The following is a 56803-nucleotide window of genomic DNA, read 5'->3' on the forward strand; positions in this document are numbered from 1 at the left end:
CCCGGGGGCGCGCTTCGAGTTCGCGATCGAGGCGATGCGAACTCGCCGGACGGCTCCAGGTCTGAGGCGTCGATCGGCGCGGGCGGCGTCGATCGGTACGCCCTGGTCCTCAACGGCTTGGCATGCGTGTATTGAGGAAGCTGCGTAAGCCGTGCAATTGCCCGTCGAATATTCGACGCACTGAAGTCCCACTGGATTGCAGAGTCCCCTCCGCACTGAGGGTAGGGACTCGACGGACTCGTTCGCTGCGGCGCGTTCACTACACCGAATGGCACCGCCGACTCAGAGTTCGATCGATATGGCGATGCGTCTAGTAGAACTCTCGGTTAAGAAGCGGCATATGCACCGTTATTATCATGTTTCCTAATGGGATGAATCGGTGATATGGGACTATCTTGATCGCCGGAAATTCTCTGTTATGCGCATCACAATCACGTTTAAAATGAACGTTCGGATCCGTCTGGTGACAATCAAATAGCAATGTATTACTCTGTTCGCTACGCCGGGGCCGGTATACGGCACGGGACATCGGAGCGATGCGACGGTGCTCGGATACAGCGGCCGCCGGCGATGCGGCAAGGTTCTCGCCTTGTAGTGGAAGACAGCGGAAGAACGACAACCGAATCCCAGAGGAGAAGCAATCGGTATGAGTTGAAGTCCCCCCGACCCCCCGGACACCCCCCGATGGCCGCTAGCGCGGCCCGCCCAGGAGTACGACCCGGCGCCAGAGCCGGCAGCACACCGACACGACGGGCAGGATGGTAATCCCATGACACAGCAGCAGTCCCAGAAAGGACGCTCCAGCGCGCACGAGTACAGCCACCTCACGCCGCTCTTCAGCGAGCTGAAGCAACTCGAGGAGGACGACCCCAGGCGGGCTGAGATCCGCGATCGCATCGTCACCGGCTACCTGCCGCTGGCGGAGCACATCGCCCAGCGGTTCTCCGGCAAGGGCATCGCCAAGGAAGACCTCGTTCAAGTGGCCTCGGTCGGCCTCATCCACGCCGTCGACCGCTTCGACCCCGGGCAAGGCGCCGACTTCCTCGCCTACGCCGTACCCACCGTCATGGGCGAGGTCCGCCGCCACTTCCGCGACACCAGCTGGCCGATGCGGGTCCCGCGCCGGCTCCAAGAGCTGCGCCTGTCGATCAACCACGGCAACGCCGAACTGGCGCAACGCCTCGGCCGTCCGGCCACTCCCGCCGAGCTCGCCGAGCACCTCGGCATCACCGAGGACGAGGTGCATGAGGGCTACGAAGCCAGCCAGGCCTACCGGGCGGTCTCGCTGAACGAGGCGCCGTTCGAAGACGACGAGCGCACCACTCTCGCCGAATCGGTCGGCGAGGAGGACGCCGCCCTGGAGTTCGTCGAGGACCACGAGTCCCTCGTGCCGCTCATCCAAGAGCTGCCGGAACGGGAACGGAAGATCCTGGCCCTGCGCTACTTCGGCGACATGACCCAGACCCAGATCGCCGCAGAGGTCGGCATCTCGCAGATGCACGTCTCGCGACTGCTCAATCGCACCCTCCACGAGCTGCGCGAGGGCCTCACCAGCTCATCGACATGACCGCACCAGGTGCATGCATTCGCGGAGCGCGGCAGGCCCGCACGCCTGCCGCGCCCCGGCCCGCCGGTCCGCGCGAACCCGGGGCTTTTGACACAAAGCCCGGCGCAATGCTTATGGTGGGTGGGTCCCATTGCTTCGTCGCCGCATCAGCGAGGGAACCGGCGGAGCACGGGCTCGAAGGAACGTCGCCGGAATAGCTGGGCCGGACAGAGGCGGAGTGATGGCAGAGCACGCAGACGACAGGTGGACCACGCCCGACACGTCATCGTGGCTGGGGCAGGCCGCGTCACCTGATGAGGACGATCGGACGGACGCGCCGTTGCGGTTCCGCGAGTACGGGAGTCCTCTGGCCGGTCTGCGGGCCAGCGGATCGGTCGACATGCGCACCCACCTGGATTGGGAGTGGGCCCTGCGGGACTTCACCAGTCGGCGCCCCGAAGTATACTTGGATCTTGCCGACCTGGAGTTCATCGACGTCCGAGGGGTCAGCGTCCTCGTGGACGTCGCGAGCGGGGCCACCGGTGGCCAACAGGTCCTGGTCGGCCATCCGCCCCGGTGCCTGCAGCGGATCATGGAGGTCCTCTGGCCCAACGGCGCGGCCGCGATCACGTTCAAAGGAGAACAATGACCCCTGCGCCCGAACACGAGGCCGGTGAACGGTTCGAGCACCCCGCGATGTTCTACTCCGACCGTGACGAGTACCTGGCCGGCACGATTCCCTTCATCGACGAGGGGCTGACCGCCGGAGACCCGGTGGCCGTCGCAGTACCCGAGCACAACCTCGAATCGGTGCGGCGAGCCTTGGGAATCTCCGCCGAACGCGTCCTCCTGGTCAACATGAGCGAGGCCGGCGCCAACCCGGGCCGGATCATCCCCGAAGTCGTGCGCACCTTCGCCGACGCCCACCCCGATCGGCACGTGCGCATCATCGGTGAGCCCATCTGGCCCGGCCGCAGCGAGCTGGAGTACCCCGCCTGCGTGCAGCACGAGGCGCTCCTCAACCTCGCGCTCAACGGGCGCACCGTCACCAAGCTGTGCCCGTACGACACCAAGAGCCTCGATAAGCGCGTCATCACCGACGCCAGGGCCACCCATCCGGTCCTCATCGACCGCACCGGGCGCCACCCGAGCGAGCACTTCGACCCCGATCGGGTCCTCTCCGACTACAATCAGCCGCTCACGCGGCCACCGCTGTGGGCGATCGAACGCATGGCCGACCACACCACGCTGGACAACGCGCGCTGGTTCGTCACCGCTTACGGGCTCAAAGTGGGCTTGTCCCCCACGCAGCTGGTCGACCTCGAGATCGCCGTGACCGAGTTGCTCACCAACAGCATCAGGCACGGGGGCGGCTTCGGCGTCTTCCGCGTCTGGAGCGACGAGGAGTACCTGGTCTGCGAGGTCAGCGACTCCGGACACATCACCGATCCGCTCGCCGGACGCCGTCCGATGGACGAGTCCCAGCGCCACGGCCGCGGGCTGCTCCTGGTGAATCAGATCGTCGACCTCGTCCGCATGCACACCAGCCCGGACGGCACCACCGTGCGCATCCACATGCGGCTGCCCGCCGACGGCGCCGAGTAGCACGGGAGCGGTGAGCCGTTCCGGGCACATGGTGGCCGCCCGCGGGCCCGGTCGTCGTCATTTCCCGCTCGGCCGCCGTGCGCGGGCCATGGGAGACCCCGGCCGAGGGCCGGGGTCTGTTCGACCGGTGTTCCCACGCCACGGCGAAAGCCCGGGCGGCCCATAGCGTCCGGACCAGGGCGAGCCGTGCGGCGGCGGAAGCGGGTATTCGCAGGCGGCCCCTCAGCCGATCCGGCCGGCCCCGAGGCCTCGTCCGGGCGCGCCCTCCGCGTCGAGCAACTGGCCCGCCTGGGTCGCGTGTCCCGCTTCGACGAGCAGGTCGTAGCTGTCCGCCTGGATTCCCGATATCGAGGAGAAGTCTCGCCGACCGCCGGTCATGGCATGAGCGATCAACCCGATGACGGCGCCCACGATCGCGCCGAAGATCGCCCCGTACAGCGCCAGCAGCAGGCCCGCGATCAGGGGGTTGACCCAGTCGAAGAGGCCGAAAATCCATCCGAACAGCGCTCCGAGCACCGCACCCGCGAGGGCCGTCTTGCCCGCGGACCGCCAGAGTGTCATTCGTCCGGTGACCCGCTCGACGCTCCGCAGTCCCCGGCCCACGATCACTGTCCGCTCAACCGGGAACCGGTGATCGGACAGGTAGTCCACCGCTCGCTCGGCCTCTTCGTAGCTGCCGTAGGAACCCACCGCCACCTGTCCGGCAGCCGCCGGGGCCCCTCCGGTGTCGTGCTCCTGGCCGGGTTGCGTCATCGTGCACCATCCCATCGTCAGTGGTCGTTCTCCCAGGACTTCCCATTCATCGAATATGGAAACCCGGGCGCCGAGCGAGCGCGGTGGACGGCCGATCCGACCGCTGCGCCCCATGTGCGTGTCGCGGGGCCGCGCCGGGGTACGCACGAGTATGTTCTTCGACTCCTGGGGCGGGTTGCTCCGCGTGGTGGTTCTCGGTCTGTGCGCCTACGTGGCACTGGTGGCGGTCCTGCGGCTGTCGGGCAAGCGGACGCTGGCCAAGATGAACGCCTTCGACCTCGTGGTGACGGTGGCGCTGGGCTCCACCCTGGCCACGGTCCTCCTCAGTTCGGAGGTGGCGTTGGCCGAAGGCGTGCTCGGCCTGATGGTGCTGGTCGGCGCCCAGTTCGCCGTCGCCTGGACGTCGGTGCGCTCGCAGCCGTTCCGCAAGGCGGTCAAGGCGACCCCCACGCTGCTGGTGTGGCGGGGACGCCTTCGCGAGCGAGCGCTCCGGGAGCAGCGCGTCAGCCGGTCCGAAGTGCTGCAGGCGCTGCGCTCACAGGGAGTGGGCGGATTGGACCAGGTGGCGGCGGTCGTGCTCGAGACCGACGGCTCGTTCAGCGTCATAGCCGCTCAGTCGGCCGGGGACCTCGGCGCGCTCGACGACGTGAGCGAGGTGCCGCGGGAATGAGCCGGGCGACGGCGCCGGTCGTCGCGTTCATGGTCGCGTTCACGGCATCCGGCCGTCGAGCACGCGTCGTGCCCGCGGCCCGCGTGGACGGGGCTGCGGGCACGGACGCGTCGCGGTCAGCTGCTGAGACGTCGGGCGAGCATCGCCTTGCCCTCTTCGGCGCCCTTGCGGCTCGTGCCCTGGGCACGTCGGAAGAAGTCCGCCAGCTCGCTGTCGCCGGCGCGCTCGGCATCGGCGATGTAGTTCTCCAGGCGCAGCGCATTGCTCAGGCACGCCTCGACGAACCAGATGATGTTGTAGTCCTTGTCCGGCGTGCCCGTCACCTGGCCGGTCTCATTGTTGGACATCCGTTCCTCCTCCGTGACTGCGGTTGCGTGGCGGCGGAGTACCCATCGGAGGCGAACCGACACTTCGGTGCGCGAAGGGGTCGGCATGCAGGCGAGCGGGCGTCTTTGCCCCACCGCTGTTCTGCATCTCCCGAGCGTCGACGACGCCGACGAGAGAGCGCCGCGACCATCATGACGACCGGAACGAAGGCCCCCGAGCCCTTCGCGGTCGTTGCGGAGGCGCGCGTTCCCTTCGACCTGGCGGTCTTCCCAACCGGCCGGCTCCTGAGCGTGTCGGCGGTGCGGCGAGCCGGTGACGAGTGTCATGGTGCCCCGACTCGCGCGAGCCGGTAGTTTCGGGAATTAGCGAAATGCCGAAAGGCGGTGGACGTGCTCGACGAATGCAAGGCCCTGTCCAATGAGACACGGCTGCGGATCCTCGCCTGGCTCAAGGACCCGGCGGCGAACTTCCCATGCGGGGGCACGGCCGAGCTGGGCGTGTGCGCCGGTTTGATCCAACACAGGGCCGGCACGTCGGCCTCGACCATGTCGGCACACCTCGCGATCCTCCAGCGTGCGGGTTTCCTCCAGGCCACCCGCCGTGGCCAGTGGATCTACTACCGACGCGACGAGGCTCGCATCCGCGCGTTCACCGAAGAGCTCCATCGCAGTCTCTAGGAAAGGCACCCGATCATGCCCGTTGCCCTATCGATCCTCGACCTGGCGCCGATCGCGCCGGGCCGCTCCGCGCGCGAGAGCTTCTCCGCGAGCGTCGAGCTCGCCCGCGCCGCCGAACGCAGCGGCTACCGGCGGGTCTGGTACGCCGAGCACCACAACATGCCGACCATCGCCTCGAGCGCGACGAGTCTGCTGATCGGCCATGTCGCCGAGCACACCGAGACGATCAGGCTCGGCGCGGGCGGGATCATGCTGCCCAACCACTCGCCGCTGGTGATCGCCGAACAGTTCGGCACGCTGGAGACGCTGTTTCCCGGTCGGATCGACCTCGGGCTGGGACGCGCGCCCGGCACGGACCGCCCCACCATGCGCGCCATCCGGCGCGACGCCACGTCGGCGGACTCCTTCCCGCAGGATGTCCTGGAGCTGCAGGGATACCTGCGCGGCGAGCCGGTGGTCGCGGGGGTGCAGGCCGTGCCGCGCGCCGAGGGCGAGGTGCCGCTGTACCTCCTCGGCTCCTCGCTGTTCGGTGCTCGGCTCGCCGCGAAGCTCGGACTGCCGTACGCGTTCGCGTCCCACTTCGCGCCCGATGCCCTGTACGAGGCCGTGGCCGTCTACCGGGAGCAATTCGAACCGTCCGAGCGGTTGGCCGAGCCGTACCTGATCGCGGGCGTCAACGTGTTCGCGGCAGAGGACCGCGACGAGGCCGAGGCGCAGCGGCAGCTCGCCTACCGCAACCGGGCGCGCGCGTTCGTCTCGCGCGGCCGCGGAGGCGGCTTCACCGACGCCGAGATCGACGCGTTCCTCGCTTCGCCGAACGGCGAGCAGCTGTCGGCCATGACGAGGTACACCGCCGTCGGCACCGCGGGCGAGGTCCGCGAGTTCCTGGAGGATTTCGCCGCCTCCACCGGCGCCGACGAGCTGATCACCGCGCACCACGCCGAGCGGGTGGCCGACCGCGTCCGCTCCGTCGAACTGACCGCCGAAGCGTTCGCGGAGGCCACCGCGCCGCGCGGTTGAACCGGCGCGAGGCCGGCGCCGCTCAGGCGGGCCCTCCCGCCTCGCACGCGCGGCCGTTGGGGATCTGCGCGTAGACGTCGATGTAGCGGGGCCGGTAGTTGTCGACCTCTTCGTACAGGTCGCCGGTGTCGAAACTGTTCACGTTGTACGTCACCAGCAGGCGGTTGCCGTCACTGAGGTTCGGGTGCGCCTTGGCGTTGTACGTGAAGATGTCGCCGCCGGTCTCCGGCGTCTCGTACAGGACGGTCTTGTCCGTGTACGGCCCCTCGATGTCGCCGCTGCGGTACATCACGATCTCGGCGCTGAGCGCCTCGGTGGCGTCGCCGGTGACGATCGTGAACCTGCCCTGGTGACGGGAGACGCTGAATTCGTTCGAGACGCCCTCCAGGACGCGGGTGGACGCGGTCGGATCGCCGTGCCACTCCCCCGCCGCGAAGTACTCCCAGTCCGCGGTGGTCAGGGAGCCGGTGGGCACGCGGGCGAGGTGGGCGTACTTCTGAGCCTGGAGGTCCTCGACGCCGAACACGTAGGTGTAGCCGTCCTCGGGGTCCTCGTAGATCGCCGAGCCCCAGTTCACCTCCGACTCCGGCAGTTCCGTGATCGCCCTCAGGCTCATGTCGGCGGCGTCGAAGGTGGCGACGGCGTTGCCGGCGAACGCGAAGTCGAACACTCCGTCGCCGGTCTTCTCGAACTCGAGCAGCATCACCTGCAGGGAGTCGCCTTCGACGGTGCCGTCGCCGAACCAGTACCACCGCCTGGTCTCGTCGGCGCCCGCGACGGTCGCGAGCGACTCGGGTGCGGAGTGCGTGCCTCCTGTGTGGGTGGTCAGCGTGCCGGCGTCGTCCACGATGATCGAGTTGTGGATGAACGGCGAGTCCAGCGGCCTGCCGTGGTTCTCGTCGACCTCCCCGAGGAAGGTGTCCGAGTAGAGCCACGCCGTGGCTCCGTCGGGCAGTTCGACGCTGTACGCGGAGTCGGCGCCCGTCCACCGCCCGGCGGTGTCGCCATAGGTGCCGAAGCGCTCGGTGAGCGCTTCGTTGACGGACGCCGAGACGCTCGGGGAGCATCTCGGCGCATCGGGGCCGGCCTGTGCGGCGACGGGGACGGCGGCGGCCGTGAGTCCCGTGAACAGCGCTGCGGTGAGCGATAGCGTTCGCTTGGTCATGTCTGCTCCTTTGCAGGTTCGGGGTCGCACCGGAGGGTCCGGCCCTTGGGGGTCTATGCGGGCGCCTCGGGGAGTTCGGCGAGGACTCGGCCGGCGAAGCGGTCACCGATGAGGCGCTGGGTGTCCGGCCCGGCGTGCAGGGGCCGCAGGCGGTGCGTCGTCATGAAGCCTCGGTCACGGTGCCGTCCGCGTACACGTCGAGGAGCCGGTCCCCGATGCGCAGCCCGCGCAGGACCGCGCCCGGATCGAGTTCGGCGATGCAACCGCGCACCGTGTTCAGTTCGTCGGAGCCGACCGTGGGATCGACGCCGAAGAACGACTCGATCACCAGGGCGACATAGGCTCCGGCGGAGGAGCAGGCCCAGTCGATGATGTACGGCAGCTGCGGGGGCGCCTTGCGCGCGCCGCCGCTCACCGTGGGCATGGCCTCCTCGGTGAAGTGCGCCTGGCCGGGCGGGCCCTGGTTGGCGGAGCGGGCGAGCCCCGGGAGCCAGTCGATGGCGACGGACGGCGCGCCGAGGGCGACGAGGGAACGCGCCGCGTCCGCGGGCCACGCGGGGTAGGCGCCGTTCCACTGGTGGTCGGGGCGCACGCTGTAGCTCGCGTCGGGGTCCCAAGGGGACAGCGAGCGCAGCCATACCTCGGATTGCAGCTCGCGCCGGTAGAAGTCCACCATCTCGCGGCGGACCCCTTCGTCGAGATCCTCGGCGATCGTGGTGCCGACGACGCTGAAGTCGTAGACGTGGCGCACCGGCACGCGGGTGCCGTCCGGCTGACCGGCGGCGAAGTGGCCTTTTCCGGGCAGGTAGCGACCGACCACGGCTTCGACGAGCGCATCGGCCTCGGCCGTGAGCACCGCGGCTCCGTCGGCGTCGCCGCGGGCGGCGAGGATCGCCGCCACCGTGCGCATGTTCCACACGTTGGCCGCGTTGAGGCCGACGACCTCGTGCGTGTACGAGCTCACGCACTCCAGGAGGTTGTCGATCTCGCCGTAGTCGGCGAGCGGGGCCGAGCCGCGGAGCGAACGCCATGCCAGCGCCCATTCGCGCAGGTGCTCGCTCACCGCCCGCCCGCCCGGTGTCTCGTCCAGCAGCTCGGTGTCGCCGGTGAACCGGAGGTAGTCGTTGACGAGTCGCGTCATCGCGTAGTCGTTGACCGAGTACCAGCGGCCGACGGGCGCTCCCGTCAGCGACGACGTGCCGAAATGGGTGTGGATGTCGGAGGCGATCCAGTGCCGCAGCTGGCGTTTCATGACCTCGGGGTCGAGCAGCGCATGCGTGATGGAGCTGAGGCTGTAGTCCCATATGAACGTCGTGGTGCCCCAGTAGTTGGGCATCAGGGTGTCGTAGCTGCGTCCGAGCACGTTGCCCGCGAAGTCGCGTCGGAACCAGATGACGCCGAGCACGCCCCACCAGTACAGGCGCCGCAGCGGCTCGGAGGAGGTCTCCAATGTGGGCAGATGTCCGGAGAACTCGCCGTTCCCCGGCCGGAACGCCGCGTCCAGCTGCGCGTCCCAGAGCGACTCGGCCGCGCGGACCGTTGCCGGCACATCCGACGCGATGCGGTCGAACGTCGCGCCGGCCGCGTCCTGGGACGCGCCGATCGCGTGCACGTATCCGAATCGCGCGGTGGCACCGGGCGCGACCTCCAGTCGGACGGTCACGTCGCCGCCGCGTTCGATGCCGCCGATGCCGGGCTCGTGCTCCCCCGCGGCCGGCGCGATGCCGGAGAGCCGCACCTCGCCTTCCGTGTCGACGCCCTGCACGCTCCAGGCGGTGCCCGACTCGTTGGCGAAGACGAGTCGCGACGGTGCCGGGGTGGCGAGGTTGCGCTCCTCGGGCGCCTGCGCGTCGAGCCAGGCCGTGGCGGACCGGGCCACTCCGGCGGTGAGCGAGAGCGTGATCGGCACCGTTCGGGGCGTCTCGCCCGTGTTGGTGACGCTGACGTCGACGGCCACCCCGGTCTCCTCGGGAGCGCACACCGTGACGGTGGTCAGTTCAAGGCCCGGGAGCGTCGCACTTCGGCGCACGCGGTCGGGACGCCATTCGTGGGTGACCGGTGCGCCGTACGACTCGAAAAGGCGTCCTTCCACGAAGCACACGGCGGTGCGGGTGAGGCCCTGCGACACCGGGGGGAACGTCACGGCGCTGACGGCCGTGAGGTCGTGGTCGACCCTGGTGGTGCCGAGGAAGTTCGTCAGACCGCTCGGCGCGATCATGTCGTCGTAGTGGTGCGTGACCGGGTCGGCGGCGAGGTCGTCGACGGTCGGGACGAGGCTCATGGGGACTCCTAGTACTGCCCGAGGGCGAGGCCGCGGGCGAAGAACTTCTGCGTGCAGAGGAAGAGCACGACGGTCGGCAGCGAGACGAGCACGGCGCCGGCGAGCACGGTCGACATCTGCGCGCCGCCGTAGGTGCTCTGCATGCCGGCGAGGGCGGTCACGATCGGCCGCACGGCGTCGGACTGGCTGAGGACCAGGCCGAGCAGCAGGTCGTTCCAGATGAACGTGGCCTGCAGGATGAAGATCGCGGCGAGCGCGCTCGAGGCCATCGGCAGGTACACCCGGACGAAGATGCGCCAGGTCGACGCGCCGTCGAGTACGGAAGCCTCGAAGACGTTGTGCGCGATGCCGGTGAAGAAGTTGCGCATCACGAACGCCGAGAAGGGGGTCGAGATGGCCGTGTACACGATGACCATGCCGAGCCGCGTGTCGAACACGCCCACGCGCGAGTAGGCGTCGAACAGCGGCAGCAGGATCATCTGCAGCGGGAAGACGGTGCCGCCGAAGATCGCGACGAACCAGGCGAAGCCGTGCCGCAGCCGCAGCGCGACGATCGCGAACCCGGCGGCCGCGCCGACGAGGACCGCGATCGCCGGCGAGACGATCGCGTACACCAGGGTGCTCGCGACGCTGTCGCCGAGCCCGGACAGCCGCATGGCCTCGGCGATGTTCGCGAACAGCGAGAAGTCGGTGGGCCGCCACGATTCGGTGGTGGTGAAACGTTCCGGCGCCTTCGCCGCGTTGATGAGCAGCAGGTACACCGGAACCAGCCAGAGCAGGCCGAGGAGGATCAGGACGGTGGTGCGGACGATTCGTGACATGGTCAGGCCTCGTGCTTGCTGGACAGCTGCTCGCGCAGGTAGAGGACCGCGGCGGCGAGCGTCACGATCGTGAGGAACACGGCGATCGCCGAACCGAGTCCGTATTCGCTGTTCACAAAGGTCTCCTTGTACATCGTCAGCGCGAGCGTCTCGGAGGCGCGCCCCGGCCCGCCCTTGGTCATGCCCTGGACGATGTCGAAGGTCTTCAGGCTCGCGACGATCGAGAGGCCGACGACGACCGCGGTGAGTGGGCGCAGCATGGGCCACAGGATGCTGCGGAACAGGCGCAGCCCGCTGGCGCCGTCCATCCGCGCCGCCTCGAGCGGCTCCTTCGGGATCGACTGGAGGCCGATGGTGAAGAGCAGGGCGTTGACGCCGACGCCCTGCCAGGAGGCCGCGATGATCATCACGACCGTGTTGAGCGGGGCGTCGACGAGCCAACGCGGCGTGTCGGCGACCCCGACGGCGGCGAGCGCCTGGTCGAGGGCGCCGTCGCTTCCGAGGATGAACGACCAGATCACGCCCACTCCGATCCCGGAGAGGGCATACGGGATGAGGAACGGCAGCCGCAGCCAGATGCCGCCGGGGAGGTTCCAGGTGAGCAGGGCGACGCCGAGTCCGATGCCGACCGGGACGAGGAGGGTGCCGACGACCCACAGGAGCGTGTTGAGCACGGAGCCGAGGAATCCGGGATCGTCGAGCATCTCCGCGTAGTTCTCGATGCCCGTCCACGCGGGATCGCCCAGGCCGTTGTACTCGGTGAAGCTGATGAAGGTCGTCCACAGCAGCGGCAGGTAGAGCAGTACCGCCACGAGGAGCACGCCTGGCGCGATGAACCCCATGGCCGACCAGCGGTACGGATCCCGCTGCTTGGAGGGCTTCGCCGTCGAGGTCTTGTCGGACGTCATCGGGTGCTACTCCCGGTCGGCCCAGTAATCGTCCGCCTCGGCCTGGATGGTCTCCAGGTACGGCATCGGATCGGAGGGGTTGGCGATGAAGGCGCCGAACTGCTCGAGCGCGACGGTCAGGATCGGTGTCGGGGTCGCCTCGTAGTACCGGTCGTAGACCTCGTAATCGTCGCCGGCGACGGTGGTGCCGAGATCTTCGAGCATCGGGTCGGCGACGGTGGCCTGCGGGTTGAAGGCCACGTCGCCGCGCGCCTCGCTCCAGGCCGTCTGCGCCTCGGGGGACATCCACCACTCCGAGTAGCTCAGGCCGAGCGTCTTCTGCGAGGAGTTCTCGGCGACGCAGAGCGGTCCCGATTCGACGGCGACCGGGGTCTTGGCGAGGTCGGGGTTCACGGCGGGGATCACGAACATGTCGTAGTCCTCGCCGGAGACCATGCCGGCGCCGTCGAGTGAGCCGTTGAAGAACGAGCCGAAGTTGATCATGGCGTAGTCGCCCTGCTTGAGTCCGACCGCCGGGTCGACGGTGCTGCCGGCGTCGCTGAACCAGCCGGCCTCCTGCTGCTCGCGCCAGGTCTCCATGATCGCGACGATCTTCGGGTCGGTGTACGCGACCTCGCCGGTCGCGAGTCCGTTGTAGAGCTCGGGGTCGGTGCCGGCGACGAGCTGCTGGAACCAGGGGAAGGTGAACAGCGTGCTGGTCTGGTAGTACGGGGTGATGCCGGCGTCGGTCAGCCGCTCGGCGATCGCGTCGAGCTCGGTCCAGGTGGCGGGCTCCTCGATGCCCTGCTCCTCGAAGATGCGCTTGTTGTAGTACATCACCCAGTACGCGATGTTCATCGGGACGCAGTACTGCTTGCCGTCGAACGTGTAGGTGTCGCGCATGTCTTCGGCGACCCAGCCTTCGTCCACGGCCTTCGTCCAGATGTCGGTCGTCTCCGCGATGAGTCCCTCGTCGACGAGCTCGGTGAGCGAGGGCCCGGTCTGCCACGTGAACAACCCGGGGCTCTTGTCGGTGCGGAAGGACTGCCTGATGAAGGCGTCGTACTGATCGGCGTCGGAGTATCCGGTCGTGTCCAGGGTGATGTCGACGCCGGATTCGCTGCTCGCGTTGAGCTCGTCGAAGTCGGGTTCCCAGGCGGCCTTGTTGGTGTAGAAGTCGAGCGTGCCCGTCGTCGCGCCGTCGTCGCCGCCGCCGCCTCCGCACGAGGCGAGCAGCAGGCAGGAGGTGACGGCGACGGAGACGCCGACGGGGATCTTCCGTGTACTCATTTCGAACTCCTGTGTTCGTTGTCTTCTCAGGGGACTCGGGGTTTGCCGGTGGTCGGCGTCAAGCTTCGCCGACGCGCGTGCCGCGGACTGAGGCCTTGACCGTCGCGAACCGCTCGCTGCGCGAACGCTCCGTGCGCCTGATGACGTACGGGCCGACGGATGCCGGAACGATGAACGTCTCGGCGTAGTGGACGGGATACGGGTCGAAGGCCCCGGTCGGGCTCCAGATCTCGACCTCGTCCCCCTCCACGAGGTTCAGCACGTTCACCGTGCCTTCGGTGTCGTGGGCGGCCCGCTCGGAGAACCAGTGGCGGCGCACCTCGATGTATTCGAGCTCGTGCAGGCCGGTGCGTTCTTCGACCACGTCGCCGTCGCGGGCGAGCTGTTCGACCTGGCCGACGAGGTTCGCCTCCGTCCAGGCTCGGTCCCGGTGCCACACGAGGTTTCGCTCGCCGTGGTCGAGGTGCACGGGGCGGGGGACGCCGTCGAGTCCGAGGCGGCCCCAGTCCCAGAGCTTGAACGTGAAGAGGTACGGGGTCGCGGAGATCTCGAGGACCATGGAGTTCGCGCCCGAACTGTGGACGGTGCCGGCCGGGATCAGGAAGTGGTCGTGCTTCTTCGCGGGGAAGGTGTTCACGTACTTCTCGGCGTCGAAGGGGCGCTCGCCGGTCTCGGCGACCCGGAGGTCCTCCATCATCGCGTCTTTGTCGATGCCGTCCTTGAATCCGAGGTAGACGCGGGCGTCGTCTCCGGCGTCGAGCAGGTAGTACGACTCGTCCTGCGTGTAGTGCATGCCGAACGTCTGCTGGATGTAGTCCGTGAGCGGGTGCACCTGCAGTGAGAGGTTGCCGCCCTCCATGGTGTCGAGGAAGTCGAACCGGATCGGGAACTCGGCGCCGAACCGCGCGTACGTCCGCTCCCCCAGCAGCGCCTCGGGCTGCGAGAGCACCAGGTCCAGGGAGGGGATCTCGACGATCGCGCCGCCCGAGTCCTCCAGGAGCAGCGAGTTCTCCTCCGGGACGCAGTCGAAGCACCACGCGTAGTTCGGCTGTCCCGGGTCGAGGTCGAGCTTGCGCTTCATCCACTGTCCGCCCCAGACGCCGGGGTCGAAGAAGGGCACGACGCGGAGCGGGGCGTGCGCGGCGTGCTCCAGGCCGGCGCGGAAGGCGTCGCCGGTGATCATCCCGGGGGCCCGCGAGCTCGGCTCCGCGGGCCCGATCGCGTTGGCGTCGAGCACGAAGTCGAGCCGGTCGAACAGCGTCCGCTTGTGGCGGTCGGCCACGCGCCATTCCACGAAGAAGCCGCGCTTGTACTTGCGCAGTCGGTCCTCGTCCGGATTCTGGGCCCGCCAGTTCGTCGCCCCGGCGCGCTGCCGGAGCTGCAGCTCCCAGCGCGCCATGTCCGCCAACACGAGCGCGTACGGCGCGGCGAGCCGTCGGGCGACGAGGTCGGCGCCCCAGCCGAGCAGCACGGTGGGCCGCTCGTCGGACGCGACGTCCGCGGCGACCGCGGTGAGGCGGTCGGCGTCGTAGAAGGCGTCGACGGTGGCGTGCGACAGCACGCCGAAGACCCGGTCGTCCGTGAGGTTGTCGGCGATGGAGGCATTGATCTCCTCGATCGGCCGCGCGGCGGCGTCCTCGATGTCGACGACCCGCCATCGCGGCAGCGCATCGGCGATCGCCTTGGCGATGAGCGCGAGCTCCGCGCCCGGGTACGCATCGACGACGAGCAGCGGTGCGCGGCCGGCCGCCCTCTCGGACGCCGTTTCGGCGGCTTGGTGCCATGCCTTCGCGCCGGTGAGCACTCGGGCGTCGGCGGGAAGCGGCACGGTCGGCCGCTTCACGTAGCGTCCGGTCGAGTCGGTGGAGGACGGACTAGCGGTTGGCACGAGCGCTCCTTCTGGGATGGTTCTCGGCCGCGAGGACGGACAGTCCGCGCAGCACCGAGAGGTCGGGTCGTTCGGGAATGACGAAGGCCGGCCGGTGCGAGCTCGTCCACAGGTGTTCGGCGACGTAGGCCTCGATCGGGGCGGCGACGGTGTTCCCGGCGCGCATGATGCCGCCAGAGAGGATGACGACCTTCGGGTCGTAGGCGTGGCAGAGCGACACCGCCGTGGCGCCCCAGGCTCGGATCGCGCGATCGCGCAGGGCGAGGGCCGCGGCGTCGCCTGCCTCCGCGGCGGCGAGCATCTCCCTGACGTCGGTGACCGCGTCCCCGCGGGTCGCGAGCTCGCGCCGGATGGCCCATGCCCCGGCGATCGACTCGGCGCAGCCCACGTTGCCGCAGTTGCAGCGTGCGGCGTCGATGTCGACGGTCAGGTGGCCGCCGAGGATGCCCGCATGATCGTGGGCGCCGCGCAGGAGGGTGCCGGCCATGACGGCGGCGGTGCCGATGCCGGTGCCGAGGGTCATGAGCACCCCGTCTCTGACTCCGGCCGCGGAGCCGGTGGCGATCTCGCCCACGAGCGCGGCCCTGGCGTCGTTCTCGACGACGGCCGGGAGTCCGAACGACGCCTCGGCCCATGCGAGGAGATCGAGCTCGCCGAGGCGGGCGTGCTTGTCATGCGCCTGCACGAGCCGGCCGGCGGCACGGTCCACGACGCCCGGGAGCGCGATGCCGGCCGAGAGCGGCGCGGCCGGCGCGACGGCCGCGATCATCTCCGTCGCCTCGACCCTCACCGTTTCGAGGTCGCCGTCGCCTGCCGGGACGGTCGAGGTGCGGACCGGAGCGCCTTGGTCGAGGACGCCGAGCTTGATCTCGGACCCCCCGAAGTCGATGCAGAGCTCCATCGCTCGTCTCCCTCCTCGTCCCTGGCTTGAGGCCTCGCCATGCTCGATGACGGCGCCCTCGCGGTTGGTAACGTTACCAACCAGCGGCGAGCCTAGCAACCCCTGTGATCGCAGGGGCATGGGGGGCGTCAGGGGTGTTCGATGGAGACGGGCAGTTCGACGGTCCTGGCATCGGCGTCGGAGCCGTCGTCGAGTCTCGAGAACAGCAGGGTCGCCGCCTCACGTCCGAGCAGCCGCGCGTCGTGGTCGATGACGGTCACCGGCACCGGCATGAGCTCCGAGAGCTCGAAGTCGTCGAAACTCACGATGGCGGGGCGGGGCCCGGGCAGGCCGTCGCGGATGCGCCGTCCGATCTCGCGAAGGGCGCCGATCGAGTTGCGGTTGTTCGCGCTGAAGATCGCCGTCGGGGGCTCGGGCAGATCGAGCATCACCCTCGCGGCGCGGCGCGCCGCGGCCACGTCCTGCTGGTCTCGGGCGACGATCGTCGGGTCGATCGGCGCCCCGCGTTCGAGCATCGCCCGCTCGTATCCCCGGTACCGGCGCTCCCCGGTGAACACCGAGCTCCGGTTCCCGAGGAAGCCGATGCGGGTGTGGCCCGCGTCCAGCAGGGAGACCGTGCCGCGGTACGCGCCGCCGACGTCGTCGAGCAGCACCGTGTCGACGTCCAGGCCGGGCACTCGGCGCGAGGCGAGCACGAGCGGTACGTCTCCCAGGCGCTCGGGCCGCAGGTGCTCCCCGTCGCCGCTCGTCGGCACGAGGATGAGCCCTTCGACCTGTCGTCCGATGAAGTCGCTCACCAACTGGCGCTCGCGCGCGTCGTTCTCACCGGTGTTGCCGAGGATGATGCGCCGGCCGTGCTCGGCGGCGACCTCCTCGACGCCGAGCGCGAAGTTGCCGTAATAGGGGTTCGCGAGGTTGGTGATCGCGACGCCGATGAGGCCGCTGGGCTGGCCGGGGCGCAGACTGCGCGCGTTCTCGTTGCGGTAGTAGCCGAGCTCGCGGACGGCCGCCATCACGCGCTCCTGGACGTCGGGCCGCACGTTCCTGCCACCGGCGAGCGTACGGGAGACGGTCATCGGGCTCACGCCCGCGCGACTCGCGACCTCCTTGATGGTCGGCTGGCGTGTCCCTCGGGTTGTCGACATGCCCGCCTCCTCCGCGTCGTGCGCCAATCCTATGCGAACGTCAAGGTAGTCGAACGGGACCGCCTGCGGCGCACGGCGGCCTCGCCGCTCGCCTCGGAGTCTTGACAACCCTACGGCGACAAGTCCATCGGCGCCGGGCCTCACATGATCCTCGGCCCGCAGCGGCGGGGCGGGCGCGGCCTTGTGCGAAGTGACGCGGATTCCAGGGGAATCCGATCGGCCAACCCCACGTATACCGAAATGCCCGTGCTCATCACCTCGGTAACTATTTGCACACTTACCTCCCTCATCAATCTACGATGAACTTTTCAATACTCCTTGACTAAATCGTTACTTGTCTATATACCTATATTTACGGATTAAGCACTCTCGACAACTCGGCTCCGGTCTACCCTCGCGAGCCGATTGGGAGCGCTTCCTACTCTGTAAATCAGTGGTGCAGTCCTCTCAGATCTCTCACCCGCAGTGGAGCAGTCAGCATCGATTGCCCTTAGCCCAGAAAGTGATCCGAATGAAAGCCTTCCGAAAGATCCCACTGCTCGCCGGGGCCGCCGCCCTGGCCGCTGTCATGTTGGCCGGCCCGGTACAGGCCGATGCCGAGCTCGCCGAAGCTCCCAACGGCAAGATCACCATCGACGTCGCCACCGTCAACGGCTCCGGCTGCCCGCAGGGCACCGCGACCGTCGCCGTCAACAAGGACAACACGGCCTTCACCGTGACCTACAGCCGGTTCCTGGTACAGGCCGGTGGCCATTCCGACGCCACGGACATCCGCAAGAACTGCCAGATCAACCTGGCCGTGCACATTCCCTCGGGATTCACCTACGCTATCGCGAAGGCCGACTACCGCGGCCTGGGACACCTCCAACAGGGTGCCACCGGCATGCAGAAGGCGAGCTACTACTTCAGCGGGGACTCCGCGACCATCGGCTCGACCCACGAATTGAACGGTCCGTACAACGGCGACTGGCAGTTCACCGATAAAACCTCGGTGAGCGAACTCGTCTACCAGCCGTGCGGCGAGCAACGGAACCTCAACATCAACACCGAACTGCGGGTGAGGGCCGGCGACGACCCCTCCCTGAAGAGCTTCATGGCGATGGACTCGACGCAGGGAAGCGTCGCGACCGTCTTTCAATTCGCCTGGAAGCGCTGCTGAGGTAATCGGTAATCACACCGCACGCTGACAACGCGCGATCGCATCCGCGACTCGGAGTCGGGAGATCCCGAGTTGCGGATGCCTGCGAACGGGACACTCCGATGCCGCCCCCAAGGCGTGCCCTCCCATCTCTTCACCACCATATTGGCGTCCCCTCTGGACTGTGAATGCCCTCGGTTCATCGCCTCCACGCGCCTCGAAGGTCGCGTGAGGTAACCTAGATCTCTCAGTCTATTCCCAGGTCATTCGTCTACGGCGTCCGCGGATCGACAGAGAACGGAAACTGGACCCGTTGTCAGTGTCATGTCGTGGACACGAATCTCTCTGCCTCTACAGGATGCGTTCATCACATGTATTCACGGTGACATCTACAGCATCAATGCGACTCTCTCGACTTCTTGCGCACAGTGAATCGAGCGCTCTTACATCCGCAAGTTCAGGCACTCGCGACTGTCTTTGATGGGATGTTATCGCAGTCCTCTCATTGTCACTCAAGACTCATTCGTCCGCCTAAAAGGAATTATCGGGAAAACCTTGACCTTATGGACTTTTATAGATATATATAAATATATGGATTGAACGAGACGGGCAAAACCCACTCCGCCGATTCATCCGCAGGCGCTCCATCGGAATCCTGCTCGCCCGCCCATCCGCGGTGCATCCTCAGTCGATCCCCATGTCACTGCCCACCAGTCGACATCGACACCCGCCCACCTTTGAGAGGGATCAAGATGAAAGCCATCCGTAAGGCATCACTGCTCGTCGGGGCCCTGGCCCTGGCGACCGGTATGCTCGCGGCCCCCGCGGGGGCCGCGCACTTCACCGACGCGCCGGAAGACCAGATCGTCATCGACATCGCCACGGTCAACGGCTCAGGTTGTCCCCAGGACACCACCGCAGTCGCCGTCAATGAGGGCAACACCTCGTTCACCGTCACCTACAGCGACTACCTGGTGCAGGCCGGCGGCAACTCCGACCCCACCGATTTCCGCAAGAACTGCCAGCTCAACCTGATCGTGAACGTTCCGTCGGGCTTCACCTACGCGATCGCGAAGACCGACTACCGCGGCTTCGGGCACCTCGAGCCCGGCGCCAGCGGCATGCAGAAGGCGAGCTACTACTTCTCGGGCATGTCCGAGACCACCAGCTCCATCAACCGACTGGAGGCGCCGCTCAGCGACAACTGGCAGTTCACCGATGAAGTAGAGGTGGACCAGGTCGTCTACAAGCCGTGCGGCGAAGAGCGCAACTTCAACATCAACACCGAACTGCGCGTCAGCGCCGGCGACGACCGCAGCCTCAAGAGCTTCCTAGCGATGGACTCGACCGATGGAGACATCGAAACCGTGTTCCACTTCGCTTGGAAGCAGTGCGACGAGGATGCAACCGAGTAAGGACGGCTTCGCGGTCTGAACCGCGAACCGGTTCCACGGCCCGGCAACGGCATGCCGCCGGGCCGTGGACACCTGCCTTCTCCTCGTGTGCGTCCTGACGCCCTCCTGCTCTCGCTGCTCCGCTTCGCTCGCAAGAGGTGACGCCGGCCGAGCGATCGCCTATGGTGGTTGTTACTGGCCAGTATCCGCAAGGCCCCACGGCACGAGCGGAACCTCGCGAAGGATTGGACGACCAATGGCGATTGCGACCATCAACCCCACGACCGGTGCGACCGAGCAGGAATTCGAACCGCACGCCGCCGAGGAGGTGGAGCGGCGGACCGCGCGAGCTCAGGACGCGTTCAAGGCGCTGAAGGACTCGACGTTCGCCGAGCGGGCACAGTGGCTGCGCCGAGCGGCCGAGCTGCTCGAGGCCGAAGTGGACGAGACGGCACGGATGCTCGTGGTGGAGATGGGCAAGCCGGTCGGCCAAGCCGAGGCCGAAGTGCGCAAAAGCGCGAAAGGCCTGCGGTTCTACGCCGATCACGCCGAGGCGTTCCTCGCCGACGAGCCGCTGGACGACCCCTCCGCCGTCGGTGCGTCGAAAGCGTGGACGCGCTACGAACCGCTCGGGGTCGTGCTCGCGGTCATGCCCTGGAACTTCCCGATCTGGCAGGCACTGCGGTTCGCGGCCCCCGCGCTCGCGGCGGGGAACACCGGGCTGCTCAAGCACGCCTCGAACGTGCCTCGAACGGCGCTGTACCTCGACGGGCTGTTCGAGCGCGCAGGGTTCCCGCCAGGGGCGTTCCAGGCGCTCCTGATCGGTTCGAGCGAGGTCAAAGCGGTGGTCGAGGACCCGCGAGTCCAGGCCGTGACGCTCACCGGCTCGGAAGCGGCCGGCGGTTCGGTGGCGGCTGCGGCCGGCGGGGCGATCAAGAAGTCGGTGCTGGAGCTGGGCGGATCGGACCCGTTCATCGTGCTCCCCTCCGCGGACCTGGAGGCGGCCGTCGAGACGGCGGTGCGCGCCCGCACGATCAACAACGGGCAGTCGTGCATCGCGGGGAAGCGGTTCATCGTCCATGCCGCCATATACGAGGAGTTCACCCGTCGCTTCACCGAGGCGACCGCGGCGCTCACCGTCGGCGATCCGCTCGATCCGAAGACCCAGGTCGGGCCGCTCGCCACCGAAGCGGGCCGGGACGAACTCGCGGATCTGGTCGACGACGCGGTCGCCAAGGGCGCGAAGGTCCTCACCGGCGGCAGCACGCTCGAGCGGGCCGGCTGGTTCTACGCGCCCACGGTGCTGACCGACCTCAGCGACGACGCGAACATCGTGCATGAGGAGGCGTTCGGACCGGTCGCGGCCCTGTACCGCGCCGAGGACGCGGTCGACGCGGCGCGGATCGCGAACCGGACGAAGTTCGGACTGTCGAGCTCGGTGTGGACGAACGATGCCGAAGAGCAGGAGTGGTTCGTCCGCAACCTCGAAGCCGGCGCGGTGTTCGTCAACGGCATGACGGTGTCGTTTCCGGAACTGCCGTTCGGGGGCATCAAGGCGTCCGGATACGGCCGCGAGCTCGCCGCCGCCGGAATCCGCGAGTTCACCAACCTCAAGACCGTCTGGAAAGGCTGAGCCGGACGGTTCGGCCCGGCCCTTGCGCTCGACCATCGCCACCGATAGATTCATTGAAATATCGGAAAGTCGTCCGAAACTTTCAACGAGGAAATCGGAGACGCGATGCGAACTAGTTTGAAAGCGGTTGCTGCAGTGGCCGTGGCCGGCTTGGCGGCCACCATGGCCGCTGCGGTGCCGAGCCAGGCACAAACCCCTGAAGAGGTCTTCACCGGCGGCTTCGAGTCCGGCACCGCGGAAGGCTGGATCAGCCGCGGCGGCGCGACGCTCGAAGCCAGTGCGGCCCAAGCCCACTCGGGCGAATACAGCCTGCTCACCACCGGCCGGACCGCCGGCTGGCATGGACCGGCGTACAACCTTCTCGACGTCCTCGAACCGCAGGCCGTCTACCGATTCGAAGTCAGCGTCCGGCTCGCCGACGGCGAGCCGGAGGCTCCGATCGCGCTCACCATGCAGTCGGTTCCCGAGAGCACCGGTGAGACCGCCTGGACACCGATCGCCTCGGCCCCTTCGGTCACCGATACCGCATGGACCACCGTCACCGGCGAATACACCCCACCCGAGCCGGCCTTCGAGATGCAGTTCTACGTCGAGAGCGGCAGTGAGACGGCCGCTTACCACATCGACGACGTCACGGTCACGATGCTCCAACCCCCGCCGGACACCGAACTCCCGCGCCAGACCGCGGCCACGGTGGACTTCCGCACCGACCACCAGCGCATCGACGGATTCGGGTTCTCCCAGGCGTTCCAACGCGCCGCGGTCATGAACGGCCTCAACGGACTCACGCCCGAGAACCAGCAAGCGGTCCTCGACCTCCTGCTCGACCCCGAGACCGGCGCCGGGTTCAGCGTCCTCAGGCTCGGCATCGGCTCCTCGAGCGACGACGAATACGACCGGATGATGTCGATCCAGCCCGAAGACCCGGGGGGACCCGACGCCGAACCGCAGTACGTCTGGGACGGCTACGACGGCGGCCAGGTCTGGTTGGCCCGGCAGGCGCAGTCATACGGTGTCGACCGGTTCTACGCCGACGCCTGGAGCGCGCCCGGTTACATGAAGACCAACGGCGACGACGCCAATGGCGGCGAGCTCTGCGGCCTGCCCGGTACCGACTGCGAAGAAGACTGGCGTCAGGCCTACGCCGACTACCTGATCCAGTACGCCCAGTTCTACGAGCAGGAGGGCATCGAGATCACCGACATCGGCTTCACCAACGAACCCGACTACACCACCTCCTACGCGTCCATGCGGTTCGACTACGAGCAGATCAACGACTTCGTGGAGGTCATGGGCCCGACGATCGACGAGTCCGGGCTCGACATGAACCTGGTGTGCTGCGATTCGTTCGGCTGGAACGAGCAGACGGGCTACACCGAGGCGATCGAGGCCGACCCCGAAGCGTCGCAGTGGGTGGACATCCACGCCGGTCACAGTTATGCCTCGGCCTCGAATCATCCGCTTCCGACCGACGCGACCACCTGGATGTCGGAGTACGCGCTGTCGGCGAGCGAGACGTTCAACCCCGCCTGGGACGCCGGGGGCGCCAACTCCGGACTGGCGCTGGCCAACCACATTCACGACACCATGGCGATGGGAGAGGTCAACGCCTATATCACCTGGTTCGGCGCCTCGCTCAACAACACCGCCGCGCCCATACAACTGGACGGAGCCGACTACACCGTCTCCAAGCGACTGTGGGCCACGGCAGCCTACAGCCGTTTCGTCCGGCCCGACGCCTACCGCGTCGAGGCCGGCACGGACGGGACGCTGCTGAAGATCTCGGCCTACCGCAACGCCGACGGCAGCCGGATCGTCAATCTGATCAACAACCGCGGTTCCGAGGCGAGCGTCGACCTCGACCTCGAGGGCGTCAAGCCGGGCACGTGCATCACGACCTACGTGACCGACCAGGAGCACTCGCTCGAGGAGGTGGACGACTCGCGGTTCAACCGCTCAGGCACGACCGTCGAACTGCCGGAAAGGTCGCTGGTGACTTTGGAGATCGCCGCCTCACCACGCTGCGGCGGCGCGCACGACGACGGATGAGGGCGGCCTGCGCAGTGATCGGAATGCGCCGGGCACCATCTCGCGATGGTGCCCGGCCTCCGTCGCCCAGGACCGTCCACAGGCGGTGGCACTCGTTCACGTGGCCGGCCTCATACCCGCCCGCTTGAACGCGGTGTCGGATCGATCGCCTCCGCTCACATCGGGTCGAGGCGCAGGATCCGACCTCCGAGGCCCAGGACGTACAGCTCGCCGTCGGGCCCTTCCACGAACGAGGCGATCGATCCGACACCGACGCTGCCGCCGAATTCGATCGCACCTGCCGCGGCGCCGTCGTCGATCTGTTGTGCCAGCACCACTCCGAGGCAGAAGTCGCTGTACACATAGGCCCCCTGCAGCTCGGGGATCGCGCTGCCGCGGTATACGAACCCGCCGGTGACCGAGCACGCTCCCCCGCTGTGGTCGAATTCGAACCACGGCGGCCGGTGGTTCGCCGGCTCCTGACCCGAGACCGGAAGGGTGCCTTCCATGCGGGCCCAGCCGTAGTTCTCACCGCCCGTGCTGGAGGCGGGGGCGACGTTGATCTCCTCGCGTTCGTTCTGCCCCACATCGCCGATGTAGAGGTCGCCGGTCTCGGCGTCCCATGAGAACCGCCAGGGGTTGCGCAGTCCGTAGGCCCAGATCTCGTCTCGGGCGTCCGGATCGTCGACGAACGGATTGTCGGCCGGGATCGCGTACGGCTCGGCGCCCGAAGGGTCGATGCGAAGCAGCTTGCCCAGCAGCGTCCCCAAGTTCTGCGCGTTGTCGGACGGGTCGAAGGAACTGCCCCCGTCACCGAGCCCGATGTAGAGCATCCCGTCGGGCCCGAAGGCGATGTGGCCGCCGTTGTGATTGGAGAACGGCTGCTCCTGAGTGAGCACGGTTCGCCGCGTGTCGAGCTGGATCTGGCCCTCGGCCATGCCGAACTCTTCGACGGCGGTATCGCCGTTCAGGTCGGTGTACGAGATGTAGAAGTGGTCGAAGCTCGGATCGAACGCGATGCCGAGCAGGCCCCGCTCGCCCTCGATGGTGGTCTCGTCGCTGATGTCGAGTACCGGTTCGCTCAAGCCATCGCCGCCCAGCACTTGGACCGTGCCCGTGCGGTTGGCGATCCAGATCGCCCCGTCCGGTCCGACCGTCCCGGCCGTAGGCGCCGATCCGCTGGCCACCGGTGTCAGGGTCGCATCGACCTGGTCCGGGTCCGGATCCTCCGATGGGGTCTCGCTCGGATCCTCCCCCGCTTCGCCGCATTCGACGCCGTTGAGCGTGAAGGACTCGGGCTGGCCGGCGCCTCCGGAGACGATCATGCCGAACAATTCCCGGCTCTGCCCGGCCTCGACGGTGGCGTTCCATCCGACATCGGAGCCGGTGAAGGTCGGCCCCGTCTGGTCCCAGTGGACGTTCCAGGCGTTCTGTACCACCGCCCCGTCCAGCATGTCGAACGAAAGGCTCCAGCCGTCCACCCGCTCGGTTCCGGTAACGAGTGAGATCGCGGCCTGGTGGCCGCTGCCCCAGTCGTTGACGATGCGGTACTCGATCGATTCGCAAGCGGCGGCGTGTGCCGGGTTCGCCGCGACCACCGCCACCGCACCGGCGATGAGCACTCCTGACGCGGCGGCTACTGCTGCGAGCCGCCTTGATCGACCTCGCCTGAATTCCATGCGACGTCCCTCCTCCGGCTGGACGCGCATCGCCCAGCCCAGTGTCAGACAACATCCGTTATATCGAGAGTAGTCGATACAATTGCGGTCGGCGAGAGGCGTGCCCGGAGGCTTGGCGGCTGCGGCCGATTGCCCCGATCCCTTCAGGAGCGGACACCGCCGACCTCGGCCTTCGTCGCCTCCAGTGCGAGCGGGGGCGCAATGTGCGGGGATCCGCCTTGCCCAGTGGGTCTATGTCCTCGCCGGGAAGCCGGCGGACGCACCTGCGAGCCCGCACGACCTGAACGGCAATGACCGCGGGAGGTACGGCGGGCGCCGTCCTACCTCCCGCGGAGTAGGCCCATTGACGCCTTTGGGCCGATGCCGGAGCGCAGAAGGCGGCAGCAGACTCGGCCGCATGCAACGGCGAAGAGCGAACACCACCATCGAAGTCCCCGACCCCACGCTGACCGCTCGAGGACACCGTCCGCACCGCCCTTCGGTCGAGGCCAGATGCGAGGGGCGCCTGCGGTGACACTGTTCTTCCTTGGGTGGACGCGCTTCATCGTCGCGCTCCTCGCACTCCAAGTCGGACTCGCCGGGTGGGGTGCCGTCGGGCAGGGCGGGGAGCGCATCATGCGCTTCGTCGCCCACGTCGGCAACGGCGGCATGCTCATGTTCTGGCTCATGCTGTCGATCGTCTTCGTCCTCATCGCTCGGCCGGGGCGCAAGGCCGCCCTGCTGACGGTCCTGTCGGCCGTAATGATCCTGATGCAGGGCGCGCTCGCCTACGGCTTCGGCACCGACGGCGTCGGCGGGGGCATCGGCATCGCCCTCCACGCGCTCAACGGCCTCGGCGTCCTCACCGTGCAATTGGTCGTCGCCCGACTGGCCAAGCAGGCGGTCGAGACAGAACGCGCCCGGAGGGCGCGAGAAAGCGAGGTCCCGGCATGAATCGTGCCTTCACCAGAGTCCTGCGGATCTGGATGCTGCTGCTGCTGACACTGCTGGTCGTCCAGTTCGCCCTGGCCGGATTCGGAGTCGGCTACGGCGGCGCGCTGGAGGACGGATTTGCGATGCATGTCCGAAACGGTGATGCCCTCCTGTACCTCTATTCGGCCGCGATCCTCCTCGCGCTCGCGGCGCGGCCCGGCGCGAAGATCGTGTGGATGACCGTCCTGGGGGCCGTCCTCGTACTGCTCCAGCACGGCATGGCCCTGGTCAACGTCCCCGGCACGATCTGGGGGCAATCGCTGTTCCTGGTGCACGCCCTCAACGGTTTGGCACTCATCTTCCTGGCCTACCGAACCGGAGTCATGATCCGGAACAACATTCGCGAGGGGGTCGTGAGCGCACCATAGGACCCGACGCGAAACCTCACGCGCCTCAGGGGTGCGGCGAGCCGCTAAACTCGTAGCTGCCTTCCACCTACGCTCGAAGAAGACGCGGAATGCCCCTGAAGTTCAATGCAGTCGTCCGCCGAAAGTGGCTCGCGGGAGCCGCGATAGCCGTGATCGCGGTCGTGGTGGTCACGACCGGAGTCCTCGCCTCGACGCTCGACGAGCCGCGGGCGGTGTCCGATTCCAGGGCAGAGACGGCGGTGCCTCGATCGCAGAGCGGGCCGCGCTGGGAACTCGACGCCGAGCGGCTCCTTCGCGAGGCGGATCTGACCGGCGAGTTCAGTTTCGTGCTCTACGACTCGGTGGAGGACCGGTACCTGCTCAGCCACCGGGCCGACGCCACCCATTTCTCTCAGTCGATCGTCAAGCTCTTGATCGCCGTCGGCGCCCTCCAACACGAAGCGGACGAGTCCTCGGTGGCGGAGATGCTCTCCAGGAGCGACGATCTGATCGCGTCGGAACTCTGGGCCGAGCTCAACGGACCCGCCGTCATCGACGAGCAGGCGGGCGCGATGGGGCTCGTGCACACAGCGCCCTCGGCCAAGTGGGTGCGCTGGGGCGACACGCTGATCTCCGCCTCGGACGTGGTGCGCGTCTACATTCATCTCCTGGAAGCACTGCCGGGGCGCGACCGCGCGATCATCTTCGATGCGCTGGCGGCGATGACGGAGACCGGAGCCGACGGCTTCGACCAGACCTTCGGCATCCCCTCCGCCGCCGACGGCCGGGACTGGGCGGTCAAACAGGGATGGGGTTGCTGCAAACCCGACCGCTTCCTGGTCTCCACCGGCACCATCGGGCCGGACCACCGCTACATCGCGGCGGTCTTCGGCGCCTGGGACGAAAACCAGGTCGACGAAGCGCAAGCCGCCGAAGAGATGACCACCCTGTCCGCAGCCGCAATCGAGTTCCTCTCGGCCCCGGCACGAGCGCTGCCCGGCTCCGACTGAGCCGTTCGGCGCCGAACCTACGCCCGTTCGGAAATCGGTCGCCGCTCACCCGCTCCACCGTTCTCACCGGGCACACCGGTTCCGCCGTTCCGAGACGGCGCAGCGATCACCTCTTCCCGCACAGGACACAAGCGACCACGTGCATCTCATATGGCCGGTTCGGTGCTCTTCGAAACAGGACCTGTCTGTTCATTCGAAAGGCGCATTCGTCACCATTGGCACCATTATCTAAAATGGCTGATCGCATTGCCTCCGAATGAATGTGAGAATGGCACTCTTGTAGGCCTTGCTTCGTCCTGACAACGGTGATAACACATTGATAGGGCGGAATTCTCCTCACTCATCGAACGTCCTCATAAGACGAAATCTGCCCTCGTAATGCACTGCCAAGAGCAAGGAGAAACCAATATGAAGCGACTCCTATTGTGCGTCACCGCGATCGTCGGGCTCCTCGGCATCGGGGCGTCCGCACAAGCCGATCCCCAAGAACCGAACGCTCCCGAACCACCGGACTCCACCGGGTCGTCGCATCAGCAGATCGAAGCGAAGGACACCGTCGCGGACTCGGCGGCGTTCGCGCGCCAGCAGGAAGTGGCCGATGCGCCGTTCGACTTCGAACAGGCCGTCGTCAACGTCAAGAGCGACTACGCCAGTGTGGCCGTGAACTCGCTGGACCCCGAGCACTCGCGGGTCAGCCTCTACTTCGTCGACCTCGCCGCCGATCGAGTCCTGTGGGACCGCACCATGGTCTTCACTCCCGCGGCCGATCGCGGGGCCGACTCGAACGCCGTGGACATCGCGGTGCTCGACGAGGGCGAACCGGTCTACGAGGGCACCGTCGGCGCTGACGGCGAACTCAGCGCCGCTCCGGAATACCGGGAGCTGACCACGGCCGCCAACGGTGCGGCGACCGGCACCGCCGACGCCGAGTGCGCCGAGGCGGCGCAGGCCCTGGCCGCCGGCGACGACGTGTCGCAGCAAGGCGTGTGCGAATGGGCCGTCGGGGCACTCTGTGCGACAGGCGGCGGAGCGGGCTGCTACGGCGCATGCGTCGCCCTCGGGCTCGTCTCTGGACCGGGAGGTCTGGGCTGCGCCACCGTGTGCTCCCTGATCGCCTTCCTGGGATGCCAGGCCGCCACGGAGACCATCTGCGGGTGAGCCGTCGGCGGGCGCACCGGCCGGTGCGCCCCCCGCCCCTCCCCGCCCGCACCGACATCAGAGAAAGGCAGGTTCCCATGTCGAACACCTTCCGCATCGGCGGCGCCGTCATCTTGGCGCTCGTCTTCGGCATCGGCTTCTACATCGCGCTCGAACGCGTCACGGCGGCGGTCGTCATCGGGCTCGCCGCAGCCGCCGGATGGCTCCTCTTGGGCCTCTTCTTCGGACGCGAGTGAATGAGCACCGCTCATGCCGGTCGCCCAGCGGCGCGCCATCGTCGTACAACGGACTGCGCCCTTGACCGAAGCGGGACCTAGATCAGTTCGACGTGCGTGTCGGCGGAGCGCGGGGCCTGGTGGTGGCGGTGGCGGTCGATCGTTCGGCGGAGAATCTCGATGACGGGTCCGTCGTCGTCCTCGAAGTAGAAATGGCCGCCGGCCACTTCGTGGCGCTCCAACGGACGCGCGGTGACGTCCTGCCAGCGCGCGGTGCCCTCATCGTCCACGTGCGAGTCATCGGCGCCGACGACGCTGATCACCGGCACGTCGAGCGGGCGTCCGTTCTGGAACTCGTAGGCGGCCACCATGTCGAAGTCGCGGCGGAGCGGTTCGAGCAGCAGAGCCGCAGCGGCGGAGCCGCTTTCGATCTCGGGCGGAATGCCGCCGAAGAAGCGGACCTCCTCCGCGAACGCGCTCGCCCCGAGCGTGGCGAGTCGCTTCACTCGTTCGGACGGCAGGAGTGGCGGGCCCGCGCAGCCCGATACGGTCAGGGCCGTCGGACCGCCGCGCAGTCGGCGCGCGGTCTCGAAGGCCACCAGCGCTCCCAGGCTGTGCCCGAAGAGGAAGTACGGTCCGGTGGCGTGCGCGGTGATCGCTTCGGCGGCGGCCTCGGCGAGTGCGGCGACGTCGTCGAGTCGGGATTCGGTGAAGCGGTGGCCCGTGCCCGGCGCGCAGACCGCGACGATGCGGGCCCGGTCTTCGAGACCGGGCTGCCAGTCCAGGAATCGGTCGGCCCGACCGCCAGCGTGCACGAAGGTGTAGAGGTTGGGGGCGGAACGGGGCGCGTCGTCGGCCTCGATGAACCATCCTCGGCGTCTCGGCGTCGGCATCAGATGCTGCTCCCTGTCGTCGGCGGGGTGGGGAAGGTGCGGTGCAGACGGCATCTGAGCCGTCGGCCCTTGGGTTCGGCGACGAGTGACACCGTGTGGCGGCCAGTGGCGAATCGGATGAAGCGCCACGGGCCGAGCAGTCGGCCGCCGGGCCGCAGGGGGTCGAGGGTGGTCGCTCGGACTCGGGCGGTGAGGCCTTCGCCGGTGGCCTTGGCGTAGGCCTCCTTCAGGGTCCACAGCGATGCACGAAGCGATGCTCGTGAAGCGGCGGGCGCCAGCGCGATGCGCGCTCGTTCCTCGGCGGTGAACGCGAAGGCGTCGACGTCCTCCCCGACCGCGTCGGCGGCCTCGACGTCGATGCCGCAGTCGGCGCCGTCGGCGATCGCGCACGCGACCGCGCCGTCGGTGTGGGACAGGTTGAAACGCAGTGTCGAGGCGGGGGCCGCTATCGCGGGCTTGCCGCCTCGGACGGCCGTGAACCGCCACTGCGCGGCGCTGACGCCTGCGGTCATCGCGCTCAGCGCGCACCGAAGGAGCGCGTGGGCGGTGAGGTACTGACTTCTGTTGTGCGGGTAGGCGAAGCGCTCCAGGCGCTCGCGCTCATCGTCGGCGAGTGCGCCGCGCAGCCGGGCCGCCTCCGGTCGGTGCTCCTCGATCGGGGGCACCACCCACACGTGGACCGTCACCGCAGGGCCCACAGGTGCTCCTGAGCGGCGGCGGGGTCACCGGGCCACAGGCGCAGCTCACCGGTGTCGGGGCGGAGCACGACCGCCGCGACCGTGCGCTCGCGGCGGATGTCGCCGTTGTCCGGCACGTTGATCGGGCGGGCCGACAGGAGCCGGCGGTGGCCCTCGACGTCGTCCGCGTCGGGGATGCCCGCGGCGTGGACGGCTTCGAGCCGCCGCTTCGACGAGTTCTTCGCGAAGACGTTGATCTCGTCGTGGACGGCGAGGTCGGGGTGCAGGAAGTGGTTGGTGTGGACGAGCTCGGGGCCTTCGAGGAGTCGGCGCTCCTCCCCCAGTGCCTCGACGCAGACGGCGCGGTCGGTGCCGCACACGGTGAACGAGCGCGAACTGGCGAGGTGCAGGCCGCCGAGGATCTCCACCGCGTGTTCGACGCTGTCGGCGTTGTCGAGCACGTGCCGGATCGCCAGGTACGGCGGCACCCCGGGGGTCCATGTCCCGCCGATGACGAGGTTGAGGCCGACGGCCACCCCGGCGTCGTTGACGCCGAGGTAGCCGAGGAGCCCGGCGAAGCTGAGCACCAGCGAGCGGTGGCGCGGGCCGGAGACGGCGAGGACGGCGATCTGGTCGTCGAGGTTCCCGTTCAGGTCGACGGTCTGTGCCAGGACGGGTCGGCCGCGCACGGAGGCGTAGGTGGTGCAGTCGCCGGCCGTGACGCGGCTGTAGCCGAGGATTTCGCGTCGCAGTTGGAGGAGCCATGCCTCGTCGTGGTCGGTGTCGGCGCCGGCCGCCAAGCCGTCGACCTCTTCGGCGATGTCCGGGAGGGCCTCGCCGACGGCGTCGCTGTGGGCGGCGATCGCGCGGCGCACCGAGCGGCGGTCCAGCGGCCGGTCGCTCAGGTGGTCGAGGCGGGCGAGCGAGTCGTCGAGGAACTCGTGGAGGCGGCCGGCGATGGCGCGCCCGTGCGCGAGGCCCCGCTCGCGGGGGCCTCCGGCGAGTTCGATGAGCGCCATGTCGTTCACAGCGACGGGTTGACGGCCTTGCCGCGGTCGCGGAGCTGTTCTTTCACCGACGGCCATTCGTTCGAGAGCACCGAGTAGTAGACGGCGTCGCGTCTGCGGCCTCCCGGCATGTAGTTGAAGCTGCGCAGGACGCCTTCCTCGCGGGCGCCGATCTTGCGCAGGCCGGCGCGGGCGCGCGCGTTGAGCACGTCGGTCTTGAATTCGACGCGCACCGCGCCCATGTCCTCGAAGGCGTGCTGGAGCAGCAGGTACTTGGCCCAGCGGTTGACGCCCCGGCCTTGGAAGTCGATGCCGAGCCAGGACCAGCCGATTTCGAGCCGCCGGTCGGCTTCGGCCATGTTGCCGTAGCTGGAGCTGCCGGCGGCCCGCTCGGTGGCCTTGTCGACGATGAGGAAGACGGCGCGCCGTCCGGCGGCCTGGTCGGCGATCATGGCGTCGAAGAACGCGTCGAAGTCGGCGTCGGTGTCGACGCGGCTGACGAAGTAGTCCCAGATGCCCTCGCCGAACGCGATCTTGCGCAGTGGTTCGCGGTCGGGTTCGGTCACCGGTCGCAACTGGACGTGCTCGTTCTCGAGGACGGCGGGGGCGGTCTGGTGCCATGCGGTGTCGGTCATCGATGTCATCCCTTCTGGTGGGCGCGGGGTCGGAGGGCGTCGACGACGTCGCCGAGGGTGCGCATGCGGGCGAGGTCGTCCTCGGTGAAGCTCTCGAGGCCGACGTCGGCGGCCTTGCAGAGCGAGGTGAGGAACAGGACCTTGTTGAGCGAGGTGAGTCCGTAGGTTTCGACGAGGTCCTCGCCGAGGTCGAGGGAGGCCGGGTCGGGTCGGTCGCGCAGGACCTGCGCGAGCTGCTGGCGGGCGAGGGTGTCGAGATCAGCGGGCATGGAGGCCTTCTTTCGGGTCGTCGATGCGGGATCGGTACCGCTCGTGGATTCGCTTGCGGATCGGTTTGAACTGGGAGGTGAGGAGGCCGTTGTCGATGGTGAACGGCTCGTCTGCGGTGATGACTCGGGCGATGCGCTCGTCGGGTTCGGAGTCGGCGTTCACCGCTTCGAGCGCCGCCGCGATCGCCTCGGCGTCGATCGGGCCGGCGTGCGGGGAGACGACGGCGACCAGCTCGGTCTGGCCGGGGCAGTAGAGGACGCACTCGGCGACGGCGCCGGTGTCGCGAAATCGGGTCTCGACGGGGCGGACGATGACCTTCTTGCCGTTGTCGAGGACGATGACGTCGTCGGCGCGGCCGTGGATGTACAGGAAGCCGTCGTCGTCGAGGTGGCCGAGGTCGCCGGTGCGGACCACGCCGCCGGGTTTGAACATCCGTTCGCTCTCGCCTGGCGGGGCGTAGGTGTAGGCGGTGTTGACGGGATGGTCGCTGCGGACGCAGACCACGCCGTCGTCGTCGATGAGGATCTCCTTGCCGGGGAGGGCCTTGCCGACGCTGCCTTCGCGGTGGGCGCCGGGGTGGTTCTTGGTGGCGATGCAGGTCTCGTTGAGGCCGTAGCCTTCGAAGATGGGCAGGCCGGTCTCGGTGAAGAACCGCAGCATGGCCTGGTCGGCGGGGGCCGATCCCGTCCACAGGTAGCGGATGCGGGTGCCGAACAGCTCGGCGGCGGCCTTGGCCGCGTCGACGCCGTCGGCGAGCCGTCCTTCGATGTGCCGCTTGGCGGTGTCGAAGAACGCGGGCACGCCCATGACGACGGTCGGCTGCACGGCGGGCATCACGGCGAACACCGACTGGTAGGTGGTGACGGTGATGTCGTGGCCCCAGTGCAGCGCCGAGTAGAGCCAGTAGCGCTGCTGGAGCAGCGACAGTGGCAGGAACACGAGGATGTCGTCGCCGGGGCCGTGGTCGAACATGCCTTGGACGTCGCGTAGCGAGGAGTCGATGCTGGCGGCGGTGGCTTCGAGTCCCTTCGGGACGCCCGTGGATCCGGAGGTGAATTTGACGGTGGTGCACTCGTCCGGCTCCCATCGGGCCGCTCGGGACTCCGGTGGCGCTTCGTCGGCGTGATCGGCGACGTCGGCGATGGCCCGCACGGTGGGCGGCGCGTGGTCGGGGATCGGCGCGTCGGTGTACAGCAGGTCGAGGTCGTAGCGGTCGACCAGCTCGGCGTCCGGAGCGAACTTGCCGGGCTCGAAGCCGGCGGTCTGGGCCTTGATCATGAGCGCGGCGAGATCGAGCAGGACCCATTCGAGGCGGTTGGCGGCGAGGACGCCGATGCGGTCGCCTTCGCGGATCCCCTCCCTCCGCAGGGCCGCGGCGACGGCGCGGGCGCGGTCGTGCAGTTCGGCCAGGGGCATGCGACGGCGGTGGCCGAGCCCGGCGACGGTGAGGGCGCCGCCGTGGGCGGGCCGGTCGGCGACGATGCGGTTGACGATCGATGCGGTCATTGCTGCTCCCGTTCTTTCGCGGTGGCGATGTGACCGGCCATGGCGCGCACGGTGTTCAGAGCGAAGATCGCGTCGAGCGGCAGCCCGATCCCGTATTCGGCGCGGACGGCGGTGAGGATGCGCGCCGCGGTGAGCGAGTCCCCGCCGAGAGCGGCGAAGTCGGACTCGGGGTCGAGCTCGGCGACGCGCAGGGCGCTCGACCACAGTTCGGCGATCCGGGCCTCGATGGCCGGGTCGGCGGCGGGTTGCCGGAGCGTGTCGCCCTGGTCATCGATCTGGGCGGCGGCGAGCGCGGCCCGGTCGATCTTGCGGTTGCGGTTCAGCGGCAGCGCGGTGTGCCACACGATCGCGGCGGGGACCATGTAGTCCGGCAGTTCGGCGCGGAGTGCCTCGCGGATCTCGGCGAGCGGGGGCCGATCGCCGGAGGCGGGGACGAGGTGGGCGACGAGCACCGCGCCGGAGGCGGCCTTGTGGGCCGCGACGGCGGCCTGGGAGACGGCGTCGAGGGCGGCCAGTCGGGTCTCGACCTCGCCGGCCTCGATGCGGTGGCCGTTGACCTTGATCTGGAAGTCGGTGCGGCCGAGGATGTCGATCGTCCCGTCGGGCCGGTAGCGTCCGAGGTCGCCGGTGCGGTACAGCCGCTCCCCGCCTGCCGGGTCGTCGAAGTAGCGTTCGGCGGTCAGCTCGGGCGAGTCCCAGTAGCCGGGGGTGACTCCCGCGCCGGCGGCGAGGATCTCGCCGGGGACCCAGTCGGGGCAGTCGTGGCCGTCGGCGTCGCGGATGTGGGCGCGGTTGTTCGCGTTGGGGCGGCCGTACGGGATCGGCGTGTCGGCGGGATGGTCGGGCGGTATCGGATGCCAGATGTTCCAGATGGTCGTCTCGGTGGGGCCGCCGAGCGAGACGACACGCAGCTCGGGTCGCTCGCGGTAGAGCCGAGCGGGCAGGTCGGGCGGGATGCGGTCGCCGCTCATCATGACCAGCCGCAGCGACGGCGGCAGCGCCTCGTCGTGGTCGGCGAGCATCCGCACGATCGCGGGGACCGAGTTCCACACGGTCGCGCCCGCCGCCTCGGCGAGTCCGTGCCAGTGCGCGGCGTCCGCGGCCCGGTCGGGGTCGGGCATGACCAGCGCGGCCCCGGCGCTCAGGGCGCCGAAGACGTCCCACACCGACAGGTCGAAGTTGAAGGCGCTGATGGCGAAGAAGCGGTCGTCGGGGCCGATCGCGAACCGCTCGGCGCAGTCGTCGACGACGTTGGTGACGTTCCGGTGCGTCACCATGACGCCCTTTGGTTCGCCGGTGGTGCCGGAGGTGTAGAGGACGTAGGCGAGGTCCCTCGGGTCGGCTGCGGGGATCTGGGGCGGAGCGGCCGCTCGCGGCGCCTCGCGCAGGTCGAGCGCCGCCAGGCCGGTCTCGCCTGCCACGTTGGTGAGGACGTGCGCGACGCGACCGTCGCGCAGCAGCCGGTCGCGGCGTGCGGCGGGCAGGTCGGCGTCGACGGGGACGTAGGCGGCCCCCGCGAGCAGCGTGCCGAGGATGCCCGCGATCTGCTCCGGCCCGCGCCGCATCACCAGTCCGACGAGGTCGCCGCGCCCGGCGCCGCGTTCGCGGAGCCAGGCCGCGGCGCCGGATGACCGTGCCAGCAGCTCGCCGTAGGTGATCCGCTCACTGGCGGTGATGATCGCCGCCGCGTCGGGGCGCTGTGCGGCGTGCCGCAGGAAGGCGTCGGTGAGCATGGCCGGCTCGAAGGCGCGGGCGGTGTCGTTCGCGATCGCGCGGGCGTCGCGCTGCGAGGCGGGCAGGAGGTCGAACCGCTTCGCGTCCCAGGCGGTCTGGTCGCAGAGCCGGTGCAGGAGCGCATCGAAGCCGGAGACGAGGGCGTCGAGCAGGCCGGGTGGGTACAGCGCCTCGACCGCGTCGAGGCGGACGACGAGTTCGCCGTGCTGTTGGAGGACGAACACGTCGAGGTGCACCTGCGGGGTCTGCGAGACGGTGAAGACCTCGGGCCCGAACGCTTCCAGGGCAGAGCCGTCGACGCCGCCGATCGCATCCAGTGTGGAGTTGAAGGTGTAGGGCATGGCGGCGGACCGCGCGTCCGAACGGCAGCGAGCCAGCTCGCGCATGACGTCGATGCCGGAGTAGTGGCGGTGGTCGAGGTCGGCGCGCAGTCGCTCTTGGAGGGACCGGGCGCGTTCGGCGAACGTCTGTTTCCGGTCGATGTTGACGGCGAGGAGCAGCGGGTCGGAGAACTGGCCGATGGCGGTGAACGCGCCCGGGTGGATCGGCCGGCGCTGGGAGACGGTGGTGTTGAGCGTGAACTCGTTCCCGGCTCCCCACTGCGACAGGGTCTCTGCCCAGGCGGCGAGCAGCGCGGCCGACGGTGTCAGGCCCGCGGCCTTGATCTGGCGTTGCAGGCGTGTCCATTCGTCGGTGTCGAGGCGCACTCGCCGCTGGACGACGCGCGTGGCGCCGATGGCGGACGGGTCGGCGGCGAGCGGCAGCCGGGGTGCGGGCGGAAGCTCGTCGAGGCGCGAGTGCCAGTAGTCGCGGGAGCGTTCGTGGACGGGAGTGCCGGCGAGCGCGTCCAGGGCTTCCACGTGGGTGCGGAAGTCCATGCGGGGCACCTCGACGTCGTCGCCGGACTCGTAGCGGCGGTGCCACTCGCCGAAGAGGAGGAACATGCTGATGCCGTCGACGGCCATGCCGTCGTGGTTGACGCACAGCACCATCCGATCGTCGGCGAGCACGCAGACCTCGGCGTCGATCAGTGGGCCGGTGGCGGGGAGCTTGAGATGGGAACGGCGTTCGCGGACGGCGCGGCGCCGCCGTTCCCGCTGGTAGGGGTCGAGTCCACGCAGGTCGGTGACGGCGAATCCGGGGAGGGCGCCGGTCGCGGCCTGCCGTTCCTCGTCGATGACGGCCAGTCGCAGCGCGGAGTGGGCGCGGGCGACGTCCTCCAGTGCCCGGCGCAGGCGGTCGACGTCCCAGGCGCCTTCGATCTCGTGGTAGACCTGGTTGGCCACGTCGCCGATGTCGACCAGGCCGGACCTGCCGAGCAGGTAGGCGCGCTGCAGGGGCGTCAGGCCAAAGGCGTCCTCGAGCGCGGCCAGGTGCTCGACCAGCTCGGCCTTGGCGGCCTTGAGCCGGGCGATGAGCTCGGGGGTCATGGCCTCCTTGGGGCCCTCGAGCTTGAGGTTGCCGTCGACGGCGGAGATCGCCAGGCCCGCCTGGTGGAGGTCGGCGAGGACGGCGGCGGGGGTGTCGGTCATCGTTCCTCCCGTCCGAGGGCGGCGAGCAGATCGGGGTCGGCCAGATCATCCAGTGTGGATGCCAGCGTGCTCAGGGGCGCGTCGCCGAGGAAGGCCTCGAGCGGCACGTCCGCCTTGAGTTCGTTGAGGGCGTGGTACTGGAGTGTGGTCGCGGCCAGCGAGTTGGCTCCGAGTTCGGGAAGCGGCAGGTCTTCGAAGTCCGCTTCGAGGCTCAGCAGGACGGCGACCTTGGCACGCAGCCATGCGAGCGCCGCCGGTGGCGCCGCGGCGGTGAAGAAGCGGGTGCCGGCCAGCGTGGAGCGGGCGCCGGGCGGGACGAGTTCCACCGTGTCGGGCCAGGCGTCGACCGCGGGGAGGCCGAGCGAGGCGGTGAGTCGCTGCGAGAACCGCGGCATCAGGGGCGCGGCGGCGGTCGCGAGCAGTCGGGCCGCGGCCAGTTCGAGGGCGGTCGCGGTGCGCCCCTCGGACTCCCACCGGCCGATGCCGTGCAGTCGGGACTGCCGGCGGGAGAACTCGGTGGCGTCGTCGACGATGGCGTCGAGGACGGCCGCGGCCCGGCGCAGCGAGAAGCCTTCGGCGCCGAGGGCGGCGGTGGCCTGATCGAGGTGCTGCGAGAGCCGCGCGAGGAAGGCCGTGTGCTCGGTCGTCCAGGTGCCGGCGTCGGGGATGCGTCCGTCGAAGTCACGGCGGACGCGCTCGCCGAGGTCGGCCAGCCAGACCTGCCACCGGCCGATGAGCGTGTCGGCGATGGCGCGGTCGTATTCGGCACGGCGGAAGTCGGTGCGTTCGTGCTCGGGCCGGGTGCGGCACAGGTAGTAGCGGACGGCGTCCACGGTCTCGGGGGTGAGGATCTCCTTGCCCCAGATGGCGTGGCGGCGGCTGGTGGAGAACTTGGCGCCTTCGAGGAGGTAGAACTCGTTGACGTGGTAGTCGATGTCGGGGTTCCACTCGGGGAAGGCGAGCCGGTACAGGACCGGGTAGAGGATCGAGTGGTAGAAGCTGTTGTCGTAGCCGAAGAAGTGGACGATCTTCCAGTCGGACGACGGCGTCTCGCGGGACCACCGCTCCCCCAGCTCGCCGCCGAGGCGCTCGATGCCGTGGAGGAAGCCGTAACTCATCTCGGGCCACACCCAGATCACCTGGGAGTCGAGCTCGTCCTCGGCCGGTCGCACGCCCCAGTCCGAGCGATGGGAGACGGGCAGTTCGAGGCTCTCGCGGGAGAAGACGCGGTGGGCGAGTTCGCGCAGGCGGGCCGGGACGCGCCCGAGCAGATGGTGGTCGGCGACCGCGTCGGCGAATTCGTGGAGCGGCAGGGTCCAGCGGTCGACGTCGGCGGTCCGCGGGGTGGTCTCGCTGTGGTGCGAGCGCGGCTCGCCGAGGTCGGCGACGAGGTTGGGTTCGCCGCATTCCTCGCAGATGTTGCCGCCGGTGGGGCCGGAGCATCCGGGGCAGATGCCGGAGACGTCGACCTCGTACAGGTACTTGCCGCTCTCGGCGTCGAGGAGGGCCCCGGTCGCCTTCGGGCGGACGCGGCCGGAGTCGACCAGGCGGGTGAAGAACCGTTGGAGCCCTTCGGCGTAGCCCTCGTCGACGCTGGTGGTGTAGTACTGATCGACGTCGATGTCCATCGCCGCCAGGGTGGCGGCGATCTCGGCGGAGTAGTGGCGGGCCGCCTCGGCGGGGGTGACGCCGTCGCGCGCCGCGGCGGCCTCGACATAGCTCTGGAAGTCGTCGCTGCCGGTGAGGTGCCAGGCGCGGTTGCCGCAGAGCCGCTGGAAGCGCACGTAGGCGTCGGCGCCGAGGTAGGGGCCGGAGAGGTGTCCGAGGTGGAGGTCGCCGTTGGGAGTGGGCGGCGTGGAGAACACGAACTGGGGGCGGCCGGTGGCCTGGGGCCGGAACCGTGAGGTGGCCGAGGCCCGCGCGCGGGCGGCGTCGCGCCAATACTGGGTGAAGAAGACGAGGTCGCTCTCGCCGGTGTTGGTGATGACGTGCGATTCGAAGGGCTCGAACAGCACCACGGTGCCGGCCCGGGCCGGGTGGACGGCGCCGTCGATGCGGAGCTCGCCCTCGCCGGCGACGATGACGAAGAACTCGGTCTCGTCGTGCTGGTGGCTGGTGGAGCTCGCGCCCGGCGCGACACGGCCCCAGCCGGCGCCGACGCCGAGCCCCTCTACTGAGGACATGTCGATGCCGAAGGCCTCGGTGAGTTCGGATTCGCGGTAGTGGTTCAGGATCATGACTGCCTCCGTCGTTAGCGGTTCAGAGCCCGGGAGGGCGTGGGTGCGAGTGCGTCTACGGTCTCGGCGGCGATGGCGGGGGCGAGCCGGTAGCCGGAGCCGCCCGCCGCCCCGGCGAAGACCAGGCCGGGACGCAGCTCGGTGATCACGGGTTCGCGGACCGGACTGTAGGCGTCGCAGAAGACGCGGCCGGAGCGGCACAGCGGCGCCAGCTCAGGCGCGTAGCGCTCGAGGACGGCCCGGGCGTCGGCGAGGTCCGCCTGGGCGAGTCCGCGCTCGACCGTGTCGGGGTCGACGTCCCAGTCGTCGCAGGTGTAGCTGAACAGGAAGTGCCCGCGGTGGTGCAGCGGCAGTACGAAGGCGTCCTCGTCGTCGAACACTGCCAGCGTGTCCCCGGGAGCGGGGTCGACGTCGATGTGGGCAGCGACGATCTTCTTGACGCGCAGGCCCAGCGGCGCGAGGAGCCCGGCCCAGGCGGGGTGCGCGATCCACGGGCCGGGTGCGAGCACGACGCGGCGGGCGCGGAGTCGCTCGCCGTGGCCGAGGCTCAGCAGCCAGCCGTCGCCGGCGTCGAGGGCGGTGACTTCGACGCCCTCCCAGACGGTCGCGCGCGGTCGCAGTTCGGTGAGGATCGCTCGGGCGACGCCTTCGACGTCGGCGTAGTGGCACCCGTGGAGGCTCCATTCGCGGGCTCCGGACAGCGTTTCGGTCTCGCGGGCGGTCTCGGGTCCCAGCCGGAGGTAGTTCTCGCGCACCGCGTCGGCGCGGTCGGCCGAGGCGAGGACGGTCGCGCCGGTCGGGTGCAGCGGCAGGTCGAGTTCGGCGGCGAGGCGCTGCCAGTAGCGGTGGCTGTACTCGGTCATGGACCTGACGCGCTCGCTCGCGCCGCGCGGGAAGTGCACGCCCGCGGAGCGGGCGGTGGCGCCCTGGCCGAGCAGCCCGCGTTCGAGAACGGCGATGCCTGCGTCGGGGAAGGCGGCGGCGGCCTCGTAGGCGGTGACGGCGCCGATGACGCCGCCGCCGATGACCGCGATGTCTACACCGTCCATTGCGTGTCCTTGGCGTTCTTGACGGACCATTCGATGAACGACAGCGCAGGGTCGGCGGCGGGGCGGCCGCGGAGGCGGTCGGCGATGCGCCTCGCCCGCCAGGCGTTGAGGCTCAGGTTGACGTCCGGGAGTCCGCGCTGGCCGCGCACGGCGTTCTGCATGAAGATGTTCCGGTCGGGCGGACCGTCCCAGCTGGCCGCGAAGTCCTCGTTCACGCGGAACTCGCCGTTCTCGGTCTCGATGCGGCCGAGCAGGGGCTCCAGGAACGTCTTCGGGGCGGGCCGGAACCCGGTGGCCCAGACGACGGCGTCGACGGCGAGGCACTGGGGCTGGTCGGGCTCGTCGTTGTGGCGCAGCGTCAGCTCCCAGGCTCCGTCGGCGGCGCGGTCGGCGGCGGTGACGGTCCGGTTGGGCAGCAGCCCGAAGCGGCGCTCGTCGCGGTCGATGAACTGGAGGCGGTACAGCTCCTGGTAGATCGCCCGGAGTGTGGACTCGGAGATGCCGTCGGAGGCCAGCAGGTGAGCCGAGATGAGCTCGGACCGCTTGGTCTCGGGCAGCCGGAAGAAGTAGTCGGAGTAGTCCGGCATGAAGAAGTCGTTGGTGAAGGTCGAGTCGTCGATCGGGAAGTAGTTGCGGCGCCTGGAGATCCAGACGACGCGTTCGGGGCGTTCCGAGTCGGGCCGCGAGAGGAGGTCGAGGAACGCCTCGGCGCCGGACTGGCCGCCGCCGACGACGGCGACGCGCTTGCCGCTCAGGCCCTTCGACCTGCTCAGGTGCTCGCTGACGTGGAACTGGGTCGCGCCCTGGTGGGGCCTGGCGAAGTCCGGGACCCACGGGACGGTGCCGACGCCGACGGCGATGTTGTCGGCGGTGATGCGCCTGCGGTCGGTGGTGACGTGGAAGACCCCGTCGAAGTCGACGCTCTCGACCGACTCGCAGTAGGCGATGTTCTCGTTGCTCCGCGCCGCCCAGGCCAGGTAGTTGCGGAACTCGGTGCGCGGCACCTCGGCGAACTGGGCGTTGAGGAAGTGGTACGTCCGCCCGTGCTCGTGCAGGTACGACAGGAACGAGAAGCGGTTGGTCGGGTCGGACAGGCTCACCAGGTCCTTGAAGATCGAGACCTGGAGGGTCGCTCCGGTGATGAGCTGGTCGTCGTGCCAGGTGAAGTCGGCCTTGCGGTCGAAGAACAGGTTCGGCTGCTCGGGGTCGCCGTGCAGCAGGGCGGCCAGGCTGAGGTTGGCCGGGCCGGCGCCGATGCCGGCGAGCCGGAGGTGAGGCGTCGGATCATCGGACGTCATCCTTTGCGGAGATGCAGGTCCCACGTCGAGTCCTTCCTGTGGGGGTACGGGCTTGCGCCCGGATGGTGGTGTTGCGGTGGGTCAGGCGTTGCCGGGCGGTTCGGGTCGGGGGACGCAGGTCCATGCGATGGCGGCCGCCGCGAGGGAGGCGGTGGCGATCGCCGGCCACACCAGTGATCCGATGTGGAGATAGAGCCAGCCGCCGATCAGGGGACCGACGGCGATGCCGAGGCTGAACATGAAGTGGAAGCTGCCGAGGTAGTGGGCCTTGAGCCGGGCCGGGCCGGCCTTGGCGGGGTGGGCGAAGAACGCCGGCCCGGAGATGATCTCGCCGAGCGACCAGACGAGGGTGCCGGCGATCAAGGCGGCGGGTCCGATGGGGAGCGCGTAGAAGGCCACGCCGGCGCCGACGAGGGCGAAGCCGGCGGCGAGCACGGTGCGCGCGGCGAGGCGCTGGGTGACCTTCGTGATGGCCAGCTCGAAGGCGATGACGATCGCGCCGTTGACCGAGACGGCGAGGGTGTACCAGAACAGTGCGATGCCCACGTCCTCCACTTGGAGCGGCAATGTCGTCACGTACTGGACGAACACGGCCGAGTGCAGGAAGGTCGCGAACAGGTAGAGGGTGAACCGCCGGTCGGCGAGCACGGCCGCGTAGCCGCCGCGAGCTCGCACGGCGGCCCGGTCGGGCTCCTCGGGGACGACCGGCAGCGCGCTCTTGGCGGGGAGCGTGGCGTAGGCTAGCGCGGCGTAGGCCGCGGCGATGGCGGCCTCGCCCCAGAAGACGTAGACGAAACTCTCGCCGCCCAAGTGGTACAGCCCGTAGCCGACCAGCGGGGCGCCGGTCGCGCCGAGGTTGAGTCCCAGGCGGTACATCGCGAAGATCATCGTCTGGCGCTCGGAGTCGATCAGTGACGACAGGAGCGTCGAGGAGGCCGGCCGGAACAGCTGGGTGCAGGCGCTGGCCGCGGCCACGAACGCGAGCAGCAGCAGGTAGTCGGGGACGTAGAGCAGCGAGGCGGTCAGGACCGCGGTGGCGGCCATGCTGATCACGGTGGCGGCCCGCGGGCCGAGCCGCTCGGTGGCGGTCCCGCCGGCGAGCGCGCCGGCCACGGCGCCGCCGCCGTAGCAGCCGACGGCGATGACCGCCTGTTCGGCGGAGAAGCCCTCGTGGGTGAGGTAGAGGACGATGAAGATCTGGAGGAAGCCCGCGAGGCGGTTGACGGTGACGCCGGCGAGGATGACCTTGGCGGCTGCGGGGCTGTCGCGGAAGGTCTCCCAGACGCGTGGGGCGGCCGGTGCGGGGGCGGTGGCGGTCACGGAGCGCTCCTAGGACACGACGATGTCGATGGCGGACCGGACGCGGGCTTCGAGCTCGTCGAGCCGTTCGGTGTCCGGCGCGTCGATGAAGAAGGTGACGGCGCGGTCGTCCGAGGAGCGCAGCGGCTCGAGCGGTGCGCCTTTTTCCTTGTGCACGAACACGGATCGAAGGCTCGGGGCGTCTTCGGGTCCTCCGGGTTCGATGCGGGGCCACAGGTCGGTCTCGCCGATCCATGACGCCGTGACGCCGGGCCAGTCGAGCCTGACGTCCTCGAGGACGCCGAGGGGGTGCTCGAGGTAGACCTGGCGAGCCGCCCGGCGGGGCCGGGGGTAGTCGGCGGGTTCGCCGAGAGCGATGCGGATGATCTGGTCTTCGAGGGGGAGCCCGGTGGCGAGTTCGTAGAGCGGGAGCAGGCCGTCGCCGGGGGTGCGGGCGGCGATCTCCATCAGGCGCGGCGTCCCGGTCCGGTCGAGCCGCCATTCGGAGTGGGTGATGCCGTCCTCGAAGCCGAGCCGATCGAGCACTTCGGCGTTGGCGTCGAGGAGGGCGCCGTTCGCGGGGTCGGCGCCGCCGACGGTGTGGGACAGCTCCACGAAGGTGCGGCTGTGGGTGTCGGTGGTGGTTTTGGCGGTGACCGAAGCGAAGACGCGCCGCCCGTCCTGGCTGAGCGTCTCGACCGAGTATTCGGGGCCGGTGATCTTCTGCTCGATGAGGAGGGTCTCGTGGTCGGGGTAGGTGGACAGTTCGCGGGCGAGGTCGGCGGGGCCGTCGGCGGACACGACGCCGGAGGAGGAATGGCGGGTGGCCGGCTTGAGCACCGCGGGGTAGTCGATGGCCGCGGGGTCGAGTCCGTCCCGTTCGGAGGGCGGGACGATGAGTGAGGCGGGGCTGTGCCGGTGGAGGTAGCAGCGCTGGAGGTATTTGCTGCGGCACACCCGGCTGGCGCGCAGGCCGGGGAAGGACAGGCCGAGGGCGTCGGCGACGATGCCCGTCGGTTCGACTAGGGTCTCGCCGACCGCGTAGACGCCCTCGATGCGGTAGCGGGCTCGCCAGGCCGTGACCGCGGCGACGACGCCGGGATTGAAGGAGGCCTCCTTGTCGAGCGAGCCGGTCACGTACGCGACGTCGTCGATGAGCGAGGCGGGGCCGCCGTCCTGGGCGCGGACGGCCTCGGCGCGGTCGCGGAAGCCTTCGGGCGTGACGACGAGGATCTTCAGCCCCCGGTCGGCGAGTTCGGTGAGGTAGCGGGGGCTGCGGCAGATCACCCAGAACGCTCCGGTGAGGATGAAGGCCCGGGGTCGGTCGTCGGTGCGAGTCATCGCTGTCCTTCCTGGTCGGTCGAGTGGTAGGTCCAGAGCAGGCCTTCGGCGGCCAGACGGTCGAGCCAGCGGCGGGCCGTTTCGGCGTCTGCCGCGGCACGGTGGAGTCCGGGCGCGGCGGACCCGTCGAGGAGGCGTTCGAGGCCGCAGGCCAGTGAGGTCGAGACGCAGCGGGCCATGGCGGTGTCGGCGTCGTCGCCGGTGACGTCGAGCGCGTAGCGGCCCTGCCAGCGTTCACCGTCGCGCTCGGCCTCCAGGGAGACGGCGAGGACGACGCGGTCGCGATCGGCGTCGGTGGTCGGATACCGGTGTGCCAGTTCGTCGGCGAGCGCGGCGAGCCGGTCGCGGTCGCCGGAGTCGACGACGTCGAACACGTCCTTCCACGCCCGCTTCCACCCTTGGGGCCGGAGCGTGCCGCGCACGAACGACTCGGCGGCCCAGGCGGCCGGGAAGCCGTACTGGGCGATGAATCCGGTGCTGTCGCGGTTGGGGTAGACCTCGAAGACCTCGCCGTGGAGCGCGTAGTCCTCGCAGTCCTCCCAGGGGCGCCGCGTCTCGCGGACCGCGCCGTCCCGGACGTACCGGGCGGGGCTGGCGAGCGCGGTGAGCACTCCCAGTGGCGCCCAGCTGAACTGGTATCGGAACTCCCCCGGCTCGGCCGGGATGCCGCCGCAGTGCGAGGCGAGGGAAACGCGGACGGCGGCCTCGCCGAAGCGCTCGCGGGCCCGGTCGACCAGCAGGTGGGCCATGAGGTGGTCGATGCCCGGATCGAGGCCGGCTTCGGTGAGGACGGCCAGGCGCCGATGCCCCGCCTCGCCGGCGAGCGACGCGATCTCGGGCGAGGTGTAACTGGTGCAGGCGAAGTGGGCTCCGGCGTCGATCGCGGTGCGCAGCAGCCGGGGATGGTGTGCGGCCGGGAGCATGGAGACGAGGACGTCGCCCGGTCGCACCGCCTCGGCCGGGTCGTCGATGTCGAGGCCGCGCACGGCCACCGGCGCGTCGACGCCGAGCGCGTCGAGCCGGGCCCGGGCGCGGTCGCGGGTGCGGCCCCACAGGACGACGTCGGCGGCGCGGCCGAGGACGGTGAGTCCGGTGCGGCCGGTGGACAGCCCGGTGCCGATCCAGTGGACGGTCCCGGTCGGTTCGGTGATGCGGTCAGACATGGTCGAGCTCCTCGTCTCGCAAGGCGGTGCGGAAGGCGCGGCGGCTGCGTTCCCAGGCTTCGCCGTCGGGCAGCAGCGGCAGGTGCGGCGCGAGCTGGGCGGAGAAGTCGTCGCTGGATTCGCGCGGCAGCAGCGACGGGAGGTTGTCGATCGCGATCACCGCGAGTCCCTCGGCGGCGGCGCGGGCGGGGGCGTCCCAGGTGGTGAGGCGGTCGTAGACCGGCAGGAGGTGGTACGGGGAGCCGACGTCGCAGGTGACGTCGACGATCAGCGACAGGCGCCGGCCCGTCCGCAGGTGCTCGGGCCCGAGGAGGATCTCGGCGGGCTCGCTCACGCCCACGGCGTTGACGAGGATGTCGTGGGCGAGGATCGCCTCGCGGTCGAGCCTGGCGGTCTCGGCGAGGTCCCACCGCGTCGGAGTGATGCCGACGCGTTCGAGTGCGCGGCGGGCGCCGCGCCCGCAGCGTCCGAGCGCGCCGACGACGAGGACGCGGGGCCGGCGCGCGGGCGGGCGGAGGGCCGCGTCGAACTCGTCCTTGGACGCCGGGGCGAGCGGTCCGCCGAGCTCGCCGTTCCAGTGCCTGATCGCCAGGGCCGCACCGATGTAGCCGGCCCAGTGTCCGAACGCGGCGAGGCGCCGGCCTTGGCTGTCGGCGAGGTGTTCGAGGTCGAGGATCTCGCCGCCTCCGGCGGCGAACCGGGCGAGCAGCGCGTCGGCGCCGTCCTGTCCCTTGTAGGCGTGTGCGAAGTACAGGTGGCGGCCGGTGATCGGGCCGTCCCCTTCGGGCAGTGCCTTGAGGCCGAGGATGAAGGCGTCGCCGGGGGCCTCGGGCCACGAGCCCGCCGCGGCGACGCGGGCGCCCGCGCGGAGGTACTCCTCCAGCGGGTGGCAGCGCACCGGGGACTCCTCGACGGTCACGGTCGCGCCCTGTTCGATGAGCGCCGCCGCTCCGGCGGGGGCGAGCGGAGTGCGGCACTCGCCCGGGTGGGTCTCGGCGCGGAGCCACAGGTGGAGTCCGGTCATGACGCGCTCGCCTCGAACATGGGGATGCGGGCGTTCGGGGACGGCAGGTAGCGGTGCCGTTCGGGCAGGTCGCGCGGGGTCCATCCGGCTGCCTCGAGCTCGGCGACGACCGCGGCTGCGATGTCGACGGCGACGGCGCGCCCGGGGCATCCGTGCCGGCCGGAGCCGAAGGTGAACGAGACGGGGTGCGGGCGGGCGGGGTCGAAGTCGCCGGGCTCGGGGTTGACCGCCGGGTCGCGGTTGGCCGCGGCGAGGAGCAGCAGGACGGGCTGTCCTGCTTCGACGGTCTGCCCGGCGTGGGTCCACGGTTCGTGGGCGAAGCGGCGCGTGTTCTGGATCGGGGCGTCGTGGCGCGCGATCTCTTCGCTGAAGGCCCGCAGGTCCTCGCCGCGTTCGTGGCGGGCGAGCCCGAGGAGGGTGTTGCCGACGAGGCCGGCGGTCGCGTCGTACGTCTGGGACAGCAGTCCGACGGTGTTGGCGAGGGCGGGGGCCGTGGGGACGTGGTGGGCCGCGGCGGTCTCCAGCAGTCGGGCGGCGAGGCCGTCGCGTTCGGCGGCGCGGGCGAGCAGGGGCTGGAGTTCGGCGGCGGCTTCGGCTGCGGCGGCGTGGTCGTCGGGGGCGGCGGAGGCCGGAATGCAGCGGACGAAGGCGGCGGTCAGTTCGACCGCTCGGCGCAGGTCCGGTTCGGGGACGCCGCAGAGGGAGGCGACGGTGGCGACCGGGACGCCGAAGGCGAGTTCGCGGTAGTCGATGCCGCTCTCGAGCGCCTGGCGCGCGCAGCGGCGGGCGGTCTCGGCGATCGTTTGGGGGGCGGTCTTGGACAGCGCCGTGGTGACGGCGGTTTTGAGTTCGGCGGCGGCCTCGTCGTCCCGCATGCGGACCAGCTGCCCGAAGACCTCGCCGGCCGGGGTGTCCGCGATGGGGGCGGGCACCTCGTCACCGCTCGGGCGCACCCGCAGTTCGGCGGCGTTGAAGGCGGTCGCGACCGCTTCGGCGTCGGCGGCGACCCAGGCGCCGATCTCCGCGTCGAACGCGAAGGGGCGCTCGGCGGTGAGCCGGGCGTAGTACGCGTACGGGTCGTCGGCTTGGATCGCGCTGAGCGGTGTGGTCATGGGGCCTCCCGGTCGGTCGTGTTCGGTCACAGGGCTTCGGCGATGCTCATTTCGAGCACTTCGGACGGTCCTTCGTAGATGCGCAGCGAGCGGGTCTGGCGGTAGAGCCGCTCCATCGGACTGTCGGCGACGAGCCCGGCGGCGCCGAAGATCTGGACGGCGGCGTCGACGATCTCGCAGGCGGCCTCGGTGGCGTAGACCTTGGCGCTCGCCGAGGACTCGGCGTAGTCCTCGCCGTTGTCGGCCGCCCAGGCGGCGCGGGCGGTGAGCAGCGAGGACGCCGAGAGCTTGATGCGCATCGCCGCCAGCGAGGATTTGACGAGCTGAAGGTCGGCGAGGCGACCCGCGTAGGCCCGCCGGCCGCGGGCGTGTTCGAGGGCGAGACGGAAGGCGCGTCCGGCGAAGCCGGTCGCCGCGGCGGCGACGGTCATGCGCGCCCGTTCGAGGACATCGAGGGCGACGACGTAGCCGAGCCCGCGTTCGCCGAGGACCGCGTCGGGTCCGACCCGGCAGTCGGCGAAGGTGAGCTCGGCCCACGACCGGGGCGCGATCGCGCCGATCGGCGCGGCCTTGAGCCCGGGGGCGTGGCCGGGGACCAGGAAGGCGGTGAGTCCGAGCGGGCCCGGTCCGTCGCCGGTGCGGGCGAGGACGACGTGCACGTCGGCGATATCGCCCTGCGCGATCCAGGTCTTGACGCCGTTGAGGACGAACCCGTCGCCGTCGGGTTCGGCCTCGAGCGCGACGCCGGCGAGGTCGGAGCCGGCGCCGGGCTCGGACAGGGCCAGCGCTCCGGCGCTGGTTCCGGCCGCGAGGCCCGGCAGGTGCCGTCGGCGCTGCTCTTCGGTCCCGTACCGGGCGATCGCGGCGGCGCTGAGCTCTTGAATGGAGTAGACGAAGTCGGCAAGGTCCTCGTGGAAGGCGAGCACCTGCCTTCTGACGCAGACGGATCGGAGCTCAGAGGAGGGCCGGTCGGCGCCGAGGTGCCGCAGCCAGCCGGCGTCGCCGATCTCGCCGAGCAGGGCACGGCACCGATCGGCGGGGGCGGTCGCGGCGGGGTCGGCCCAGTCGGGGGCACGCTCGGCGCACCAGCGGTCGAGGCGCTCGGCCAGGTCGCGGTGTCGGTCCTCGAACAGCGGCAGGCGCAGGACTTCGGGCTCGAATGCGGCGGCACTCATCGCGGACCTCCTCAAATGACCAGTTCGGCGGACGGTTCCGGTGCGGCCTTGAGCCGGTTCACCAGATCGACCTCGAGGTGGTACGCGAACGAGGCGTAGCCGCGCCACACCCGCCGCCACCGTCGCCGCACTTCTTCCCGGCCGCTGTGGCGGGCGACGTCGTCGAGGTGGACGTTGACGAGGTCGACCGACTGGCGGGCGTGCCCGGAGGAGAAGTTGTCGATGGTCAGGTGCGCCTCTTCGTAGACGGTGTCGAATCCCCAGCGGCGCAGCTTCTGGATCTCGTGCAGGCGCATCTCGCCGAGCCCGAGCATCTCGATGCCGAGGTTGTAGCCGACGATCTCGTCGTAGAGGGAGTCGGGGAACAGCGCCAGGCTGAGCTGGTGGATCGGGAAGGCGTAGACGTCGGGCAGTTCGGCCTGGTCCTTGAACTGTTCGCTGCGGAGGTGCGGGAGGTGGACGTCCATGCTCTCCAGGACCCGTCGGATGAGGGTGATGTGGTTCTTGGCGACGTCGCCGCGGCCCATCTCGTCGGCGTAGATGCCCAGCAGCATGCCGTCGGCGCGGCGCTCGTAGCGGCCGAGGCCGCCGATGCGGTGGACCCAGGCGCCGTCGACCATGCTGCCGAACGCGGTGAGTTTCTGCCCGAAGACGACCTCGTCGCGGCCGGGGATCTCCTCGAGCCTCCGGTAGGGCTCGACGAGCTTGCGCCAGTAGATCGACTCGGCCCGCTCCAGGAGCGCTTCGGGGCTGTACTCGAACCAGGAGGCGTCGGTGTAGCGCCCTTCGCCGCCGTGGTCGAACAGGATCTCGGCCTCGGTCAGGCCCTGCTCGGCGCGTTCGCGTGCGAGCGGGAGGACGTTGGGGAACTGTTCGACGTTGACCAGGCGGTAGAACAGCTCCCGGTCGTCGAGGGCGCCGGACGGTTCGAACACGAGACGGCCGGGCGCCGGTCCGGCGGCGATACGGTCGTGCCAGCGCCAGGCCGCAGCGTCGCCGGCCTCATTGGCCGAGAGCGTGATCCGGCCGCGCTCCCCGGCGTTGACGGCGTCGATCCATTCGGCGAACGTCGCGGCCTCCTCGGCGTCGAAGATCCCGAACATCGGCCCGCCGAACTTGATGGCCTCCATGAACCGGACGGTGCCGTCGGAGCGGGGGCGCAGGTGACGGGAGGAGGCGAGCGCGTCGAGGAACGCGGCGAGGTCGGCCCGATCGGGGTCGGCGAACCAGTCCGTCAGGAGTCGGCCGCCGACCTTGACCTGCTTGTGCTGCTTGCCGGCGAAGGGCATGTGGCGGGCGACGATCGCCGCGACCTTGTCGTCGAGCGACAGGTGCTCGATCCAGGAGGCGAAGGCATCGGCCATGTCGAGGTGCTCCTCCTCGAGGGCGAGCACGGCCGCGACCGCGCGCCGGAGGCGGTTCCAGTCGTCCTCGCCGGTGGGCGAGCCGTCGCACAGCCGCCGGTACTGGTCGAGGACGGCGAGCAGCTCGGTCTCGGCGACGGCGGGTTCGTTGCCGAGCAGGCGGTCGTCAGCGCCGAGGAGGAAGTACGCGCAGTGGACGCCGATGACTTCGGGGAGATGGGTGGCCGAGACCAGGGACAGGGCGGCGTAGAAGGCGGCGTGGACGGCGGTGAGCGGCCTGGTCTCGGATCGGTGGGTGAAGTCGGCGGCGCGCAGCGGCGGCAGGTGGATGCCGGCGGCTTCCAGGGTGCGGCGGCGCGCCGATTCGAGGGAGTCGGTGATGACGCCTTCGCCCTTGAGGGCGAGGTGGTGGGCGCCGAGGCGGTTCACGATGACGGCGGGTTCGGTGGCGGGCTGGGAGACCATGTCGAGCCAGGAGCCTGCGATCAGCGCGAGCGGCGCGCGCTGGCGCACGAGCCGGTTCCATGCCGGGCCGCCGCGGTGGTGGTCGATGCGCGCCCGGATGGCTGCGCGCCGGTGCACGATGAGTTCGGCCGGGTCGGTCGCTGCGTGGTCGGGGGCCGCGCCCAGCACGGCGTCGGCGATCCGGATCGCGAGGAGGCGCGCCTTCTGGGATTCGGCGTCGGTGAGCAGGCGCTCGAGCCACACGCGGGGTTGGCGGGCGAGGACCGCCTCGGCGGCGTCGCACGCTTCCGGGGCGAAGTGGTGGGGGCGGATCGGCAGGGAGGTCGTCGTGTCGAGGCGCGGCTCGGTCTGGTGTTCGGCGGCGTTGCGCATGGTTCGCTCCGGTGGGTGGCTACTTCGGGGTGCGGGTCGGGGCGTGGCGGCGGAGGAGTACGGCGGCCCGCATGCCGGGCACGCTCGACGCGAGGAGATAGGGGGCGCCGTCGCGGAGCTCGCCTGCCTCGGCGAGGTCGGCCAGGTTGATCAGCGGGTCGGCGGCGAAGCAGTGTCCGAATCGGGTGATGTTGGCGAGGTGCAGCTGCTCCGGGGCGAAGCCGGCCTGCGCCTCCTTCAGGGAGACCAGGGGCGGGTAGAGGTTGTTGTGGAGGACTCGTGCGATGTCGCCCGGTCCGACGCCGGTGGCGCGGCGCAGGCGCTCGTTGACCTCGACGGCGAGCTCGGCCGAGAGCTGGCCGGCCGGCTCGGCGACGGCCAGGTCCTGTGCCGCGGCCGCGGCCGCGATGCGGAAACCGTCGCCGCGCTCGTCGGGGGTGACGAGGCAGCTCGCGGCGCCGTCGGAGAACAGCGCGAAGTTCTCGATGCGGTGGGGCTCGTGTTGGATCCGGTCCGCGGTGATGACGAGGGCGGTCCGGGTCTGTCCGGAGTCCGCGGCGGCGCTGGCCGCACGCACGGCCAGCAGCAGGTTCGCACACCTGGCGAGGCTGACGCCGGTGACGGCCGCCCGGCGCAGGCCCAGGCCGCGCAGGACCCGAGCGGTGAGGGTGGTCTGGGCGTCGAGCGAGGTCGGGAACGCGGTCGAGCACAGGTACAGGTCGTCGACGTCGTCGGGCGCGACGCCGGCGCGATCGAGCGTGGCGCGGCCTGAGTCGACGGCCAGTTCGGCGGTGTCCCTCTCGGTGCGGCGGACCCGGCCCCATCCCCAAAGCTCGGGGAGCGGGGCCATCTGGAGCGCTTCGGCGCGTTCGCGCCAGCCTTTGATGGCGTCGTAGGGTTCGGTGATCTCCCCCAGGACATACTGGGGCGCGTTGAGGTATGCCATGAGTCCCGGTCCCCTACTTGCCCATCAGCTCGCGCATGTCGGCCATCGTCAGGGCATCTCGCGTGAATTCGCAGGTGCCGTGCTCCAGGAGTTCGGCGGCCGCCCGTTTGAACGAGCCCAGGGCGGCTCGGGAGAGCGAGGAGCCGAGCGACACCCGGCGGACTCCCAGTTCGAACAGCTGGGGGACGGTGAGGCGGTGACCCGCGCCGAGGAGCACGTTGACGGGGCGATCGACCGCGGCGCAGACGCGGCGGATCGATTCGGCGTCGGGCAGTGCGGGGGCGTAGAGGACGTCGGCGCCGGCCTCGGCGAAAGCCTGGAGCCGCGCGACGGTGTCGTCCAGGTCGGTTATTCCATAGAGGAAATTCTCAGAGCGCGCCGTTATCATGAACGGAAAATCGAGACTTCGAGCCGCCTCGACGGCCGCCTCGATGCGTTCGACCGATTCGCCGAACTGCCGAATCGGGTTATCAATACGGCCCGTAGCGTCCTCAATAGAGCCACCTACTGCACCTATAGATGCCGCGAGACCAATGGTTTCGGCAACTGATTCCGGTGAGTCGCCGAATCCGTCCTCGAGGTCGACCGAGACCGGCAGCGGGGTGGCGACCGCGATCTGGCGGGCGTTGTCGAGGGTCTCCTCACGGGTCACCTCGGCGTTGCGGTCGATCTTGCCGAGCGTGCCGGCGAGGCCGCCGCTGGTGGTGGCGAGCGCACTGAACCCCATGGCGTGCAATATTTTCGCGGTCCCAGCGTCCCACGGGTTCGGGATTACGAAGGGGCCGTCCTCGGCGTGGAGCCTGGCGAAGTCCTCGGCCTTGCGGCGCTGCGCGGATTCGGCTTGAGCGTCGTTCTCGGTGCTGGCGACTCGATCGACTACCATACCTGCGTCTTCCTGTGTATATCCAACCTGGAATTTTCAGGGCGTGTATGGGCACTGTTATTAGGGCCGAGTTGATCTTGAGGTTCTGCGTGTGGCCCGGAGTCCTGCGTTCGAGCCTGGATCAGATTAGCAAAGCTTCGGCACATTGGAGGGATTCGTTCTTCGCCATGCCCCTCGACCGATCGTGGTCCCTTTCGATGCAAGTGTTCCATGATCCTACGGAGCAGTGGGTGTCACAGATGAGAGCACTAGGTGAATTGAGTATAACTGAGCGTGAAGTGATCGGTTTCGGGTGCGATTCAGTCACATGAGCCTCAGATGACGAATCCCGTGCGAATCGATCTTGGAGGAGACGAAGCGAGAGCGTCCGAGCGAGAGTGACGAACACAACACTATGAGCGGCTCAACCGCGGAGCGGGACGGGCTCCTCCTCGGGAGGGCGCACCCGTCCGCGCGAACGCGAGATCGCCACGCCCGCCAGGCACAGGGCGCCGCCGGCGAGGGTCAGCCAGCCGGGCGTCTCGCCGAGGAACAGCCATGACATGACGACCACCAGCGTCGGCACGGCGTACGTGGTCGCGCCCATCCTGCCGGCCGTGGTGTGCTTCAAGGCGTAGGCCCAGGTCATGAACGCCAACGCCGTCGGGAACACGCCGAGATAGGCGGTGTGCAGCGCCGCCGAGGCCGGAGCGGACCCGAGCTGGGAGACCAGTGCCGGGGCGAAGGGCAGGCACAGCACGGTGGCGATGAACACGCCGAACGAGGTGAACTGCAGTGCCGAGGCGTGATGCAGCGCCGGCTTCTGCGCGACCACGCCGATGGCGTAGGTGACGGCGGCGACCAGGCAGAGCAGCACCCCGAGAACGGAGGTGGCCCCGGCGCCGGACATCGAGAGGCTGACGACCGCGACGCCCGCGAACGCGACCGCTATGCCGGTGAACAGTCGCGGCGCGAAGCCCTCCTTGAGGAACCACCCGCCGAGCAGCGCGATGAGGATCGGGCCGATGTTGACGACGAGCGCCGCCGTGCCGGCGTCGACGAGCTGCTCGCCCCAGTTGAGCGCGATCATATAGACGCCGAACCAGAGGACGCCGGCGGTGACGATGCCCGGCCAGGCACGTCGATCCGGCAGGCCTTCGCCTCTGACCGCCAGGGCCGCCAGCAGTACGGCGGCGGCGCAGAGCGACCGTCCCAGGGCGAGCGGGCCGGGGTCGATGTGCTCCCCCACTGCGCGGATCGACACGAACGCCGAAGCCCAGAGGACCACGGTCGCACTCGCGGCGGCGACCGCACGGGGATGGTTCACGGGGATCAAGGGGGCTCCTTCGGGCGATCGGCGCATCACGCGTTCCTACGTCCAATTGCACGAATCGTACCGAATCGGCGTCTCTCGGGACACCCCGCATCGGCGTCGAGCAAGCCCGCTCGGTGTACTCGTGGACCGGAGAAGTCGCCCTCGCCGAACTCGAGCGCGCCTACCGCCGTGACGTCGGAGGAGCACGGCTCCGGCGGATTGAGCCCGATCCCAGGCCGGCGAGTCCACACAGGGCCCGGCGGCCAGGGTCGAAGCCCGGGGCCGCGGTCAACCGTGTTCGCCGAGGAACCGCGCGAGATCGGCGGCGATGTCTTCGGGATGCTCGCCGTTGACGGCATGCGACGCGTCCGGGTAGAGCCGCACATCGCCGTCGTCCAAGGCACGCTCGGCGGTTTCGACCGCGGACGGCGCGTCGTGCATGACCGACTCGCCGGCGATGATCGCCAGGACGGGCAGGTCGAGCCGTTCGAGTTGCTCCTCGCTTATCCGGGACGGCTGGGGCAGGCGGAGCTTGTAGTGCTGCATGCCCGCCTCGATCATCTCGGCCACGGGCTCGTCCTCGACCGGCGCACCGCCGGCGACCCAGGAGTTGAAACCGTCGCGCCATGACCGCGGCAGCCACGGCAGTGCCGCCGGGAGCGAGCGAATGACGGTTTCCAGCGGCATGTCGGCGAAGACGTAGACGGGGTCGATGAGCGTGGCCGTGGCGATCAGTTCGGGCCGCCGGATCGCCAGATTGGTCGCGCTCCAGCCGCCGATGGACATGCCCACCAGGTGAAAGCGGTCTTCGGGCAGTTGTTGGAGCGTCTGGTGGAGCCACAGCGCTTGATCGTCGTCGTTCTCGATCGGCCGGTCCTGGACGCTCATGCCCGGCTCGCCCAGCAGATCGATGGTGTAGACGTCCCCGACCTCCAGGAGGTGGGGAAGGTTGTCCGCCCACACCGGCGAGGCCGAGGAGCGCCCGGGAAGCAGGACCAGCGGCGCGGAGGCGTCACCCGTCCCCGCGAAACGGTAGAGGCGTACGACGCCGTAGTCGGTGCGGACGTCGAGCGTCTCTTCGGGCTCGGGCATATCGGCGAAGGCCTCGGCGTACGCGTCGGCGAACTCGTCGTGCCCCTCAGCGCTCGTCCAGTGCCCGACCGGAGACGGGGTCCTGGCGACGAAGGCGATCGCTGCGACGCCGACCGCCAGCACCGTCAGCACGATGAGCCAACGGCGTCGGCGGCGCGAAGGCGTCTTCTCCTGGTCGCTCATGATGCTCCTAACCGATTGGTAAGTAATTCGACCTTACGGTAGAATGCTGATCATGACAAGAAAAGCGGTCGGAAGTCGCGAGCCCGGGGAGCTGACGCTCACCGAACGCGCGCGCCGCCGGCAACTGATCGATGTGACGATCGAGTTGGTGGCCGACCGCGGATACGCCGGAGCGTCACTGGCGCGCATCGCCGAACGCGCGGGCATCACCAAAGCGGCGGTCCTCTACCACTTCCCGACCAAAGCGGCAGTGGTCGACGCGGCGCACGAGCATGTCCTCACAGCGCTGACCGACCACGTGGCCGCCGCCGTCGAGGCCGCCGACGCGGCGGAAGCACCCGCCGCCTACATCCGGGGGATGGTCGGGCATCTCCACGATCACCCCCGGCACACCCGCATGATCGTGGAGGCGATGAGCAACGGTGAGGGGCGGTACGATCCTGCGGAGCGATGGCGGCCGCTGGCGCGCCTCCTCGGCGAGGCGAAGGACTCCCTCGGCGCCCGTGCCGACCTGGATCTGCGTACCCTCGCGATCATCGTCGGGGGCGCGATCGACGCGATCGTCGCCGAACAGCTCGGCGACCCCGACTACGACACGCTCGCGGCCGCCGACCAACTCGCGGATCTCGTCCGCACCGCCCTGTCCCCCTGAGCGACTCCAGGCCCCTGCCGGCGGGCGGCGGCCGCGGCCGGGCTGCTCGCCGAAGGGAGACCGAGGGGTTTCCAGGAGCGAAGTGAGCTCGGAGGCCGTCTGCTCCTTTATGCTCGGGGCTGCCATCGGAAGACTCGGGCCGCGAGCAGGGCTACTGCCGCGGCTACCGCCGCTCCCGCGACGATCGCCAGGACGATCTCGATCGGCCAGTCCACCGGGCCCTCCCACGCCGCCCGCACCAGGGCCGCCGGAGCGCCTCCGGGGACCAGCAGGTGCCATATTCCCAGGTTCTCGGGCTCGGTCGTCTGCGCCCACGTCATCCCGCCCATGACCGCGAAGAACCCCGGCAGCGCCGTGAACTGCGCGGACTCGGGCGAAGAGGTGAACGCAGCGGTCAGGAAGCCGAAGCCGATCATCATCGCCGAGCACAGCGCGAACCCGGCCGCCAGCAGCACCGGATGTTCGGGGAACGTCCCGGTCACCGCGCTGGTGACTCCGAAGACGAACACGGTCTGCGGCAGCACGAGCAGCACCAGCGGCACGGTCAGACCGGCCACGACGGCGGCGGTCGACGCCGGGGAGGTGCGCAGCCGCTGCAAGTACAGCTGCTGGCGGCGGGCCGCCAGTGTCATCGTCACGGTCATGAAGACGCCGAACAGCTGCAAGAACACCAGCTGCATCGCGGCCAGCGCGCCCGGCGCGGCCAGGTAGCCGACCTCGAACTCGATCAGGACCAGCGCGAACACGACAGGGACGATCGTCGCCGAGATCAGGACCGTGCGGTTGCGCGCGATCAGGCGGAACTCGGCGGCGGCGAGCAGCGACCACGCCGGGCGAGCGGGCCGAGCGGAGCGGAGGTTCGCGGTGGTCATGTCAACGCTCCTGTTCGGCATGGGTGTCGAGTTCGGCGAAGACCTCGTCGAGGCTCGCGGGGTTCGCTTTCAGGCCGCCCAGCTCGATGCCTTGGAAGTCGGCCCAGGTCAGCAGCCGGTGGAGGTCATGCTGGAGATCGTCGGTGCGCACCGCGACGGCCCCGTCCTCGAACCTGAC

Annotated in this window: 49 protein-coding genes and 2 pseudogenes (1 of these 51 cut by a window edge); 16 read left to right on the forward strand and 35 right to left on the reverse strand. The window is 69.6% G+C overall.

The features are described from left to right. Window positions 1–769: 769 nt before the first annotated feature. From ACYVK3_RS11795 to ACYVK3_RS11805, 3 genes are all read left to right on the forward strand, one after another. Window positions 770–1567, forward strand: a complete 798-nt coding sequence (locus ACYVK3_RS11795) for an RNA polymerase sigma factor SigF (RefSeq protein WP_460497512.1) — start codon at window positions 770–772, stop codon at window positions 1565–1567. 220 nt (window positions 1568–1787) lie between these two features. Further along, a complete protein-coding gene (locus ACYVK3_RS11800) occupies window positions 1788–2195 on the forward strand; it encodes an STAS domain-containing protein (RefSeq protein WP_460497513.1) in 408 nt (135 codons plus the stop codon). Next, window positions 2192–3151: an anti-sigma factor RsbA family regulatory protein gene (locus ACYVK3_RS11805; protein ID WP_460497514.1), complete on the forward strand. Its 960-nt coding sequence runs from the start codon at window positions 2192–2194 to the stop codon at window positions 3149–3151. The genes ACYVK3_RS11800 and ACYVK3_RS11805 overlap by 4 nt, the downstream gene beginning before the upstream one ends. A gap of 222 nt (window positions 3152–3373) precedes the next feature. On the opposite strand, the gene ACYVK3_RS11810 is transcribed toward ACYVK3_RS11805, so the two are convergent. After that, the gene (locus ACYVK3_RS11810) at window positions 3374–4051 is read right to left on the reverse strand and encodes a YflT domain-containing protein (RefSeq protein ID WP_460497515.1); all 678 of its coding nucleotides are present in this window, start codon (window positions 4049–4051) and stop codon (window positions 3374–3376) included. 4 nt (window positions 4052–4055) lie between these two features. Between ACYVK3_RS11810 and ACYVK3_RS11815 the strand changes: the two genes are divergently transcribed. Next, window positions 4056–4574, forward strand: a complete 519-nt coding sequence (locus ACYVK3_RS11815) for a DUF421 domain-containing protein (RefSeq protein ID WP_460497516.1) — start codon at window positions 4056–4058, stop codon at window positions 4572–4574. A gap of 116 nt (window positions 4575–4690) precedes the next feature. Here the strand turns inward: ACYVK3_RS11815 and ACYVK3_RS11820 are convergent, their stop codons facing one another. Continuing rightward, window positions 4691–4921 (reverse strand): hypothetical protein, encoded by a 231-nt coding sequence (locus ACYVK3_RS11820; RefSeq protein ID WP_460497517.1) that lies wholly within the window; start codon window positions 4919–4921, stop codon window positions 4691–4693. Window positions 4922–5284: 363 nt separating this feature from the next. Between ACYVK3_RS11820 and ACYVK3_RS11825 the strand changes: the two genes are divergently transcribed. Both ACYVK3_RS11825 and ACYVK3_RS11830 read left to right on the forward strand, forming a co-directional pair. Beyond that, window positions 5285–5578, forward strand: coding sequence for an ArsR/SmtB family transcription factor (locus ACYVK3_RS11825; RefSeq protein ID WP_460497518.1), 294 nt, complete (start codon window positions 5285–5287; stop codon window positions 5576–5578). Window positions 5579–5593: 15 nt separating this feature from the next. Beyond that, on the forward strand, window positions 5594–6598 hold the full coding sequence (locus ACYVK3_RS11830) for an LLM class flavin-dependent oxidoreductase (protein ID WP_460497519.1): 1005 nt from the start codon (window positions 5594–5596) through the stop codon (window positions 6596–6598). Window positions 6599–6620: 22 nt separating this feature from the next. Here ACYVK3_RS11830 and ACYVK3_RS11835 read toward each other — a convergent pair whose 3' ends face one another. The 8 genes from ACYVK3_RS11835 to ACYVK3_RS11870 all read right to left on the reverse strand — a co-directional run bounded on the left by ACYVK3_RS11835 (window position 6621) and on the right by ACYVK3_RS11870 (window position 16976). Further along, on the reverse strand, window positions 6621–7763 hold the full coding sequence (locus ACYVK3_RS11835; protein WP_460497520.1) for a DUF4185 domain-containing protein: 1143 nt from the start codon (window positions 7761–7763) through the stop codon (window positions 6621–6623). 160 nt (window positions 7764–7923) lie between these two features. Further along, window positions 7924–10044, reverse strand: coding sequence for a hypothetical protein (locus ACYVK3_RS11840; RefSeq protein WP_460497521.1), 2121 nt, complete (start codon window positions 10042–10044; stop codon window positions 7924–7926). Between the two features lie 8 nt (window positions 10045–10052). Further along, window positions 10053–10865 (reverse strand): carbohydrate ABC transporter permease, encoded by an 813-nt coding sequence (locus tag ACYVK3_RS11845; RefSeq protein ID WP_460497522.1) that lies wholly within the window; start codon window positions 10863–10865, stop codon window positions 10053–10055. Window positions 10866–10867: 2 nt separating this feature from the next. Next, the gene (locus ACYVK3_RS11850; protein ID WP_460497523.1) at window positions 10868–11773 is read right to left on the reverse strand and encodes a carbohydrate ABC transporter permease; all 906 of its coding nucleotides are present in this window, start codon (window positions 11771–11773) and stop codon (window positions 10868–10870) included. A gap of 6 nt (window positions 11774–11779) precedes the next feature. Continuing rightward, window positions 11780–13042: an ABC transporter substrate-binding protein gene (locus ACYVK3_RS11855; protein ID WP_460497524.1), complete on the reverse strand. Its 1263-nt coding sequence runs from the start codon at window positions 13040–13042 to the stop codon at window positions 11780–11782. 58 nt (window positions 13043–13100) lie between these two features. Beyond that, entirely contained in the window at window positions 13101–14930 is a 1830-nt protein-coding gene (locus ACYVK3_RS11860) for a class I mannose-6-phosphate isomerase (RefSeq protein ID WP_460497525.1), read from the reverse strand. Then, a complete protein-coding gene (locus tag ACYVK3_RS11865) occupies window positions 14917–15831 on the reverse strand; it encodes an ROK family protein (RefSeq protein ID WP_460497526.1) in 915 nt (304 codons plus the stop codon). The genes ACYVK3_RS11860 and ACYVK3_RS11865 overlap by 14 nt, the downstream gene beginning before the upstream one ends. A 128-nt stretch (window positions 15832–15959) precedes the next feature. Beyond that, window positions 15960–16976, reverse strand: a complete 1017-nt coding sequence (locus ACYVK3_RS11870; RefSeq protein ID WP_460497527.1) for a LacI family DNA-binding transcriptional regulator — start codon at window positions 16974–16976, stop codon at window positions 15960–15962. 433 nt (window positions 16977–17409) lie between these two features. Between ACYVK3_RS11870 and ACYVK3_RS11875 the strand changes: the two genes are divergently transcribed. From ACYVK3_RS11875 to ACYVK3_RS11890, 4 genes are all read left to right on the forward strand, one after another. Continuing rightward, window positions 17410–18135 carry a DUF4360 domain-containing protein gene (locus tag ACYVK3_RS11875; RefSeq protein ID WP_460497528.1) on the forward strand — a complete coding sequence of 242 codons (726 nt, stop codon included), beginning with the start codon at window positions 17410–17412 and terminating at the stop codon, window positions 18133–18135. 731 nt (window positions 18136–18866) lie between these two features. Next, window positions 18867–19529, forward strand: coding sequence for a DUF4360 domain-containing protein (locus ACYVK3_RS11880; protein ID WP_460497529.1), 663 nt, complete (start codon window positions 18867–18869; stop codon window positions 19527–19529). 235 nt (window positions 19530–19764) lie between these two features. Then, on the forward strand, window positions 19765–21141 hold the full coding sequence (locus ACYVK3_RS11885) for an aldehyde dehydrogenase family protein (RefSeq protein ID WP_460497530.1): 1377 nt from the start codon (window positions 19765–19767) through the stop codon (window positions 21139–21141). 105 nt (window positions 21142–21246) lie between these two features. Continuing rightward, window positions 21247–23190, forward strand: a complete 1944-nt coding sequence (locus tag ACYVK3_RS11890; RefSeq protein WP_460497531.1) for a carbohydrate binding domain-containing protein — start codon at window positions 21247–21249, stop codon at window positions 23188–23190. Between the two features lie 155 nt (window positions 23191–23345). Here ACYVK3_RS11890 and ACYVK3_RS11895 read toward each other — a convergent pair. Together ACYVK3_RS11895 and ACYVK3_RS11900 are read right to left on the reverse strand one after the other, a co-directional pair. Continuing rightward, a pseudogene (locus tag ACYVK3_RS11895) lies at window positions 23346–24428 on the reverse strand (PQQ-dependent sugar dehydrogenase); the annotation flags it as partial. Window positions 24429–24446: 18 nt separating this feature from the next. After that, window positions 24447–24878: pseudogene (locus ACYVK3_RS11900) on the reverse strand (cellulose binding domain-containing protein); the annotation flags it as partial. Window positions 24879–25358: 480 nt separating this feature from the next. On the opposite strand from ACYVK3_RS11900, the gene ACYVK3_RS11905 reads away from it, so the two are divergent. The 5 genes from ACYVK3_RS11905 (at window position 25359) to ACYVK3_RS11925 (ending at window position 28571) form a co-directional block, all read left to right on the forward strand. Continuing rightward, entirely contained in the window at window positions 25359–25781 is a 423-nt protein-coding gene (locus ACYVK3_RS11905) for a hypothetical protein (RefSeq protein ID WP_460497532.1), read from the forward strand. Further along, complete coding sequence (locus ACYVK3_RS11910) at window positions 25778–26188, forward strand: hypothetical protein (RefSeq protein WP_460497533.1); 411 nt, start codon at window positions 25778–25780, stop codon at window positions 26186–26188. The genes ACYVK3_RS11905 and ACYVK3_RS11910 overlap by 4 nt, the downstream gene beginning before the upstream one ends. An 89-nt stretch (window positions 26189–26277) precedes the next feature. Beyond that, complete coding sequence (locus ACYVK3_RS11915; RefSeq protein WP_460497534.1) at window positions 26278–27177, forward strand: hypothetical protein; 900 nt, start codon at window positions 26278–26280, stop codon at window positions 27175–27177. A gap of 408 nt (window positions 27178–27585) precedes the next feature. Next, a complete protein-coding gene (locus tag ACYVK3_RS11920; protein ID WP_460497535.1) occupies window positions 27586–28335 on the forward strand; it encodes a halocin C8-like domain-containing protein in 750 nt (249 codons plus the stop codon). A gap of 77 nt (window positions 28336–28412) precedes the next feature. Next, window positions 28413–28571 carry a hypothetical protein gene (locus ACYVK3_RS11925; RefSeq protein ID WP_460497536.1) on the forward strand — a complete coding sequence of 53 codons (159 nt, stop codon included), beginning with the start codon at window positions 28413–28415 and terminating at the stop codon, window positions 28569–28571. A 77-nt stretch (window positions 28572–28648) separates the two neighbouring features. Here ACYVK3_RS11925 and ACYVK3_RS11930 read toward each other — a convergent pair whose 3' ends face one another. From ACYVK3_RS11930 to ACYVK3_RS12030, 21 genes are all read right to left on the reverse strand, one after another. Further along, the gene (locus ACYVK3_RS11930) at window positions 28649–29443 is read right to left on the reverse strand and encodes a thioesterase II family protein (RefSeq protein ID WP_460497537.1); all 795 of its coding nucleotides are present in this window, start codon (window positions 29441–29443) and stop codon (window positions 28649–28651) included. Next, on the reverse strand, window positions 29443–30141 hold the full coding sequence (locus ACYVK3_RS11935; protein WP_460497538.1) for a 4'-phosphopantetheinyl transferase family protein: 699 nt from the start codon (window positions 30139–30141) through the stop codon (window positions 29443–29445). Before ACYVK3_RS11935 ends, ACYVK3_RS11930 begins: the two co-directional genes overlap by 1 nt. After that, the gene (locus tag ACYVK3_RS11940; RefSeq protein WP_460497582.1) at window positions 30126–31139 is read right to left on the reverse strand and encodes a C45 family autoproteolytic acyltransferase/hydolase; all 1014 of its coding nucleotides are present in this window, start codon (window positions 31137–31139) and stop codon (window positions 30126–30128) included. Before ACYVK3_RS11940 ends, ACYVK3_RS11935 begins: the two co-directional genes overlap by 16 nt. A 5-nt stretch (window positions 31140–31144) precedes the next feature. Next, window positions 31145–31762, reverse strand: coding sequence for a GNAT family N-acetyltransferase (locus ACYVK3_RS11945; RefSeq protein WP_460497539.1), 618 nt, complete (start codon window positions 31760–31762; stop codon window positions 31145–31147). Between the two features lie 5 nt (window positions 31763–31767). Then, window positions 31768–32031: an acyl carrier protein gene (locus ACYVK3_RS11950; protein ID WP_460497540.1), complete on the reverse strand. Its 264-nt coding sequence runs from the start codon at window positions 32029–32031 to the stop codon at window positions 31768–31770. After that, on the reverse strand, window positions 32021–33538 hold the full coding sequence (locus ACYVK3_RS11955) for an AMP-binding protein (protein ID WP_460497541.1): 1518 nt from the start codon (window positions 33536–33538) through the stop codon (window positions 32021–32023). Before ACYVK3_RS11955 ends, ACYVK3_RS11950 begins: the two co-directional genes overlap by 11 nt. Next, entirely contained in the window at window positions 33535–36804 is a 3270-nt protein-coding gene (locus ACYVK3_RS11960; RefSeq protein WP_460497542.1) for a non-ribosomal peptide synthetase, read from the reverse strand. Before ACYVK3_RS11960 ends, ACYVK3_RS11955 begins: the two co-directional genes overlap by 4 nt. Further along, complete coding sequence (locus ACYVK3_RS11965) at window positions 36801–39041, reverse strand: class I tRNA ligase family protein (protein WP_460497543.1); 2241 nt, start codon at window positions 39039–39041, stop codon at window positions 36801–36803. Before ACYVK3_RS11965 ends, ACYVK3_RS11960 begins: the two co-directional genes overlap by 4 nt. A 14-nt stretch (window positions 39042–39055) precedes the next feature. Beyond that, entirely contained in the window at window positions 39056–40120 is a 1065-nt protein-coding gene (locus ACYVK3_RS11970) for an NAD(P)/FAD-dependent oxidoreductase (protein WP_460497544.1), read from the reverse strand. After that, window positions 40078–41388, reverse strand: a complete 1311-nt coding sequence (locus tag ACYVK3_RS11975; RefSeq protein WP_460497545.1) for a lysine N(6)-hydroxylase/L-ornithine N(5)-oxygenase family protein — start codon at window positions 41386–41388, stop codon at window positions 40078–40080. The genes ACYVK3_RS11970 and ACYVK3_RS11975 overlap by 43 nt, the downstream gene beginning before the upstream one ends. A gap of 81 nt (window positions 41389–41469) precedes the next feature. Continuing rightward, window positions 41470–42708, reverse strand: a complete 1239-nt coding sequence (locus tag ACYVK3_RS11980; RefSeq protein WP_460497546.1) for an MFS transporter — start codon at window positions 42706–42708, stop codon at window positions 41470–41472. Window positions 42709–42717: 9 nt separating this feature from the next. After that, window positions 42718–44028, reverse strand: coding sequence for an ATP-grasp domain-containing protein (locus ACYVK3_RS11985; protein ID WP_460497547.1), 1311 nt, complete (start codon window positions 44026–44028; stop codon window positions 42718–42720). Further along, a complete protein-coding gene (locus tag ACYVK3_RS11990; RefSeq protein WP_460497548.1) occupies window positions 44025–45191 on the reverse strand; it encodes a saccharopine dehydrogenase family protein in 1167 nt (388 codons plus the stop codon). The genes ACYVK3_RS11985 and ACYVK3_RS11990 overlap by 4 nt, the downstream gene beginning before the upstream one ends. Next, a complete protein-coding gene (locus ACYVK3_RS11995; protein ID WP_460497549.1) occupies window positions 45184–46215 on the reverse strand; it encodes a Rossmann-fold NAD(P)-binding domain-containing protein in 1032 nt (343 codons plus the stop codon). Before ACYVK3_RS11995 ends, ACYVK3_RS11990 begins: the two co-directional genes overlap by 8 nt. After that, complete coding sequence (locus ACYVK3_RS12000) at window positions 46212–47327, reverse strand: cytochrome P450 family protein (RefSeq protein ID WP_460497550.1); 1116 nt, start codon at window positions 47325–47327, stop codon at window positions 46212–46214. Before ACYVK3_RS12000 ends, ACYVK3_RS11995 begins: the two co-directional genes overlap by 4 nt. 26 nt (window positions 47328–47353) lie before the next feature. Beyond that, window positions 47354–48502 (reverse strand): acyl-CoA dehydrogenase family protein, encoded by a 1149-nt coding sequence (locus ACYVK3_RS12005; protein WP_460497551.1) that lies wholly within the window; start codon window positions 48500–48502, stop codon window positions 47354–47356. Between the two features lie 11 nt (window positions 48503–48513). Continuing rightward, the gene (locus ACYVK3_RS12010; protein WP_460497552.1) at window positions 48514–50703 is read right to left on the reverse strand and encodes an iron-containing redox enzyme family protein; all 2190 of its coding nucleotides are present in this window, start codon (window positions 50701–50703) and stop codon (window positions 48514–48516) included. A gap of 19 nt (window positions 50704–50722) precedes the next feature. Next, window positions 50723–51649 carry a beta-ketoacyl-[acyl-carrier-protein] synthase family protein gene (locus ACYVK3_RS12015; RefSeq protein WP_460497553.1) on the reverse strand — a complete coding sequence of 309 codons (927 nt, stop codon included), beginning with the start codon at window positions 51647–51649 and terminating at the stop codon, window positions 50723–50725. Between the two features lie 13 nt (window positions 51650–51662). Next, the gene (locus ACYVK3_RS12020; RefSeq protein ID WP_460497554.1) at window positions 51663–52532 is read right to left on the reverse strand and encodes an isocitrate lyase/PEP mutase family protein; all 870 of its coding nucleotides are present in this window, start codon (window positions 52530–52532) and stop codon (window positions 51663–51665) included. A gap of 403 nt (window positions 52533–52935) precedes the next feature. Beyond that, entirely contained in the window at window positions 52936–53874 is a 939-nt protein-coding gene (locus ACYVK3_RS12025; protein WP_460497555.1) for a DMT family transporter, read from the reverse strand. 240 nt (window positions 53875–54114) lie between these two features. Further along, window positions 54115–55101 (reverse strand): alpha/beta fold hydrolase, encoded by a 987-nt coding sequence (locus ACYVK3_RS12030; protein WP_460497556.1) that lies wholly within the window; start codon window positions 55099–55101, stop codon window positions 54115–54117. Between the two features lie 52 nt (window positions 55102–55153). Between ACYVK3_RS12030 and ACYVK3_RS12035 the strand changes: the two genes are divergently transcribed. Continuing rightward, complete coding sequence (locus ACYVK3_RS12035; protein WP_460497557.1) at window positions 55154–55753, forward strand: TetR/AcrR family transcriptional regulator; 600 nt, start codon at window positions 55154–55156, stop codon at window positions 55751–55753. Window positions 55754–55860: 107 nt separating this feature from the next. Here the strand turns inward: ACYVK3_RS12035 and ACYVK3_RS12040 are convergent, their stop codons facing one another. Then, window positions 55861–56625: an ABC transporter permease gene (locus ACYVK3_RS12040; RefSeq protein WP_460497558.1), complete on the reverse strand. Its 765-nt coding sequence runs from the start codon at window positions 56623–56625 to the stop codon at window positions 55861–55863. A gap of 1 nt (window position 56626) precedes the next feature. Then, a protein-coding gene (locus ACYVK3_RS12045; protein ID WP_460497559.1) for an ABC transporter ATP-binding protein crosses the window boundary here: on the reverse strand, window positions 56627–56803 show its 3' portion. It continues 777 nt past the right edge of the window; only the last 177 of its 954 coding nucleotides appear in the window; its start codon lies beyond the right edge, outside the window; it ends in the stop codon at window positions 56627–56629.

Source organism: Glycomyces tarimensis (assembly GCF_054776215.1).

Coding starts and splice junctions, on each gene's coding strand:
- ACYVK3_RS11800 (WP_460497513.1), top strand. CDS start 1,788: ATGGCAGAGCACGCAGACGACAGGTGGACCACGCCCGACACGTCATCG.
- ACYVK3_RS11915 (WP_460497534.1), top strand. CDS start 26,278: ATGCCCCTGAAGTTCAATGCAGTCGTCCGCCGAAAGTGGCTCGCGGGA.
- ACYVK3_RS11870 (WP_460497527.1), bottom strand. CDS start 16,976: ATGTCGACAACCCGAGGGACACGCCAGCCGACCATCAAGGAGGTCGCG.
- ACYVK3_RS11840 (WP_460497521.1), bottom strand. CDS start 10,044: ATGAGCCTCGTCCCGACCGTCGACGACCTCGCCGCCGACCCGGTCACG.
- ACYVK3_RS11970 (WP_460497544.1), bottom strand. CDS start 40,120: ATGGTCCGTCAAGAACGCCAAGGACACGCAATGGACGGTGTAGACATC.
- ACYVK3_RS11910 (WP_460497533.1), top strand. CDS start 25,778: ATGAATCGTGCCTTCACCAGAGTCCTGCGGATCTGGATGCTGCTGCTG.
- ACYVK3_RS11885 (WP_460497530.1), top strand. CDS start 19,765: ATGGCGATTGCGACCATCAACCCCACGACCGGTGCGACCGAGCAGGAA.
- ACYVK3_RS11805 (WP_460497514.1), top strand. CDS start 2,192: ATGACCCCTGCGCCCGAACACGAGGCCGGTGAACGGTTCGAGCACCCC.
- ACYVK3_RS12000 (WP_460497550.1), bottom strand. CDS start 47,327: ATGACCACACCGCTCAGCGCGATCCAAGCCGACGACCCGTACGCGTAC.
- ACYVK3_RS11845 (WP_460497522.1), bottom strand. CDS start 10,865: ATGTCACGAATCGTCCGCACCACCGTCCTGATCCTCCTCGGCCTGCTC.
- ACYVK3_RS11960 (WP_460497542.1), bottom strand. CDS start 36,804: ATGACCGACACCCCCGCCGCCGTCCTCGCCGACCTCCACCAGGCGGGC.
- ACYVK3_RS11850 (WP_460497523.1), bottom strand. CDS start 11,773: ATGACGTCCGACAAGACCTCGACGGCGAAGCCCTCCAAGCAGCGGGAT.
- ACYVK3_RS12030 (WP_460497556.1), bottom strand. CDS start 55,101: ATGAGCGACCAGGAGAAGACGCCTTCGCGCCGCCGACGCCGTTGGCTC.
- ACYVK3_RS12035 (WP_460497557.1), top strand. CDS start 55,154: ATGACAAGAAAAGCGGTCGGAAGTCGCGAGCCCGGGGAGCTGACGCTC.
- ACYVK3_RS11920 (WP_460497535.1), top strand. CDS start 27,586: ATGAAGCGACTCCTATTGTGCGTCACCGCGATCGTCGGGCTCCTCGGC.
- ACYVK3_RS11995 (WP_460497549.1), bottom strand. CDS start 46,215: ATGACCGGACTCCACCTGTGGCTCCGCGCCGAGACCCACCCGGGCGAG.
- ACYVK3_RS11865 (WP_460497526.1), bottom strand. CDS start 15,831: ATGGAGCTCTGCATCGACTTCGGGGGGTCCGAGATCAAGCTCGGCGTC.
- ACYVK3_RS11925 (WP_460497536.1), top strand. CDS start 28,413: ATGTCGAACACCTTCCGCATCGGCGGCGCCGTCATCTTGGCGCTCGTC.
- ACYVK3_RS12020 (WP_460497554.1), bottom strand. CDS start 52,532: ATGGTAGTCGATCGAGTCGCCAGCACCGAGAACGACGCTCAAGCCGAA.
- ACYVK3_RS11880 (WP_460497529.1), top strand. CDS start 18,867: ATGAAAGCCATCCGTAAGGCATCACTGCTCGTCGGGGCCCTGGCCCTG.
- ACYVK3_RS11795 (WP_460497512.1), top strand. CDS start 770: ATGACACAGCAGCAGTCCCAGAAAGGACGCTCCAGCGCGCACGAGTAC.
- ACYVK3_RS11985 (WP_460497547.1), bottom strand. CDS start 44,028: ATGACTCGCACCGACGACCGACCCCGGGCCTTCATCCTCACCGGAGCG.
- ACYVK3_RS11815 (WP_460497516.1), top strand. CDS start 4,056: ATGTTCTTCGACTCCTGGGGCGGGTTGCTCCGCGTGGTGGTTCTCGGT.
- ACYVK3_RS11940 (WP_460497582.1), bottom strand. CDS start 31,139: ATGGCGCTCATCGAACTCGCCGGAGGCCCCCGCGAGCGGGGCCTCGCG.
- ACYVK3_RS11965 (WP_460497543.1), bottom strand. CDS start 39,041: ATGATCCTGAACCACTACCGCGAATCCGAACTCACCGAGGCCTTCGGC.
- ACYVK3_RS11990 (WP_460497548.1), bottom strand. CDS start 45,191: ATGTCTGACCGCATCACCGAACCGACCGGGACCGTCCACTGGATCGGC.
- ACYVK3_RS11835 (WP_460497520.1), bottom strand. CDS start 7,763: ATGACCAAGCGAACGCTATCGCTCACCGCAGCGCTGTTCACGGGACTC.
- ACYVK3_RS12005 (WP_460497551.1), bottom strand. CDS start 48,502: ATGAGTGCCGCCGCATTCGAGCCCGAAGTCCTGCGCCTGCCGCTGTTC.
- ACYVK3_RS11975 (WP_460497545.1), bottom strand. CDS start 41,388: ATGACGTCCGATGATCCGACGCCTCACCTCCGGCTCGCCGGCATCGGC.
- ACYVK3_RS12010 (WP_460497552.1), bottom strand. CDS start 50,703: ATGCGCAACGCCGCCGAACACCAGACCGAGCCGCGCCTCGACACGACG.
- ACYVK3_RS12040 (WP_460497558.1), bottom strand. CDS start 56,625: ATGACCACCGCGAACCTCCGCTCCGCTCGGCCCGCTCGCCCGGCGTGG.
- ACYVK3_RS11820 (WP_460497517.1), bottom strand. CDS start 4,921: ATGTCCAACAATGAGACCGGCCAGGTGACGGGCACGCCGGACAAGGAC.
- ACYVK3_RS12015 (WP_460497553.1), bottom strand. CDS start 51,649: ATGGCATACCTCAACGCGCCCCAGTATGTCCTGGGGGAGATCACCGAA.
- ACYVK3_RS11890 (WP_460497531.1), top strand. CDS start 21,247: ATGCGAACTAGTTTGAAAGCGGTTGCTGCAGTGGCCGTGGCCGGCTTG.
- ACYVK3_RS12025 (WP_460497555.1), bottom strand. CDS start 53,874: ATGCGCCGATCGCCCGAAGGAGCCCCCTTGATCCCCGTGAACCATCCC.
- ACYVK3_RS11955 (WP_460497541.1), bottom strand. CDS start 33,538: ATGACCGCATCGATCGTCAACCGCATCGTCGCCGACCGGCCCGCCCAC.
- ACYVK3_RS11830 (WP_460497519.1), top strand. CDS start 5,594: ATGCCCGTTGCCCTATCGATCCTCGACCTGGCGCCGATCGCGCCGGGC.
- ACYVK3_RS11855 (WP_460497524.1), bottom strand. CDS start 13,042: ATGAGTACACGGAAGATCCCCGTCGGCGTCTCCGTCGCCGTCACCTCC.
- ACYVK3_RS11950 (WP_460497540.1), bottom strand. CDS start 32,031: ATGCCCGCTGATCTCGACACCCTCGCCCGCCAGCAGCTCGCGCAGGTC.
- ACYVK3_RS11945 (WP_460497539.1), bottom strand. CDS start 31,762: ATGACCGACACCGCATGGCACCAGACCGCCCCCGCCGTCCTCGAGAAC.
- ACYVK3_RS11930 (WP_460497537.1), bottom strand. CDS start 29,443: ATGCCGACGCCGAGACGCCGAGGATGGTTCATCGAGGCCGACGACGCG.